This is a genomic window from Stenotrophomonas sp. TWI602 (assembly GCF_039674045.1).
In the GTDB taxonomy this organism is placed as follows: Bacteria; Pseudomonadota; Gammaproteobacteria; order Xanthomonadales; family Xanthomonadaceae; genus Stenotrophomonas.
Genome location: NZ_JBDJMT010000001.1, coordinates 458,159 through 514,670, shown reverse-complemented (window position 1 = coordinate 514,670; position 56,512 = coordinate 458,159). Strand labels below are relative to the sequence as shown.

Sequence of the window (56,512 nt, the reverse complement as noted above, 5' to 3'; positions counted from 1 at the left end):
GCGTGCAGCCAGCCTGCGCGCTTCGCCTGCGTAGCGTTGCCATGCCGCTCGCGCGGTGACGAATGTCATGGTTTGGTCGCACGCGATATCGCCATCGGCGAACACGACATAACGCCTGCGCATTTCTGCATTGGGGCAGGAGCGGGATTAATGAAATCGTTTCCCCCACTACCGATTGCCCCACGATGACAATAGCTCGTTCTTCCCTGCGCCCGCACCTGCTGGCAGTGGCGGTGTTGCTCGCCACCGCATCTCCCTTGGTACATGCACAGTCCACCACCGGCGCGATCGCCGGTCAGGCGCCTCCATCGGCGCAGCGCATGTTCGTTCGCAGCGACACCGGTCTTACCCGTGAAGTGACGGTGGACGCGCGCGGTCGTTACACCATCCCCCAGCTGCCGCTCGGTCGTTACTCGGTGGAGGCGCGTGATGCCGACGGCAACGTGCTGCAGACCCGGCAGAACGTCGCGCTCACCGTCGGCACCAGCACCGAGGTCTCCTTCGCCGAGGTCACCCGGCTGGATGGCGTCCAGGTCAGCGCCGACCGCGCCGCGGCGGCCATCGATGTCAGCAGCGTGGATTCGCGCACCGTGATCACGGCTGAGCAGCTGCAACGGCTGCCGCTGGGCCGCTCGGCCGAGGCCATTGCCCAGCTCGCGCCCGGCGTGATCGGCAACAGCGGCAACGGCACGTATGCCGGCCCGACCGGCGCCCAGCTGGTGAGCTTCGGCGGTTCGTCTGCCGCAGAGAACGCGTACTACATCAACGGCTTCAACAGCACCGACCCACTGCGCGGCCTGGGCGGCCTGACATTGCCCTACGGCAGCATCGACCAGCAGGAAATCTATACCGGCGGCTACAGCGCCAAGTACGGCCGGTCCGATGGCGGCGTGATCAATGCGGTCGGCAAGCGCGGCACCAATGCGTGGCACTTCGGTGGCCAGGCGACCTGGGAACCGGCGTCAGCGCGTTCGGACAAAGATGACGTGCGGTATCCGGGTGACGGTGCGCTGTATGCGCCGGAGAGCAAGGACCGCGAGTGGGTCAGCACGCAGAGCATCTACGCTGGGGGCCCGCTGATCGAAGACCGGCTGTTCTTCTTTGGCTCCTACGAGCTGGAGCGCCGCGAGGGCACCGACGTCAAGAATGTCGAGGCCACCAATGCGTATTCCAATTACGAGTACGAGCGCCCGCGCTGGTACGCCAAGGTGGATTGGAACATCACCGACAACCACCTGCTCGAACTGACCGGCGCCTCCAGTCGCAACGTCTTCCGGGGCGACATCTTCGCCTACGACTACGACACGCTCACCCGTGGCGCCCAGCGCGGCAAGGAAGACACCACCAAGACCGGTGGCGACCTGTGGACGGCCAAGTACACCGGGTACCTCACCGATCGGCTCACTGTCAGCGCGCAGTACGGCGAAATGCGCACGGATGACTACATCGGCAACCCGGCCTACGACGGCAGCCTGACGTACATCAACAGCCCCACGCTGCAGAACCCGGCCCTGACCGGTGGTGTGCCGATCACCAATGCGCAGACCACCTCGCTGCTGGTCAACCCGGACCGGGGCAACCGCAGCAACAACCTGCGGCTGGATGCCAACTACGTGTGGGGCGACCACAGCATCACCGTCGGCATCGACAACCAGAACGCCCGTGCCTTGAACCGTGGCTCGGTCGCCTCGGCCGATGGCTACTACTGGATCTACGGGCAGTCCAACCCGAACGTGCCGATCAACACCGGCCTGGGCGTGCCGGCCACCGGCGGCATCCGCAATGGCGAAGACGGCTACTACGTGCGGCAGTACATCTACAGTGCGCTGGCCTCGGTGCGTGCGTCGCAGCGGGCGCAGTACATCGAAGACAACTGGCAGGTGACCGATCGCCTGCTGCTCAACCTCGGCCTGCGCCTGGATCAGTTCACCAACTTCAACCGCGATGGCGATGCCTACATCAAGCAGACCAGCGGTCAGTGGGCGCCACGTCTTGGCTTCAGCTGGGACGTCGATGGCGATGGGCGGTTCAAGGTGTTCGGCAACGTGGGGCGCTACTACCTCGCACTGCCGCTGAACCCGGCCTTCAATGCGGCGGGTGCGACGCTTGCCACCTCGACGTACTACACCTACGGCGGCATCGACAGCAACGGCTACCCGACCGACCTCACCCAGTTCTCCGGCGCGGTGTCGGCCAACAACAACTACGGCCTGCTGCCGGATGCGAAGACGGTGACCACCTCCGGCATCGAGCCGTCCTACCAGGACGAGTTCATCCTCGGCTTCAGCAAGGCACTGGGCCAGAACTGGGTGTACGGGGCCAAGGCGACCTACCGCGTGCTGCGCAGCGGCGTGGACGACTACTGCGATATCGATGCGGTGCTCGGCAAGGCCAGCAGCCTGGGCTACAACGTGACCAAGGACAGCAACCCGGTCAGCTGCTGGCTGATCAACCCCGGGCGCGCCAACACCTTCAATCTGGTCGACACCGGCGGCAATTACGTGACCGTCCCGCTGAGCAACGCGGAAATGGGCTTCCCGCAGTTCAAGCGTAACTACTACGCGGTGAACCTCTCGCTGGAGCATCCGTTTGATGGCCGCTGGTATGCCCGCGGCGACTACACCTGGTCGCGCAGCTACGGCACCACCGAAGGGCAGCTGCTCTCCGGCATCGGCCAGACCGCCGTGTCCACTACCCAGGCATGGGATTACGCCCAGCTGATGGAGCACACCAACGGACCGCAGAGCAACGATCACACCCATCAGTTCAAGCTGCACGGCTATTACCAGCTGACGCCGGAGTGGCTGCTCTCGGCCAATCTCAAGGTGCTCTCCGGCTCGCCGTTCAGTGCGCTGGGCTCGTATGGGCCGGACTACGAAGACCCTTCCGGCTATGGCATCGCGTATCACTTCTACAACGGGCAGCCGGCGCCTCCGGGCAGCCAGGGGCGCCTGCCGTGGCTGAAGCAGCTGGACCTGGGGGTGTCCTACCGCCCCGCGGTGGCCGAGGGGCGGCTGGGCTTCAATCTGGACGTCTTCAACGTGTTCAACAGTCAGGTGGCGCTGTGGAAGTCGCCGTACTCCGAGCTGGATCCGGGCCAGCCCGATCCGCTGTATGGCGCAGCGACCATCCGGCAGGCGCCGCGATCGCTGCGGGTCAGCGTGAGCTATGACTATTGAGCGGTGCCTCGCGAGCGGCGGTATGGCATGACGTTCACGGATCGCGAGGCAGTCTGGGGCCATTGTCAGGGGAGCCCCTTATGCAAAAGCAGATCCGGAACAACCCAGGGTGGATGGCGGTCGGTTTGACGGCCCTGCTATGTGCCTGTTCGCCGCAGGGCGAAGGCGGTGCCACAGCCGTGGTGCAGCCCAGCGGTGCGGACCCGGGGGCGGCGAAGGCCGCTGATCCGGGTCCCGCCGCGGCCACGGCCGGGCGCCCGTCACCGGTGTATCAGGACGCGGCGCCCGGCATAGCGGTTGGCCCGGTCGTCGGTACCCGGGTCGCCCGCGATTTCCAGCGTGATTACCTGGCGTCCCCGACCTGGAAGCTGTTCGCGCCGCCGGACAGCGTGGGCATGCCCTTGGTGGCGCTGGTGCTGGAAGGCTCGGATCGGGTCACTGCCGGGGAGTTGCGGATCGGACGCAGCGACAACGCCGCATCGGTCCGCACCTGCCTGGATACGCCAGCAGAAGCGACCGGTCCTGCCGCCTCGGCACCGGTGGATATCGGCGGCGTCCCGTTCACGCACTTCACCGTGGGCGATGCGGCGATGAGCCACTACGTGTCGGCCGAGAGCTATCGTGCGGTTCACCACGGCAGCTGCTATGCGATCGACCTGGTCGTGGCTGGCACGCGCCCGGAGGTCTACGATCCGCCACGCACGCCGCCGTTTACGCAGCAGGAGGCCGCGACACGGCTGGCCGACGCACTCACGGCGGTGTACTGGGTGCCGTGAAGGCGGTCATCCGCGTTGCTCAGGGAAGGCGAGCATGACCTTGGCGCCGCCCAGTGGCGACGTGCCGATGGACAGCGTGGCGCCGTGCCTGCCGGCGATCTCGGCGACGATCGCCAGGCCCAGCCCGCAACCATCACCGCTGGCGTCTCCCCGCCAGAAGCGTTCGGTGACGCGGCCGCGCAGCGTGGGATCGATGCCGGGGCCGTTGTCATTGACGCTGATACGGATCTCGCCCTGGATCGTTTCCACGCTCACCGTGATCACGCCTTCAAGCGCGCCGTAACGCATCGCGTTGTCGACCAGGTTGCTGATCGCTTCGCGCAACAACTGCGGTTCTCCGATCAGCATCACACCGGCATCCGGCCCTTCGTACCCCAGGTCGACGCCTGCGATCACGGCGCCATCCATGAGGCGCTCCAATGCTTCGCGCGCCAGCTCGGCAATGTCCACCGGCCGCATCGCCAGCATCGCGCCGGCGCTGTCTTCGGAACGGCTCAAGATGAGCAGTTGATGGGTGAGGTGGCGCAGGCGCGTCAGCCCCCGCAGCAGGCCTGCCAGTGCGTCCCGCTGTGCGGCCGGATTTTGTTCGCGCAGCGCGCTCTCCAGCTCGATCTGCAGCCCGGCCAGCGGTGTGCGCAACTGGTGTGCCGCGTTGCTGATGAAGCGCTGCTGGGCATCCTGCATCGCCGAAAGCCGGCTCACCAGCTGGTTGAAGGCGTCCACGGCGGGCCACAGCTCACGCGGCGCGGCGTCCTGTGGGTCCAGCGGCATCAACGCATCAAGCGGAGCACTGGCCAGCCGCCGTGCGGCACCGTTGGTATGCCGCGCTGCGGCGCCGGTACCTGACCAGGCCAGCCACGCGGCAAGCAGCAGGATCGTGCCCTGCAGCGGAATGCTCGCCAGCAGCAGGCGATGCTCCAATCGAAGGCGTTTGGTACGGGTCTCGGCCACGCGGATCACAATCGGGGTGGCCGAACCCGGCGGAGTCATCGCGACCTGCACGACGCGCACGTCGCGGCCATCGATCAGCGCGTCATAGTAGCTGCGCGCCGGGCTGTCATCGGCGTCCTCGGCCAGCGCGGCGGTGGCCCTCGGCAGCGCGCCGGTACCGTAGAGTCGCGTGCCATCGGCGCGGGTCACGTCGCCATATATCCGATCCACCGTGTCCCAGGTGAACATGCGCGAGACGGCGGGGGAAATCTCCATGTGGACGGTCTCGCCGCGCACCTCGATCAACTGTGCCAGCGACATCGCCGAATCCAGCAGCCAGCGGTCGTACACCTGTTCGGCGTAGTGCCGCGCCAACACGAACGAGCCGACCGCACTGGCCAGCAGCAGCACCAGCAGTGGCAGCCACAGGCGCCGCAGCAGGACGCCGCGCAGGCTGTACGGCGCCTCAGCCATCACTGGCCTCCAGGCGGTAGCCAAGACCACGGAGCATACGGATGCCGACTTTGGCATCGGCCAGTTGCAGCTTGCGGCGCAGGCGGCTGATGTGGACTTCGATCACCGACAGGCTGGCCTCGTGATCCCAGCTGTAGACCGCATCGAACAGGCGCTGCTTGGCCACGATGCGCCCCGGCTGCTGCAGCAGGATTTCCATCAGGGCCAGCTCGCGTGCAGTAAGTTCCAGCGGTTGATCGCCAACACGCAGTTCGCGGGTGCCGGTATCCAGGCGCAGGGCGCCCAGCTGGCGCAGGGCAGGGGCCGTGGACTGGCGACGGGCGAGCGCACGCAGGCGCGCTTCGAGTTCGCCGAGGGCGAAGGGCTTGGCGAGGTAGTCATCGCCGCCACTATCCAACCCGCGGATACGGTCCTCCACGCCATCGCGTGCGGTGAGAATCAGTACGGGGACGGAAAAGCCCTCCTGCCGTAACCGAGCCAGCAGATCCAATCCATCGATGTCGGGCAAGGAAAGATCCAGCACCACCAGGTCGTAGCTGACGGCGGCCAGCGCCGACGGCGCGGCCAGGCCACGGGCGAGATGATCGCAGGCATGACCGGCACGGGTGAGTGCGCGCACCAGGCCATCGGCCAGCGCGGCATCGTCTTCAATCAGCAGAATGCGCATTGCAAGGTTGACGCAAGGTTCGGGAAAGTTTGACGAAAGCGCTGCACCTTACCGTGTCGGCAATGAATACCACCACCCGCTGTGCCGCCCTGATGGCCGCACTTCTGATTGCGCCGGCCACCGCTTCGGCACTGACGCTGGCCCAGGCGGAACAGGCCATGGCAGCGCATAACCCGGATCTGCTCGCGGCAGCGATCGCGCTGCGCGGCACGCAGGGCGATGCCGTGAGTGCATCGCGACGCCCCAGCCCGGAGCTGAGCGTGGGCACCTCCAAGATCAGCCGGCAGGAGGGCATCGGCCCGGGCCGATGGAAAGACAAGCGCGTGGATTCCACCCTCGGCCTGGGTTGGACCTGGGAGCGTGGTGGCAAGCGCGGTTGGCGCATGCGTCAGGCCGACGCCTTGGTCGAGGCGGCCAACCTCAGCCTGCTCGACGGGCGACGCCAACAGCAGGTGGCGCTCACCGAGGCGTACTTCGGGTTGAAGGCTGCGCAGGAACTGCAACGCATCGCGGCGGAGGACCGCCGTGCGTCGGCGGAGAGCCTGGCTGCAGCGGACAAGCAGGTGGCGACCGGCGCCCTGGCCCCGATCGAGCGCGCACGGTTGGCGGTGGATGACCTCAAGGTGGCCGATGCCGCCCGTGAGGCCGAGCGTGGCCTTCGCGAGGCACGCCATGTGCTTGCGCTGCTGTTGGGCAACGACATCGATGCTGCGCTCAGCGCCGACGATGCGTGGCCGCGCGCGGGCGCGACCGCGACACCCGCGACACCCGCACCGACCGCGTTGGAGGAGCGCGTTGATCTGCGTGCCGCCGAGGCGCGGGTGATCGCGGCGGACGCAGCACGTGCACTGGCCCGCAGTGAACGCCGGCGTGATGTGCAGTTCGGCCTCGAAGCCGAGCGCGAGCCAGCCGATATCGGCGGGGTGACCTGGGGCGTCTCGATGAGCGTGCCGCTGGGCGGTGCCAAGCGCTGGCGGGGCGAGCAGCAGCGAGCGGAGGCGGACTACGACGCCGCTGTCCTGGAACGGCAGCAGTTGCGGCGCGCAGCGACCGCCGAACTGGATCAGTTGCAGCACGCACTGGCCGCCGCCGCACAGCGCCGCACCGAGTACGAACAGCTGCAGGGACCGGCGGCAAGGCAGAGCCTGGACGGCCTGGAACTGGCCTATCGCCGAGGTGCCGCCACGTTGACGGATCTGCTGGACGCAAGGCGCAGCTGGCGCGAGTTCGAATCCGATCTGATCGATGCGCGGTTGGCGCATGCCTCCGCCCTGGCGCGCTGGAATGCCGCCGTTACTGCTTCCGAAGGACACCCCCGATGATGTATTCCCGCACCGCCGGCTCGGCCCGGCTGCTTTCGTTGCTCGTGGCCGCCTTGCTGGCCGGTGGCTGCGCGCGCGATGCCGGACCTGTGGCCGTGCCGGCCCCGACGGTCGACGGCGCCACCATCCGCTTCGCTGCCGACAGCCCGCAACTGAAGGTGTTGCGAAGCGAAGCCGTGACCGATGGCTCGGCCTCGGTCCTGCAGCTGCCGGCGCGCATCACCTGGGATGACACGCGTTCCAGCCAGCTGCGCTCACCGCTGCCGGGCCAGGTGGCGCGTATCGAGGCGGCGCCCGGCGAGAAGATCAAGGCGGGTCAGGTGCTGGCGTGGGTGACCTCGCCTGAGTTTGGGCAGGTGCAGGCCGAGGGCGCCCGTGGCGCCGCCGAGCTTCGCCAGGCACGCAACGAAATGGCCCGCGTCCGCGAACTGCATGAGGCCGGCGTCGCCTCGGGGCGCGAACTGGACGAAGCCGAATCCGCACTGGCGGCCAACGAGGCCGAGCATGCCCGCCTGCGGGCGCTGACCCGCGGTTTCGGCAGCAGCCGCAGCATCGACCAGCGCATGCCGCTGCGTTCGCCCATCGACGGCATCCTGGTCGAGCGCCGGATGAGCCCGGGCATGAACGTGTCGCCGGATGCCGAGCTGCCGTTGGCGGTGGTGAGCGATCCGGACCGCCTATGGTTGATCGTCGATGTTCCCGAGGCGCTTGCGGGTCGCCTCAAGCCCGGGATGGCCGTGAGCCTCACGCCCGGCCAAGGCGAGGCAGCGCACGCCGTACTCGGCCATGTGGATGACTACATCGACACCGAGCGCCACGTGGTGCAGGCGCGTGCCGAGCTGGACAACCGTGAGCGACGCTTCAAAGCGGGTCAGTACGTACGGGCTGCGATCACGGTGCCGATGGACGGGGGCGTATCGCTGCCGGAGGGGGCGGTGCTGCTGCTCGGGCGCGAGCAGGTGGTGTTCGTCGACGAGGGCAAGGGCCGGTTCGCGCGGCGATCCGTGCAGGCCGAGGAGTTGGGCCAGGGGCGCTTGTGGGTGGGCCAGGGGCTGGCCGCTGGCGCGCGCGTGGTCGTGGACGGTGGTCTGCTGCTGCAGCAGGTGCTCGACCAGAACGTTGGCAGCGCTGACGCACCCGCCGGTGGTGCGGCGGCCGCCAAGGCTGCCCCATGATCGATCGTCTGATTGCGTACTGCCTGCGTCAGCCGTTGATGGTGATGCTGGCGCTGCTGATCTTCATCGGCGCCTCGTTCGCCGCGTTCCGCGAGTTGCCGGTAGAAGCCTTCCCGGACGTCTCCGATACCCAGGTCACCGTGGTGACGCTGCACCCGGGGCGCGCGGCCGAAGAGGTTGAGCGCGAAGTCACGATGCCGCTGGAGGTGGCGCTGTCCGGCATCCCGCACTCGGTACGCGTGTTCTCGCACACCCAGTTCGGGCTGTCGATGATCATCCTGACCTTCGACGACGGTGCCGACGACTATTTCGCGCGCGCCCAGGTGATGGAGCGCCTGCAGGGCGTGGATCTGCCCGACGGCGTGCAGCCGGAGATGGAGGCGATGAGTTCGGCGGTGGGCGAAATCTACCGCTATGTCCTCCACGCACCACACATGAGCTCCACCGAGCTGCGCACCGTGCAGGAATGGGTCATGGAGCGGCGCCTGCGTACCGTGCCGGGCGTGGCCGACGTGGTCAGTTTTGGCGGCTATGCGCGGACCTTCCAGGTGGAGCCGGACCTGGGCAAGCTGCGTGACCGCGGGATCAGCCTGGAGGAATTTGCCGAGGCGCTGGAGCGGGGCAGTGCGAACGCCGGCGGCGGCTATGTGGAGCGTGGGCAGCAGCAGTATCTGATCCGCGGGGTTGGGCTGATGCGTTCGCCGGCCGACATCGGCACCGTTGTCGTGGGAGAGCGGCAAGGCACCCCCGTGCTGGTGCGCGACCTGGCCCGCATCGTCGATACCGGCCTGCCGCGACAGGGCCTGGTTGGCCAGGATGAGAACGACGACGCCGTGTTCGGCATGGTGCTGATGCGCAAGGGCGAGAACCCGTCCCTGGTGCTGGATGCCTTGCATGCGCGCGTGGCCGAGATCGAGGCCGATCACCTGCCGGATGGCGTCACGCTTGAACCGTTCTACGACCGCTCCTGGCTGGTCGCGACCACCCTGAAGACCGTCTTCCGCAACCTGGTGGAGGGTGCGGTGCTGGTGTTCCTGGTGCTGTGGCTGTTCCTCTACAACGCCCGTGCGGCGTTGATCGTGGCAGCGATGATGCCGCTGGCCTTGCTGTCGACCTTCCTCGGCCTGCACCTGTGGGGCGTGCCGGCCAATCTGCTCTCACTGGGCGCGATGGACTTCGGCATCATCATCGATGGTGCGGTGATCGTGACCGAGCATATCGTCTCGCGCATGTCGAAGATGCCGCCCGGCAGCACCCGGCGCGAGCGCATGGCGACGGTGTTGTCGGCTGCGTCGGAGGTGGGGCGGCCGACCTTCTTCTCGATGCTGATCATCATTGCCGCGCACATCCCGATCTTCACCCTGCAGCGCCAGGAAGGCCGGATGTTCGCCCCCATGGCCTATTCGGTGACGTCGGCGCTGATCGGCGCACTGATCCTTGCCCTGACCGTGGTGCCGCTGCTGTGCTTCTGGTGGCTGCGGCGCGAGCGGCTGAAGGGCGAGAACCCGGTGATGAACCGGCTGGTCGGCTGGTACCGCCCGTGGCTGGAGGGGGCGATGGCGCGGCCCCGTGCGGTGGTGCTTGCGGCAGTGGCCATGCTGGTGGTGACGCTGGCATTGGGCACGCGGTTGGGCTCGGAATTCCTGCCCGAACTGGACGAAGGCTCGATCTGGCTGACCGCCACACTCGACCCCAGCACCAGCCTGGCCGAGGCGCAGGCCCAGTCCCGGGGCATCCGTGACCTGGTGCGGACGTTGCCCGAGGTTTCGACGGTGGTGGCCAAGCTCGGTCGCCCCGAGGATGGCTCCGATGCCAAGGGCGCCAACCAGATCGAAGCGCTGGTGGCGCTCAAGCCCGAATCCGAATGGACCCGGAAGATCGACAAGCGCGAGCTGGTGGCGCAGATGCAGCGCATGCTGGAAGCGCGTATTCCCGGCCCCGAGTTCTCGATCTCCCAGCCGGTGCGCGACAACATCCTGGAAAGCATTTCCCAAATCAAGGGCCAGGTGGTGATCAAGGTCAGCGGCGAAGATCTGGACGTGCTGACCGGCCAGGCCCAGGCGATCCTGGCGCAGGTCAGAGGCGTGGAGGGCGTGGAGAGTGCTTTCATCGACCGCGACGGCAGCCTGCCGCAGCTGCGCATCGATATCGATCGTGATCGCGCAGCGCGCTACGGCCTCAACGTGCAGGATATCGATGCCGTGATCGAGACCGCCATCGGCGGCCGCGAGGTCGGCCAGCTGTGGGAGGGCGAGCGCCAGTTCCCGATCAGCCTGCGCCTGTCCGATGCCGACCGCGATCTGCAGCGCCTGCGCACCGTGCCGGTAGGTACGGCCTCAGGCCAGACGGTGACACTGGGAGATGTGGCGGACTTCAACATGGCCAGCGGTGCGATCAACATCTCGCGTGAGAACGCCCAGCGCGTCAAAGCCGTGAGCATCTTCATCGCCGGGCGCGACATGGGCAGCGTCGTTGCCGATATGCGCAAGCAGGTGGATGCCACCATCCAATTGCCAGAAGGCTACCGCATCGACTGGTCCGGCGAGTTCGAGAATCAGCAGCGCGCCATGGCCCGCCTGGGCTGGGTGGTACCGCTGTCGGTGCTGATCATCTTCGTGCTGCTGTTTGATGCCTTCAAGGACGTCACCAGCGCCGCGCTGATCCTGGCCAACGTTCCGCTGGCGATGATCGGCGGCATCCTGGCGTTGCTGCTGACCGGGATTCCGCTGTCGGTGTCGGCGGCGATCGGCTTCATTGCCTTGTTTGGGCAAGCGGTACTCAACGGCGTGATCATGTTGACGCGATTCGGCCAGCTGCGCGAGCAGGGCATGGCGCTCTACGACGCCGTGGTGCAGGGCGCACTGCAGCGCCTGCGGACGGTGCTGATGACGGCGCTGTTGGCGATGTTCGGCCTGCTGCCGATGGCGACGTCGCATGCGATTGGGGCTGAGACCCAGAAGCCGCTGGCGGTGGTGGTGATTGGCGGGCTGTTGTCGGCGATGTTGCTGACCTTGCTGGTGCTGCCGACGCTGTACTACTGGGTGCATCGTCGACGGGAGCAGCGGCGGGGTGGGGCGGCGATGGAGGCCGAAGCGGTGTAGGTGACGAATGGCCGGGCAGTGTGGGGAGGAGCCATTGCCCGGCCGGTGGCGCTATGATCGGCCATCGCAGGGGAAGCGGAGCAGATCAGGAATGGAGATGATGGCGGAGGCCACGGCAGCTGGGGTACCGGAAGCTGCGGCAGCAGCTGAAACGGCCGGTTCTGAGCCAGTGCTCAGCTTCTCGTGGCTGCACGACAACGTCGCTGCCTACGTGGCCCGCAGCCGTTACCCGAAGCCGTCCCGCGTGGAACGTGCATCGCTCTGGATTGGCTTGGGCGCAGCTGGCCTGGGCCTGCTGGCCGGTGCGCTCAGCCCCCGTGTCATCGCGCAAGCGCCGGCGGCCATGACGCTTTCCATCTGTCTGGGTGTGGAACTGGCCGGCTTTCTGCTGCACCTGCTTCTCATGGCGAAGCGTGAGCTCCCCCAGGCGCTCAAGTTGCGACGCACGCATGCCGTGGACATGGATTTCGATTTCGCCTACTGGCGATATCTGGTGGGTGAGCTTCGAACGTTCCCGCGCGCGCAGTGTGAGGAAATGCTTCGCTTCTCAACTGGCTTGCGTCAGCGCATGAACGAGCGCATGGGGCTGGTGTTCGGTGGCATGCAGCAACTTGGGATATTCCCGGTGCTGGTGGCGCTCTATCTACAGTTCCGCAACTGGACGTGGGGCGATTGGGCCGCCGCCTTCGACGTGAACCCTGTTGCGGGCCTGATCATCTGGATGATGGTGGTGCTGTACGTGGCGGGCTGGATGCTTATCGGGTTGCGAACTCGATTGGACACCTACGTCAGCCTGCTTGAAACCGCGCTTCAGAGGGAGTGATGCATTCATCCAGGCGCGTTTTCAATCTTGTAATCGTGTGTCGTGTCCCATCAGTTCAGAGATTTTCCGTGATGCGTCCAGCAACGCCTGGACGTGTGCTGGCTCTGGCGTTCCGGGCAGGTAGTGGATCGAGCCGATGATCGCCACCGTTCCGAACAGCTCCCCGTTGGCCTGCAGGAGCGGCGCAGCCAGCGCGTTGACACCGATATAGAGCTCTTCAGGTGCGTCGGCCCAGCCTCGGCGGCGCACCAGCTCGATCTCGGCACGCAATCGATCCGGGTCGGTGATGGTGCGAGGCGTGCAGGACTGCAGTGGTTGGTCGAGGAACTGCTGGCTAACGCCTTGCGGAGCGAACGCCAGTACCACCTTGCCCTGGGCGACGGTGTTCAGATGGAACCGCGTCCCAGGCCGGAGGCTGATCTCCACAGGCGCGGTTCCGCGCAGGAAGTCGATCACCACCACCTCATTGTCCGAGTAGGTGGCAATGACAACCGTCTGCCCAACCTGGTCGCGCAGGCGCTCAAGCACCGGCTTGGCCAGCGACATCACGTCGAAACGGCTGGTGCAGGCACGCCCCAGCAGGAACATCTGCCAGCCGACCCGATACTGGTTCGTGCGCGGGTCCTGGCCGACATAGCCGTGCTCGCGCAGCATGCTCAAATGGCGGTGGATGCGGGCCTTGGGCATGCCGAGCATTTCAGCAAGACGCGTGACGCCCAGTCCCGCAGGGGCCGCGGCCAGTGCCTCGATCACTTTCAGCGAGACAATGGCGGTGGGAAGCCCTTGTTCAGCGCTCAGCTCCGCCGCGCCCGATTCGATGACGTCCACGCCTTCGCTGGCATTGATTTCCTTGATGGCACTGGGCGTATGACGGGGCATGGGAACCTTCTGGCGAACGTGAGGGACGTGAGGCAGGCGCTAGATTACCTCACGGTAAGCAGGGTCATGGCAGGTTGATGTATCGCTCTGCGAAAACGCGGTACTGCTGAACCTTCTTGGCTGCGGCGTCGGCGGCATGAACATAGCGGATGGAACTGCGGCCTTTGACCTGACGAGGAAGCAGGAAGCAGCGGATGAATGTTGTCGATTCGCGCTCCGTGGTGGGAGCCAGTACCGGTGCGTGGCCCAGTTCGAACCACGCCTCCCCGGCGGGATAGGCATGCGTTTCGCCGAGCGTCTCGATACGGATTTCGCCATTCAGGCAGATGCGGATACCCGGTCCTTGATGCACGTGGGTAAGTGCCACTCCGGCCGGCGGGAACTCGACGCGATCGCAGCGCATGAGCCAGCTGAAACGCGGATCCAACGTTACTGGCGCCTCCAGTTTCAAGAGGGTTGTGGCCGCAGGCGCCGAGGGCAGGTCGCCGGTACCAGGCTGTCCAGCACCGGTGAGTTCCCAGCGCCACAGCACCGTTTCCTCGGTGCCATTGATCAGGGTGAGTTCGTCCTGCGCCACAGAAGCGTGGCCTTCGCCGAGCCACTGCCCCTGGTCGTGCGCGTCGACGGCCAGTCCACCTGACCGCACGTACACCGCACGCGGCAGGGCCGGCAGGTGGATCGGCGGACAGCCTGCCGGCAGGCGGTCTTCGTAGAGGCGCAGGATGAGATCGGACATGGCGTAATCCTTTGGAAGTGTGGGCGTATCGTACAGCGATACTCGTGTATCGTATATGTTCCGTTTCTCAAAAATGTGGTCTATAGTCGCCCTTCGGTATCGATTGCCGATACATCACAACCGCCAAAGATTCCGGAGGGGGAACAAATGGCCAGTAGTACGTCCACGTCGCCATCAGGCGACGCCGGCAACAAGCGCTGGTGGCAAGGCGCCACCCAGCAGCAGTGGGGCACCTTCCGGTCGGCCTATCTCGGCTGGGCGCTGGACATCATGGATCTGATGCTGTTTGCCATGGTCATCAAGCACGTCAGTGCCGACCTGGGGTTCGACAAGTCCGACGCGGGGATGGTGATGTCCGCCACCCTCCTGGCTACCGCCGCCGGCGGGCTGCTGTTCGGGTTCCTGGCCGACCGCATGGGGCGCGCCAAGTCGATGATCCTCAGCATCATCTGTTACTCGATCGGCACTGCGTTGTGCGGGCTCTCCGACACGCTTGGCCAGCTGATGCTGTTCCGGGTCATCGTCGGCCTGGGTGTCGGCGGGGAATGGTCGGCCGGTTCGGCGCTGGTCAGCGAAACCTGGCCAGCCCAGCACCGCGGCAAGGTGATGGCGTGGATCCAGAGCGCGTTCGCGGCAGGCTATGCGGCGGCGGCCATCGTCGCGGCTGTGGTGGTGCCGATGTACGGCTGGCGCTGGGTGTTCGCGGTCGGCCTGCTGCCGGCACTGCTGGCCTTCTACGTGCGCCGTCACGTCAAGGAGCCGGAGATCTGGGTCAACCAGACCAGACGGTTGAGCTTCACTGAGACATTGGGCGCGTTGTTCAGTGTCCATCGGCGCAACACGCTGATCGGCCTGGCGTTCACCACGGCAGCCATGTGCGGCTACTGGGGCCTCTTCACCTGGATCCCGACTTACCTGGCCACGCCGGTCGCCGAGGGCGGTCCGGGATTGGACCTGGTCAAGTCCACGGTGTGGATCGTGATCATGCAGGTGGGTGCGGCGCTGGGCTACGTCACCTTTGGTTACATCGCCGATCGGCTGGGGCGCAAGAAGGCGTTCCTGATCTTCTTCGCTGGCTCGGCGCTGTCGGTGCCGTTGTTCGTGATGATCCACACGCCGGGGCTGTTGATGGCATTCGGCATCGTGGTGGCCTATTTCGGCACTGGCTTCTACAGCGGGTTCGCTCCCACCTTCGCGGAAATGTTCCCGACGTCCATCCGCGCTACCGCGCAGGGCTTCGTCTACAACGGCGGCCGTGCCATCGCCGCGATCGCACCGGCGCTGATCGGCTACCTGGCCAACCGGCATGGCGTGGGCAGCGGCTTGCTCGCTACCGCCGGCTTCTTCGCGCTGGCCGGTCTGATCGTGCTGCTGTTCCTGCCTGAAACCAAGGGCGCGGAACTGACTTGATTCACCCTGGAGACTGACATGCCAATCATCCAAGTAACCCTGGTGCAGGGGCGCGACGAACAGAAGGTGCAGGCCTTCATCCGCGCGGTAGCCCGCGCTGCACATGAGCAGCTGGGCGCGCCGATGCAGACCATCCGTGTGATGGTCAATGAAGTGCCGCCGCAGCGCTTCGCGGTGGGCGATGTACTCAAGAGCGATTCCCCGACCGGGGCATCCGCATGAGCGCCGCCCTGACCCCGGCCGACATCGGCGAGCAGGCCGCGCAGCTGTACCGTGCGCTGCGTGAAGGCGCGCCCCTGGACCCGCTCAGCGAGCGCATTGCCGGGCTGCGTATCGAGGACGCCTACGCGATCTCCAGCAACCTGCTCGCCCGGCGCGTGGCCGACGGTGAGCGCGTGGTGGGCAAGAAGATCGGCGCAACGAGCGCGGCAGTGCAGCGCATGCTCAAGGTGGACCAGCCGGATTTTGGCTTCCTCACCGACCGCATGGAAGTGCGCAACGGCGGCACGCTGTCGCTTGATGGTCTGATCGCACCACGCGCGGAGGGCGAGATCGCCTTCCACCTCAAGCGCGACCTGTGCGGGCCTGGCATTACCCATCACGAAGTGATCGCGGCTACCGAGGCGGTTTCGGTGTGTTTCGAGATCGTCGATTCGCGCATTCGTGACTGGAAGATCGGCATCACCGACACCGTGGCCGACAACGCCTCCGCTGCCGCCTTCGTCCTGGGTGACCTGCGCGTGCCACCCAAGGGCCTGGACCTGGGCACGCTGGGCATGGTGGTGGAAAAAAACGGCGAGCTCGTCGCGACCGGCGCTGGCGCGGCTGCGCTGGGGTCGCCGATCAACTGCGTGGTGTGGCTGGCCAATACGCTCGGCCGCCTCGGCACTTCGCTGAAGGCGGGCGAGGTGATCCTTTCCGGTGCCCTGGTGCCACTCATCCCGGTGCAGCGCGGCGACCACATGCGCGTACGCATGGGCGCCCTGGGCAGCGCCGACGTGCACTTTGCCTGATCCCGCTTCATCCCCCCACGTATCCCCACAGGAGTGCGGTATGACCCTGAAAGTCGCCATCATCGGTCCCGGTAACATCGGCACCGATCTGATGATCAAAGTAATGCGCAACGGCAGGCACCTGGAAATGGGCGCGCTGGTGGGTATCGACCCCGCCTCCGACGGCCTGGCCCGTGCGGCCCGGCTCGGCGTCCCGACCATCGCTACCGGCGTGGAAGGGCTGATCGCATCGGAGGTATTTCCCGACATCGACATCGTTTTCGATGCCACGTCCGCGTCGGCGCATGTCCGCAATGATGCGTTGCTGCGCCAGGCGCGGCCGTCGATCCGGGTCATCGACCTGACCCCTGCGGCCATCGGGCCGTACTGCGTGCCCACGGTCAACCTGGAGGCCAACCTGGCCGCGCTGAACGTCAACATGGTCACCTGCGGTGGGCAGGCCACCATCCCGATGGTGGCCGCCGTCGCCTCGGTGGCCAAGGTGCACTACGCCGAGATCGTGGCGTCCATTGCCAGCCGGTCGGCAGGCCCGGGAACCCGCGCCAACATCGATGAGTTCACCGAAACCACCTCGCGCGCCATCGAGAGCGTCGGTGGCGCCCGCGCCGGCAAGGCGATCATCGTGCTGAATCCGGCCGATCCGCCGCTGCTGATGCGCGACACCGTGTATGTGTTGTCCGAGGCCGTCGATACGGCGAAGGTCGAAGCCGCGGTGAGCGAGATGGTGGCGAGGGTGGCTGCGTATGTGCCTGGGTATCGTCTCAAGCAGCAGGTCCAGTTCGACGTCATCGACGAACCGCTCAACGTCCCCGGCATCGGCCCCACCACGGGCTTGAAGACCTCCATCTTCCTGGAAGTGGAGGGCGCTGCTCACTACCTGCCAGCGTACGCCGGCAACCTCGACATCATGACCTCGGCGGCACTGGCCACTGCCGAGCGCATGGCCGCATCGCTGCTGGCCCAGCCGGCAGGCGCCTGAGGAGACGCTCATGACCCAACGCAAACTCTACATTTCCGATGTCACCCTGCGCGATGGTTCGCATGCGGTGCGTCACCAGTACAGCCTCCCGCAGGTGCGCGCCATTGCAGGCGCACTGGACAAGGCGCGCGTGGACTCGATCGAAGTGGCCCACGGTGACGGCCTGCAAGGCGCCTCGTTCAACTACGGCTTCGGCGCGCACAGCGACCTGGAATGGATCGAAGCAGCGGCCGACTCGGTCAGCCATGCGCGCATCGCCACGCTGCTGCTGCCCGGCATCGGCACCGTACACGACCTGAAGAACGCCTACTCTGCGGGCGCGCGGATCGTGCGTGTGGCCACCCACTGCACCGAGGCGGACATCTCGCGCCAGCACCTTGAGGCGGCCAACGCCCTGGGGATGGATGCGGTCGGCTTCCTCATGATGAGCCATATGATCGCCCCTGCCGCCCTTGCTGAGCAGGCACTGCTGATGGAGAGCTACGGCGCGTCCTGTGTGTACGTGGTCGATTCCGGTGGCGCGCTGGGCATGAATGATGTGCGTGATCGGGTGCAGGCGCTACGCCAGGCCTTGAGGCCCGATACCGAGATCGGCATCCATGCTCATCACAACCTGTCGCTGGGCGTGGCCAACTCCATCGTCGCGGCAGAATCCGGTGCGATCCGCATCGATGCGAGCCTGGCAGGCATGGGTGCCGGTGCCGGCAATGCACCGCTTGAGGTGTTCATTGCAGCGGCCGAGCGCCTGGGCTGGGCGCATGGCTGCGACCTTTACGCCCTGATGGACGCGGCCGATGACATCGTGCGACCGCTGCAGGACCGCCCGGTGCGCGTGGACCGTGAAACGTTGGCGCTTGGCTATGCCGGCGTCTATTCCAGCTTCCTGCGCCACGCCGAGGCTGCCTCGCAGCGCTTTGGCATCAATACCGTCGACATCCTGGTTGAACTGGGCAAGCGCCGCATGGTCGGCGGCCAGGAAGACATGATTGTCGACGTCGCCCTGGACATGCTGCGCCGCCGTGATGCGGCCGCAGTAAAGGAACCCGCATGAGCCTTGATAACGAAACCCTTGATCGTTGCGCCCGCCTGCTGCGCGACGCCGAACTCGACGTGCGTGACGTCGGCAAACTGACCGACAGCCATCCCGGGCTCGATGTGGCTGACGCCTATCGGATCCAGCAACGCCTGTGTGCGCTGAAGCAGGCCGAAGGGGTGCGCATCGTGGGCATGAAGATGGGCCTGACCTCCCATGCGAAGATGCAGCAGATGGGCGTGGACACGCCCATTTACGGTTTCCTTGGGAGCGATAACGCCGTCGATGATGGCGCGGCAGTGGACACCAGCGTGCTGATCCATCCCAAGGTAGAGGCCGAGATCGCTTTCGTGATGCGCGATGCACTGCGAGGCCCAGGGTGCACCGTCAGTGATGTGCTCACTGCGACGGACTATGTGGTGCCAGCCATCGAGCTGATCGACTCGCGCTACGAAAACTTCCGGTTCGACCTGCCCAGCGTCATCGCAGACAACACTTCGGCGTCGCGCTATGTCCTGGGTTCGCGCCCGACGGACCCGGCCACGCTCGATCTACAGACGTTGGGGGTGGTGATGGAGAAGAACGGCCAGGTCGCAGAGGTGGGGGCCGGTGCGGCCGTGCTCGGCGACCCTGCCGCTGCAGTGGCCATGCTGGTCAACATGTTGTCCGAGCATGGCCAGCCACTGGAAGCGGGCGCGGTCGTGCTGTCGGGCGCCATCACCGCGGCGATTGCCGTGCAGGCGGGCGACAACGTCCTGGTCCGCGGCGACGGCATCGGTACCGTCGCCATGCGCTTCATCTAGAACGCTCCACCCCGTTCGTCAACGCCGCACGGCCTGTTCACCCAGGCCGTGCCGGCATCGCTATGCCCTGGGAGGGGAATCATGGTTGGAATGAAGAGGAGAACAGCGGCCTCGGTGCCGTTGTGGCTGGCGTTGTCCGCACTACCGCACACGGCGCTGGCGCAGGCCGTGGAAACCGCCACGCTGGAGGCGCGTATGGCCGAGCTGGAAGCAGAGATGCAGCAGATGCGAGGGTTGTTGCAGCAGTACCAACAGCGCGATGCCAAAGCGGCCGAGAACACCCCGACGGTGGCGGTTGCAACGCCGCCCGCGCAAGCCGCAACGCCGATCCTGCCCGGGGCGATGCCCGGCACCCGCTTCACGGCAGGCGGCTTCATCAAACTCGATGCCATGACCACGCGGACCAGCGACGGCGCCATTGCCGATGGCTCGGCCGGCCGTCTGTTCTACTTCCCGGCCGGTACCCCGGTCGCCGCGGATGGAAACGGCAATAGCGCCAGCTACACCGACGTGCATGCCCAGTTCTCCAGGTTCTGGTTGGGCGCCGACACCGTTACCGAACGTGGCGACACGCTCAAGGCCTACATCGAGGCAGACATGTATGGCGGCGGCAACAACGCCTTCGCCGGCAACGAAGTGATCACGAATACCTACTCGCTGACCCTGCGCCATGCCTATGTCAGTTGGAACCACTGGCTGGCTGGCCAGACCTGGTCCAACTTCCAGGACGTAGCGGCACTGCCGGACACGGTGGACTTCACCGGTCCGTCCGAGGGCACCATCTTCAACCGTCAGGCGCAGCTTCGCTACACGCGCGGCCCGTGGTCGTTCTCGTTGGAAAATCCGCAGACGACGGTGGCGACCTACCGGGGCAACGGCACCCGCCTCAACAGTGGCGATGACACCGTGCCAGACATCACCGCCCGCTGGGCGCAGCGCGGTGCCTGGGGCCACTTCACGGTGGCGGCCATGGTGCGCAACCTGCGTTACGACGGCCGTACCGACACCGGGATTGCGGCAAGCCTGTCCGGGCGCGTCAATGTAGGCAGCAATGACGACCTGCGCTACATGGTCAGCGGCGGGCAGGGCATTGGTCGCTACCTGGGCTTCGCACTCGGTGCCGACAGTGTGCTGGACACCGACGGGGAGCTGCATTCCCAGGATGGCTACGGCGGCTTCGTGGCGTGGCGTCACGCGTTCTCACCCAAGCTGCGCGGCAACCTCGTCTACTCCGGTGCCTGGCTCGACAACGATGCGCAATGGACCGGAGCGCTGGTCACCGAGCGCGCGCAGTCCTGGCGCGTCAACCTGATCTACTCGCCCTTCCCGAAGCTGGACCTCGGCGCTGAGCTGAGCCACGCCCAGCGCCGCCTGGAGAATGGAGAGGCCGGCGATCTGAATCGGCTGCACACGCACGTGAAGTACAGCTTCTGATCCTGAGCACGCACGGGGGATCCGTTGTCACGCACCCGGCTTCCCCGGCGGCAGGGTGTCGCCTCGTTCGTGCCAGGATGGGAGTTCCAGCGCATGGTGTTCGAGCATGGCCTGTATAGACGCACGCGCATGGTCCCTCTCCGCGTTCGCGCATTGGTCGAGAATCTCACCAGTCAGCTGTTCAAACTGCGGCCAGAATTGCGCTGGGTGGCGCACTCGCGCCACCCAGTGGTCCAGCTTGTCGGCCAGCGCATCAAGCTGCACCTGTATGTCGGGACGAACGCTCATCCCGGAGGTGCACCCAGATCAAGCGCGACACGGTAGTAATGGCCGTCGTCGCGGAGCAGGACGGTCAGGTCCGGCTGCAGGACGTCATCCACATGCAGCGTCGGCTGACCCTGCGCAGTGCGGGTCACCACGAACTCGTACAGGCTGCGCCCGAAGCGGTAGCTCAGTTCGAAGGATGGCCAATGATCGGGCAGGCAAGGTTCAAGCGAAAGACGATCGCCGTCGCGACGGATGCCAAGCAGGGATTCCACCAGCAGGCGATACATCCAACCGGCCGACCCGGTGTACCACGTCCAGCCGCCTCGCCCGACGTGCGGCGACACGGCATAGACATCGGCGGCCAACACATAGGGTTCGACGCGGTAGGTCTGGACCGCCTCGGCGTCCAGTGTGTGGTTGAGGGGGTTGATCATGCCGGCCAGCTCCCAGGCACGCACTGCATCGCCCTGCTGTGCGAATGCCATCGCCGCCCACACCGCCGCGTGGGTGTACTGGCCGCCATTCTCGCGCACGCCCGGTACGTAACCCCGAATGTAGCCGGGGTCCTCCGTGGTCTGGTCGAAGGGCGGGTCGAGGAGCTGGATCAGTTTGGCGTCCTTTCGCACCAGATGCGTGTACAGCGAATCCAGTGCTTGGCTGGCACGCTCAGGCGCAGCAACGCCTGACAGCACCGACCAGCTCTGGGAGATCGAATCGATGCGGCACTCCTGATTCTGTGACGAGCCCAACATGGCGCCGTTGTCGAACCAGGCACGGCGATACCACGCGCCGTCCCAGGCATGCTGTTCCAGGTTCTGGCGCAGGCGTTCGGCCTGTTCTTCGCACCATTGCGCACGGGCGGCATCGCCGCGCGCGTTGGCCAGCCCGACGAACCGGCGAAGCGTGTCATGCAGGAAGAACCCGAGCCACACACTTTCACCGCGCTGCTGGTCACCGACGCGGTTCATGCCATCGTTCCAATCGCCGCTCCCCATCAACGGAAGCCCGCGTTCGCCGAGCAACCGGCACCCGCGTTCCAGCGCGACGACGCAGTGTGCATAGAGTGTGCCGCGCTGTGCCGAAAGGGTGGGCATGTCGTAGTAGCCTTCCTCCTCCGGCGTCACCGCGCGACCCTCGATGTAGCCAACCACTTCGTCCAGCACGCTGGCGTCGCCGGTGACCTCCAGGTAGCGGCATGCGCCCTGGGGCAGCCACAGATAGTCGTCCGAGCAGCGGGTGCGCACGCCGCGACCTTGCGGCGGGTGCCACCAGTGCATCACATCGCCTTCGGTGAACTGGTGTGCCGCGCAGAGCAGCAGGTGTTCGCGGGTCAGGTCCGGGCGCGCGTGTACGAGGGCGAGCGCATCCTGCAGCTGGTCACGGAAGCCGAACGCGCCGCCGGATTGATAGTAGCCACTGCGTGCCAGGTAGCGGCAGCCCAGGGTCTGGTAGACCAGCCAGCCATTGGCCAGTGCGTCGAACGCCGGGTCCGGCGTGCGGACCTGCACCGTGGCCAGGACGTTGCGCCAGTGGATGCGCACGGCGTCCAGCGCATCGATGGCTTCCTGGTTGCCCTGGCGGCTTCGTGCCAACGCCAGCGTTTCCTCGCGGTCGCGCCCCGCGCCAAGGCGGAACGTGGTTTCACTGCGGTCGCCCGGCGCCAGCTCAAGCGGCACCTGGATCGCCGCGCAGGGATCCATGCCCGCACCGGCCCGTGCATCCAGACGCTCGCGACGCAGCGCCGCAGGTGCGTGCAGGCCGCCGTTGCGGCCGATGAACTCCAGGCGGTCACAGGTCCAGCCGCAGCCCTCGGCATCGGTGTCGAAGAAGGCCATCCGGCCGCCGAACTCGGTGCTGTAGCTGTTACGCGCCAGCAGCGCCCCGGTCTGCGGGTCGCGTTCGGTGACCACGTGCATGCGCGACTTCGGGCGCAGGTCACCCATGACCCATTCCACGTAGCCGATGGCCGACAGGCGCCGTGGCCGGCCCGAGAGGTTGTGCAAGCGCAGGACCGAGAACTTCAGCGGTGCGGTGACATCGACGAAGACCCACAACTCGCTGGCGATGCCGTCTTCGATATGCTCGTAGACCGTGTAGCCAAAGCCGTGGCGGGTACGGTACGCCCCGGTGCCCCGGCATGGCAGCGGCATCGGCGACCAGACACGGCCGGTGTCCTCATCGCGCACGTAGAAGGCTTCGCCGCCGGTATCGGACACCGGATCGTTGAGCCAGGGCGTCAAGCGGAATTCGTGTGCGTTTTCAAACCAGGTATAGCCCGGTGCACTTTCGCTGACGACCGTGCCCAGGCGGGCGTTCGCGATGACGTTCGCCCACGGGGCCGGGGTCGGGGCACCTTCGCGCACCACCACCACGTACTCGCGGCCATCCTCGCTGAAACTGCCGGTGCCGTTGTCGAATCGGCCGGCGCCGCGGTACGGAAGGAACGGCCACGGGTCGTCCACCTCTTCGTCATGCTCAACGCCCGGGGGCAGGCCGGGTTCGGGGCCCGGGTCGGCGACGACGGGCAGCCCCGGCGTCGCTTCCATCGCCAGTGCCAGTTCCTGCTGCTCCGCCTGCGGCACCAGGGCCGGAATCCGTCGCACGGGCAGGGGCTGGCGCCCCACCTGCGCCGCCAGCGTGCCGTCCTCGTCGCTGAGCACCACCCGTGCCACGGCCTGCAGCAGAACGCGGTCCTCGTGGCTCATGTTCTGCACCGGCCGCACGAAAATGCCGCCGGGGCGATCGAGCAGGCCCGTCTCCGAACTGGCGGCCACCATCCCCAGGATCTGGTCCTGCAGTTCCTGCCGATAGCCGGCCTTGCTGTCGTTCCAGATCACCAGGTCGGTGTTGAGTCCCTTCTGGCGCCAATACGCGTGCGCCTGCACCAGCTGCCTGACCAGTTCCACGTTCTCCGCGTCGGTGACCTTGAGCAGGACGATGGGCAGGTCGCCCGAGATGGCATGGCCCCACAGCCCGGATTGTCCGCGCTGGTTCTGCTGCAGGACGGCGTCGCCCGCGCGCAGCAGCGGATTGGCATACAGCACGTGGCTGGCCAGGCGCTCGTACAGCGAGGCCTCGGCCTGGCTGGCGTTGATCTGCCGGCGCACCACCTGACTGTGTGTCCAGGACAGGTCGAAGACGCGGTCTGCCAGGCGGCGATCCCGGTACTTGTCGACCATCGCCTCGCAACCGGTGCGGTCGGCGCCGATGCCAAACACCATGTCCAGCTGCACGGTCTGCTCGGGCTCCAGCACCACCCGCACGCGGATGGCCACGATCGGGTCGAGCACCGAGCCGTCCGTGCCGGAGAGGTCGATATCGGTGGTCAACGCCTGCGGGGTCCGCGGCGTGTTGCCACGGCCCAGGAAGCGCGCACGGTCGGTTTCGTAGGAGATCGACACGACCTCGGCGTCATGCACCGCGACCAGATGGAACATCCACGGTGGTACCTCATCGTGCGAACGGGGCCGGCGCGTGCAGAGCACGGCCTGCTTGGCGGCCAGGATCTCGCTCTGCACGAAGAGGTTGCTGAAGGCCGGATGCGCATCGTCGGACGCTGCGGGCGCCAGCACCACTTCGGCATAGGTGGTGATTTCCACCGTGCGCTGGCGACGGCCGCGGTTGGTCAGGCGCAGGCGCCTGAGCTCGATGTCGTCCTCGGCGGAGATGGCGACCTGCAGATGACTCTCGCAGCCGCGGCGGGCACCCCGGAACTCTGCCTTGGCGTCGGAGAAGATCGCCTCGTAATGGTCCAGCGCCACGCAGGTGGGCTGGTAGGCGGCAGACCAGAACTCGCCGCTGTCCACGTCGCGCAGGTAGCAGAACGACCCCCAGGCATCGGTGGTGCCGTCTTCGCGCCAGCGGGTGAGCGACAGGTCACCGTGGCGGCTGTAGCCGCCGCCGGCATGGGTCAGCATGCCGTGGTAGCGCCCGTTGGAGAGCAGCTGCACTTCCGGGCGCGGGCCGGCCGGGTCGCGCAGGACACGCAGGGACGTCTCGTGCTCGGCCATGGCGGAGTGCTCGCCCAGGGCTTCGACCTCATGCGGATGGAACACGCCGATACGCGGAATGCGTTCCTGCAGCAGCAGCAAGGTCGCCTGGAACTCGGTATCGGCAACGAAACGGCGCTGCATCGGCTGGTCGCGCAACAGGTAATCCAACGACAGCAGGCCCATGCCCTGGTGGTGGGCCATGAACGAACGCAACAGAACGTGTTCCTGCCCCGGCGGCACCCGGGCGGGGGTGTAGTCGATCGCTTCGTACATGCCAAAGCGACCGGAGAACCCCAGCCCTTCGAGTGCCTGGAGGTTCTGGCACGCCGCCTCCGGCGCCACCATCAGCGCCATCATGCTGGCATAGGGCGCAATCACCCGATCCTGGCCCAGGCCGCGCTTGAGCCCCAACCCGGGCACGCCGAACGCGCGGTACTGGTAGTTCAGGCGCGCATCCACAGCGTTATAGCCCGACTCGGACACGCCCCACGGCAGGTTCAAGGTGCGGCCGTAGACGATCTGCGCCTCCACCGCATGCCGCGCGGTCTGGTCGAGCAGCGTGTCCGGATAGCTGGGCATCACCAGTTGCGGCATGAGGTACTCGAACATCGATCCGCTCCACGACAACAGCGTCGGTGTGCCGTTGACCTCGGTGAGCATCCGCCCGAGCGCGAACCAGCTCTCCTGCGCCAACTGGCCCTGGGCGATGGCGACGAAGGCACACAGCCGCGCTTCGGACGCCAGCAGGTCGTAGAAACTGTTGTCCAGGCGATGGTCGTCGACGTTGTAGCCGATCGAGAGCAGATTGCGGGTGCGGTAGAACAGGAACCCGTATTCCATCAGCGAGAACTGCCCGGCGCGGTGCGCCAGCGCCTGCAGCTGCTCGATGCGCGCGCGCGCGTCCGCACCGGCGGAACCGGGCAGGGCGGCCAGCTGGCGCAGGCTCGGTACTGGCGCCTCGTCGTCCGCGCCGGCATCGGCCGGGAGGTTGGCAAGTGTCGCGTGCGCGGCATGGCATTCGGCAGCGAACAGGGCCGGCCAGTGCAGCGCACCTTCTTCCGGCGACTCCGGTGCCGGCCATTGCGCCAGCACGGCGTCGGCCAGACCGGCCAGCTCCTGCAACCGGGCGAGCAGCTGCGCGGTCCCACGGGGGTGGTCGGTACGCGTTGATGCCAAGCGCTGGCGAAGGTGGTTGAGCGCCTCGCCCAGTGTCGCGTCAGCGGGGCGATGGCGTTGCCGCTCCTCTTCCAGCACCCCGAGCGTATCGGCCAGGCCGTCGAACGTGTGCGGCGCCAGCACCGGCGCGTCTACCAGCGCGAGCAGGCCTTGGCGCAGCGTCAGCAGGTGGCCGGCCAGGTTGCCGCTGTCCACGGTGGAGACGTAGCGCGGCTGCAGCGGCGCCAGGGTTTCGGTGTCGTACCAGTTCAGGAAGTGGCCGCGGTGGCGCGGCAGCTGGTCCAGCGTATCGAACGTGAGCGCGGTACGTTCCGCGACCGCGCCCAGCTGGAGCCAGCCGAAATCCCACGCGGACAGATTGGCCAGCAGGGACAGGCCGATGTTGGTCGGCGAGGTGCGCCGCGCCACCACCAGCGTCGGGTGCTCCTGGATATTGTCCGGCGGCAGCCAATGATCCTGCTCGCGCACCCACGCCTGGAAGAACGACCAGGTGCGCCGCGCCAGCCGACCCAGGAATGCCCGCTGGGTCACGGACAGTTCGGCCACGCTTGCGGCCGGCGGCCGGCCCAGCCACGCCATCAACGCGGGCGCGAAGGTCCACGCCAACAGCAGGGGCAGGGCGACAGGCAGCGCCTGCGGAGCCACGCTGGCCACAACGGCCGCCAGCGCAATTGCCAGCAACGATGCCGGTGCCATCACCCGCCATTCCGCGCCGCGGTCGCTACCGAGGCGGCGCTCGACTTCGCTGGAGGGGTTCCATTGCAGCAGATGGCGGCGGGTGACGGTCATGCGCCAGAGCGTGCGCAGCACCGCGCCACCGGCCAGCAACGCTTCGTAGGGCAGACACGCGACCTGGGTGGCCGCGCGCAGCAACGACTGCAGCGTGCCGCGCCCGACCATGATGTAGTGCGCTTCCAGCGGCGTGTCGTCCGGAACGCTCAGCGCATCGCGCAGCATGCCGATCAGCGGCGGCGCGAACCACAGCGCCAGCACCCATGCCGTCCACGCAGCCGGGTTTTCGGCATACAGCCAACCCGCCACCAGCAAGGCCAAGGCGGCGATCGGCACCAGGCTCCGGCGCAGGTTGTCCAGCAACTTGCCGCGCGACAGCAGGCTGAGCCGGTTGCGTTCCCATCCCGATCCCGGGCGCGGTGTCCACGGCATCAACCAGGGCAACAGCTGCCAGTCGCCGCGGATCCAGCGCGCACGGCGCTTGGCATCGGCGGCGTAGCGTTCGGGGTAGTCCTCGTACAGGCGCACATCGCTGACCAGGCCGGCACGTGCATAGCAGCCTTCCAGCAGATCGTGGCTGAGGATGCGGTTCTCGGGCAGGCGGCCCTCGAGCGCATGCTCGAACGCTTCGACGTCATAAATGCCCTTGCCCACGAACGAACCTTCGTCGAACAGGTCCTGGTAGACATCCGAGACCATGCGCGAGTACGGATCGATGCCGGGCTCGCTGCCGAACATCCGGGCAAACCGCGAGGTACGGCGCGTGCCCAGACTGGTGCCGACGCTGGGCTGCAGAATGCCGTAGCCCTCCACCACGCGTTGCAGCGCCGGATCGAAGCGCGGGCGGTTGAGCGGGTGCGCCAGGGTGGCGACGAAGGCGCGTGCGGCATCCCGCGGAAGCTGCGTGTCCGAATCCAGGGTGATGACGTAGCGGACGCCGATCAGGGCCGCCGTGTCACCGACGGTGCGCATGAACGCGGCAGCATCGCCTTGGCGGAGCAGGGCATTGAGCGCTGCCAGCTTGCCGCGCTTGCGCTCGTGCCCCATCCACACCCCTTCGCCCGGGTTCCATTGCCTGGGGCGGTGCAGCAGGTAGAAGCGATCGCCGCGCTCGGCCGCGTAGCGACGGTTCAATTCCTCGATCCGCTCCACGGCGTGCGCGAGCAGGGTGTCGTCCGTCGGCGTCTCGGCGGCCGCGGCATCGAGAAAGTCCGTCAGCAGCACGAAGCGCAGCTGAGGGTCGCGGTTGGCCAGGAAGCGGACCTCCAGCGCTTCGGTCAGGACATCGATGCCGTCGGTGCTGGACAGCATCGAGGGGACCGCGACCACGGTGGAGCAGGCGGCCGGGATTCCTTCGCTGAAATCGAGTTTGGGCAGCGGCCTGGGCGTGACCAGTACCGTCGCCGTCCAGTTCACCAGGACGATGCCCAGCTCGCTGAATACCAGCAGCCCGAACAGCGCGGCCAGCCACACGGGCACCGAGCCACTGCCCGAGGCCAGCAGGCCAGCGGTGGCCACCACCGCCAGCAGGGCGATCGGCAGCAGGTACAGGGCAAGTGGCACGCGGTGCGCCAGTCGCCGTGCCTTGCGATGGCGCGGTGCCGCCTCGGCCACCGCGTCCACGGTGGCGCTCACGCCTTCGCCCACGAGCCAATAGCCGACGTGCGTACGTGGCCCATCGATCGGCGCAGCCGCCCGCGCCAGGTCCAGCGCGATGGTCGCAACGCGCTCTTCGGCGACGCGGCTACCGCGCGCGATCTTCTCTACGACGTGGCGATAGGCGTCGCGGGTGCCGAAATCCATCTGCGGATAGACGGCCATCGGGTCTTCCCGCAGCCGCTGCTCGACCACACTCATGTCTTCGACAAAGGTGCGCCAATCCATGGTGGAGAGGAAGCGCAGGCTGCCGATGCTGTTGCCGATGGAGACCTGGTCAGCCGCCTGTTGCTGCCCCTCGGCGGCGACCAGTTCGTCGATGCGCTGCCCAGCCGCGGCGGCCCACTGTTCCAGCCAGGCGATGGGCATGGCCCACGCGCCGCCGCGCCCCTGCAGCGAGCGGGTCAGCTCGGCGATGAACGCGCCGGTCAAGGGTGGCTCGGAGCGTGCCATGTCGGCCACCACGAGGACGACATCGGTCGGGGTGTCGGATGCCGCGCGATTGAGGCTGTCCGCCCATTGGGCAGCCAGGCCACGGTCCGTGCCGTCACGCATCACCCGCGCCGCCATGCGCCGCAGATTCTCCAGCAGGGCCAGGCGCAGCATGATCGGAACGGCCCACAGTTCGCCCAGGCTCAGCGGCGCGAGCGACTGGTACGAGGCGATGAAGCGGCCCAGCGTATCGCCGTCAATGCGGCCATCGCCGTGCGCGATCGCCTGCATCGACAGTTCATACACGCGCGGCAACCCGGCCGAGGGGCCGGCGACCAGCGACGGCAACTGCCGGCTGTAGCCGCGCGGCAGGTGGCGTCGCGCGGTCTGGATCTGTTCTTCGATCAGGTAGTAGTTGTCGAGCAGCCATTCCCCGGCCGGGGTCACCGGCCGCTGTTCGCGCACTACGTTGCTGAGCAACGTATTGGCGTCTTCCAGGACACGCTCGTTGGCCTGCAGGCGATCAAGCAGGCGCTCTGCGCCAGGTCGCATCCGTACCCGATGCTGGCGCGCAAGGGCGCGGCCGTACACCTCCATCTGTTCAACGCTGTACAGCGCGGCACGCAGGGGGACCTCGGTGGCTTCGATGGCCGGGACCGAAGCCTGGCGCTCACGCCAGCGCCAACGGACAAGACGACGCAGGCGGAGCCAACGACCAAAAAGACGGCGAAAGTGGGGCATGGTTTACCGAGGGGGGAGGTCGCGTCCTTGCATAGTTGCATTCGGGGTGGCGTGGTTGCTGTGAAGGCGGGGCTCGGAGCCCACTGGTTGCGGTCCGCTGCACGCAACGCTCCAGGATCGCCTCCCTCAGCGTGAAGAGGGCAGGCATCCTCTGCCGACCTTCCATGAAGCCTACGGAGCGGTCGTTGGCAGCAGTACCCCGGATGGTCCAGGTTATGCCGGGCACGTCAGGGATGGGCCACTGGATTGAGCCAGATGCAGCAACGCTACATGGATTGGCACGGCCGGCGTGGGTACGCTCACTTTCCACGCAAATGCAATTCGGGAAGGGCGCACAGCTTCGGTGGGAGAAGTAGGTACCGGGGCCGCGCTCCCGGACGGCCGCCAACGTTCTGGGTTCAGCGGTAAACTCAAGCCCGGATCTCAAGCCACGGGTTGAGAAAGAGAAAACACGATGAACAGGGTCCACAAGGAGATCGCAAAAACGGCGGGTATCTACTACCTGCAGGCCATTGCTTTCGCGCTTGCGAGTTATCTGATCATGTATTTTGCTTACGGCGGTGTGCGTCTTTCCCTGCTGATGTGGTCGGCGATCGTGGTTGCGGTGTTCACTTTGTTCTACCTGCCGGCTTTGGTGCGGAACATCCGATTGGCCAAAGCGATCGACAGGAACCGGGAGCGTGGTGGGATGCCCTAGCGGGCGTCGACGCGGTCCTGACACGCGTCGGCTATGCTCGCTCGCCATCGCGTGCAGGAACCCAGCGCATGCCCTCCACCCGAAAGCGTACCCAATGCGCGCTGTGTCGCGACGCCGAGCCGCTGTCGTTCGCGTTCAGCTATGCGTTCCAGCCCATCGTCGATATGCGCACAAGACAGGTCTTCGCCCATGAGGCCTTGGTGCGCGGACCGGCAGGCGAGCCTGCTAACTCGGTGCTGTCCCGGGTCACCGCCGATAACTGTTACGTGTTCGACCAGGCATGCCGTGCCAAGGCTATCGAGATCGCCGCGCGGTTGAGGATGCCGTCGCATCTGTCGATCAACTTCCTGCCCAACGCCATCTACCGGCCCGAACTGTGCATCCGCTCCACCCTCGAGGCCGCGCAACGACACGACTTCCCGGTCGAGCGGATCATCTTCGAAACCGTTGAAGGCGAGCAGATCAATGACGGCAAGTGGCTGGCCGAGATCCTCACCGAGTACAAACGGATCGGCTTCAAGACGGCCATCGATGATTTCGGTGCCGGCTTTGCCGGCCTGAACCTGCTGGCCGATTTCCAGCCCGACATGGTCAAGCTGGACATGGGCTTGATCCGCGGCGTTGACCGGAGCGCCTCACGGCGCGCCATCGTTGCCGGTGTGGTGTCCATGTGTGCAGCGCTGACAATTGATGTGATCGCCGAAGGGATAGAAACCGCTGACGAGGCACGCTGCCTTTCCGATCTCGGCATCGAGCTGATGCAGGGATACTGGCTTGCTCGTCCGCGTTTTGAAGGCGTAGTGACCGAGGACGAGCTTACCGGGGCGATGTAAGGTCGCCTCACGGCCTCAGGCTGTCGGTACGGTGCCGCCATCGATCGTGTACTCCACACCGGAGATGGACGACGCGCGGGGCGAGACCAGGAATGCAATCAGATCGGCTACCTCGGCCGGCCGGGCAGGGCGCCCCAGCGGAATGCCTCCCAGCGACTGCATGACCTGCTGTTTGGCACCCTCATAATCTGTGCCTGCATTGGACGCGATCCGCTCGACGAATGCGATCGCAGCGTCTGTCTCGATCCAGCCCGGCGACACGCGGACCACGCGCACCCCCTTGGGAGTGACTTCCTTGGATAGGGCCTTGCTGTAAGTGGACAACGCTGCCTTCGCAGCGGCATAGGCAATCGTCGCATCATGCAGCGGCAGTACTCGCTGGATCCAAATCACGGACACTATGGTCCATACTTGCCGGGTGGGCTATGAACACTGAATATTTCACTATTTCTATACGAACATGGCATCCGTTTATGCCCGCTGAAACTCTTATTGCAGCCATAGGTCTGGAGCCAGATATAGCTTACAGCGTAGGATCAAGGAGGACGAATCCGTTGGGAGAACTTCTTGATGGATTCTATCGAACAAGCTATTGCACATTCGGCCTTCTAAGGAAAGCCCCTGGTGATTTTACCGAGGCGCTCGCACCACTGCTCGATCAGCTGGAAAATAACCAAAGCACTTTCCACCATATCGCCTTTACTGGCGGGCGAACCGAGCTGTACGTCGGCGTTTTTGTCGAAGGATCCAGCGGCTTCACGCTTGGAACTGCTGATATGAGGCGCTTGGCCGAGCTTTCACTAGAGCTGTCGATCGAGGTCTATCCGTAGACGGCTACATCGAACTGAATTGCCCAGCGTTTCGTGTAGGAGGTCAGCATGCGGTTCGATAACCGCACCTGGGCGATAACTAGCATTTATCGCAGCTCTTCTTGAAAGAGCGGCTGTGACCCTAGAGCGCGCAAGGGAGCGATGACTCAGCCCGCCATCTTCAATTCGTAGCGCCGCCTTGCCGAGAGGGGTGAACGGATCTTGGCGGGCTTCTCCGTGCAGCCAAGAGCGAAATCTAATCACGGTGATTAGGGCTCGTTATCAGGGGTAGGGCAGAGGTCTTCTACTGGCCGAAAGCGGACTCGGCAGATTAGCGGTGAGATTTCGGCAGCTGGGTGACCAGAGATAAGCTTTTCGGCGAAATCTGGTTAATCAGGTACAGGAGACACCGTACTTTTACTGGCTTCCCCTGCGTAGAACACCAGAGGCGGGCGCTCTGCGCATACCCCAGCATCGTGGCATCGGCCCACCGCACGGGAACTGCCATGGCAGACCAAACGCACCGTTCGCCCACGTCTGCATCAGATGAAACCGCGGGCCCCATGCCGGGCACGCGACTGACCGAAGCCTATGCCCGATCGGCGGCGCGAGACGTGTACTTCTGGGCATGGCCGATGGTGAACATTTACAACCGTCGGGTGAACTTCCAGTCACTCCCTGGCCCGGGCCGGCTGGGAGGGGTCCTGCCGGCGGCGCCCCCCAACCAGCTGAGCATGCTGACCGACTATGTCGCACCGAGCGAACGTGAGGTGGCGTGCCCCAACCAGGACGTGGTGTATGGCGGCGGTCCACTGGCGTTGGACATTGAACCGGTCGTCCTGCAGGTGCCGGATTTCGGCACCCGCTTCTGGGTGTACCAGGTGGTCGACACGCGGACCGACAGCTTCGCCGAGCTGGGCAGCATGTACGCAACGCCGCCGGGGTTTTACCTGCTGGTGGGGCCAGACTGGAAGGGGGAGCCGCCGGAGAAGATCAACCGTGTCTTCCGCAGCACCACCTTCAGTGGCTACGCCATACCACGCGTCTTCCTTGACGACACTGAAGAAGATCGACAAGCGGTGCAGGCACTGTTGAGCCAGATCGACATGTACCCACTGTCACAGTTCGATGGCCGCATGAAGACACGCGACTGGAGCAGCACGCCGGACTTTCCCGCGCCCCCGCCGCAACCGGATGGCAGCGAAGCGCCCAAGGTGGACCCGGCCACGTTCTGGGATGAATTGGCCACGGTGCTGGCCGACACCACGCCGCTTCCGGGCGAGCAGGCCCAATACGCAAAGGCCTTGGCGCTGGTCGATGCCGCTGCACGTGACCCCGCCCTCAAGGCGACGATCACCGACGAAGCTGTACGGACCGAGCGCGAACTGATCGCACCGCTGCTCGAGTTCCGCAACTTCGGAATTCCGTTGCCGGGCAACTGGACCACCATCCGCAACGGCGCCCGATTCGGCACCGACTACTTCAGCCGCACTGCAGTAGCCAAGTCGAACATCTATGTAAACAAGCCGAACGAAGCGACCTACTTCTACCAGGACCTCGATGCCAACGGCGCGCGACTGGACGGAACCCAGCGTTACACCGTTACTTTCGCCAAGGGCGAGCCCCCGGTGAAAGGATTCTGGTCGCTGACGCTGTACGACGCCCAGCACTTCTTCTTTCCCAACCTGGTTGACCGTTTCTCACTGGGCACGAAGAACCAGGACCTGGTCCGCGGGGCCGATGGCAGTCTGACCTTGTATGTGCAGCCGGACCCGCCAAGCGACCCGGCATTGCAAGGCAACTGGTTGCCATCGCCGAGGGGGGCTCCGTTCTCGCTGTATGTGCGCACCTACTGGCCGGATGCGGCCATCCTGGATGGCGCGTGGTCGCCTCCCGCCGTGGTCCCCGCTGGAGAGAAAACCGCATGAACGGAACCGCCTGCGCCTCCTTGATCGTGATGCTGTCCGTAGCCTTGACCGGCTGCAACCGCAGTCCACAACAGAGCAGCACGCCCAAGCCGGCGCCCGTCGCCACCACCGCACCGGAGAAACCGGCGGGAGCCCGCGCCTACTCGGACCAGGACATCAGCGATGCCTGGATTTACCTGCTCGGCCGGCTGCTGGTGCTGCGGCAGCAGAAGGCGGACCTGGCCGAGGGCATGAAGTGGAACGAGATTGCCCACCGCAAGCCGGGTGCCGTGGACTGGCCCAACCCCAACCTGGACGTTGCGTACTCGGAAGCCTGGGTTGCCGTTGACGAAAACAGCTGCACGGTTGTGACCGTGCCGAAGATCAGTGGTCGCTACTACACCGTGCAGTTCCTCAACGGCTGGGGTGAGACGGTGGCAAACATCAATGAACGCACCCAGCCGGCACAGCCCTCCGGGGAGTTCGCCATATGCCTCACCGGTGCAGCCGCGGCGCTGCCGAAGGGCGTGACCCGCATCGATGTGCCGGTGAAGTACATGCGCATGCTGGCGCGGGTGGAGCTGGGTGATGACTGGAACCAGGCAGTCTCGCTGCAGCACAAGTTCGCACTGCGCGCGACCGGCGCCCCGGGCACCCCCTCTCTGCCACCCGTGGTTGCCTTCGACCAACAGCACCTGCCGGGTGCGGATGCGTTCGACAACGTGGTGCAGGTGCTCGATAGCGAACGTGACATCAACCCCGGCATGGAGCCGGTGGCCGCCAAGGCACGCGCCATCGGCGCCGGCATCCAGGATCCAGCAGAGCGGGCACGGGTTGAGAGGGTAGTGCGCGAGAAGGCACAGCGAGATCTGCTGAAGGCGTCGCCGACCGTCGGCCACGGCACCCTGCGCAATGGCTGGGCCAGGCCCGCAGTGGCCGGAACTTACGGAGATGACTGGCTTGGCCGGACGCTGGTGAACATGGGCGGCATCTGGGCCAACCGTATGGACGAAGTGGTGTACTACAAGGGGAACCTGGATAGCACCGGCACCCAGCTCAACGGGGACAATGCCTACACCATGACCTTCCCGAAGGATGCGTTGCCACCGAGTTATGCCGACTACTTCTGGTCCGTGATCGCAGTGGATCCGGTGTTCGCCCGCGTGCTGCCGAACCCCAAGAACCGGTTCCTGCTCAACCGCGAATCCGGACTCAAGCACAATGCCGACGGCTCGCTGACGCTGTATTTTGCACCCGAGAAGCCCAGTGATGCGCCGGACCAGAACTGGCTGCCCACACCCAAAGGCAAGGACTACCGTCTCACCTTCCGATTCTATGGACCAAAGCTGGGAGTGAAGGACGGAACCTACTACCCGCCAGAGTTGCTCAAACAGCCGACGCAACGCTGATCGGTCAGCTGACGCTGTTCAGAGGACCGCCCGATTGTGGAAGTGCCGTGACAAGGAGTGGCGCCATGTTGCAGCCTATCTTGACCCGAAAACCCTCTCTGTCGCGTGGTCCGGCGTCCCTTGCGGTATCGATTGCAATCGCGTTGGCACATCTTCTCAGTCAACAGGCCCAAGCAGCCCCACCGCCTGACGCGCCTCCGCCAGACGTCCCCGAGGTAACCGGGAGCGGCACTCTGCTCGGCACCACGCCAGGTGCACCGCAGGGCTGCTTTGGCGTGACCACCAATCCGCGCGGGCTCTCCCTGTGCGATGGCGGCACCTACAACCTGCCCGATGGGGCCATCACCCAGACCGTCTGGGATGTGGTGCGCGTGGCCTATGGCACCACCGCCACATTCACCGGCTACCAGGCGGTTGCCGAACGTCCCGCAGGCAGTTACTTCAGCCCCATCACCGTGTTCAGCGGGCCAGGCGCCGCCTATGCCCCTGCAAACGCGACCTTCGTCGATTCCACCGTGTACATGGCGCCGGAACGGCTCGCCAACGCCGTGGCCAGAGATGTTGGGTAGCCTCGAAAAGGCACACTCAGCCACTGCGGCGGCAATACAGATGGCAGACAATCACCGTGGCCGACAAGGACACGAATTAGGAACAGCCGCCGTAGTAGCCCATCAGCCAGACTGCGTCTTTACATAATATACATTCCGGCCTTAGCTGAACCCGTCAAAACCGTTGCTGCAGTAGGCGCTGCGGCTATTCCGGCAGCGATCGTTACGACCATCGCCGTTGCCGCCAGCTTTCGCCATAGAGCCTTGACTCGCGGGGTGGGGGCCGTCTCAATCTCATGGTCTGCGACGGCCTTTCGCACGTCCCATCCCAGCGCTTGGGCGCAGCCAATCACCGCGTCCACGTCCATCGTCCTGATGCCGGTGCAGTAATTGTTGAACCTCTGAACGCTCAGTCCTGCACGCCGGGCTAGGGCTGCCTGTGACTCAGCCGGGAAGGCCTGCCGCAGTCCTTCGATCAATTTTTCTTGGGTCGTCATATCCACGCCTGTTGACATTGGCATCCACGTCCGTTTATACAGTGCTCAGTATCCACGAGTGTGGATACACCCCGTCCCGGCTCCCCTAGGCCGTGGCGGGGTACTAGGGGCTGGGGGAGGGGCATGTCATGGCAACGATGCGCGTGATTAAAGTGTCACCCGGCTCACTTAATGACCGATTCAATCCTTGTCGCGATGACACCAGCAAGCGCATCAACGCCATCGCAAAGGCGCGCCGCGTTGTCCAACATCCAGTCGTAGTGAATGCAGTTCCCCCGGGCCAGGCGCTTGGGGGGGTTCTCCAAGGCAAGAAACTCAGTTGCGACGGCGGAGAGCGCAAACGCCCAAAACTCTACTTTCCCAGCAGCGGCCTCCAATTCGCTATCCGCATCGACATTCGTCAGGTCGAGCTTAATTCCCCCGCATCTCGACTCGATTGCGATAGCCACAATTCTTGCTGCGTTCCTCCCTGCGTTCCCCTCTTTGTCCAGTTCCAAAAAGCGTCCAGCGAACCGCTTGAGCGATCCGGCTTGGAGGCTCATAACCCGCAACTGCCTTGTTTGGGCAGCGTACTTCGCATCCCTTTGCGCTTTTCCCTCGCGGTAAGTGAGAGTGCAAGCCGCAATGCCGATAACCCACGTGCCGAATGCAGCTACCCAGTCCGCCCTGCTGCCAGCTTCTGCACCAAGCAAAGTCCAAGTGACTATCGATCCAGCAAGAAAGCTCACCGCGATGAAAGCGGGAAGGTTCCTTCTGTATCCCTCCGACGTAACCTCACTCATGCGCGCCCTCGTGGCTTCTCCGTAGATATCGGAATTCTCGCATGAGCGCCGTCGTCTGCGTCGGCACCCTGATTGGGGCTTCCATCTGCGTCGCCCTCGGCGTGGTACGTATTGGCTCTTGGGCTATCGACCGCAGGGAAGAGCAGGGCACCAAGGCAATCCGTGACGCCGCATTCGTCGCCCAGGCGTCAGCCGAGGTGCGCCGGTGATCTTCATCCTCGTCCTGTGTGTCCCGGCACTTATCTGGCTTTACAGGTACATACGCAGCGGCCGGGGTCCGTTCGAATGACCGGCCATTGCAACTTCTGCGGCGAGCCTACCGTCTACTTCTTCGCAGGCGGTCTTTGTGCTGCCTGCACCGGCAAGAACGCCCGTATCAAGCTGGAAGGGATGACGCCTGCGCCGCGCCCGGAGCTTGCCGCGTTCGATGACGCCATCGGCGTGATGCACGCCTCCGCACGCCGCACCGAAATGGCCTCAGAGGCCATGCAGCGCAACAAGCGCGCGTCTGGTGCTTCGCTCAAATCGTACCTCGCAGCGGCTCCGGTCGCGTTGACCGCTGAGGGCCGGCGCGAAGCGCTGGCCCTTGGGCTTGTCCATTACAAAACAAGTGACAACGGGCCGAAGCACGGCCGTCTGTCCATCGAAATCGACCCGCTGCTGGCGCGGGCGCAACGGCTGCGCAAGTCCGTAATCACGAGTGCACGACTCCATGACCAAGAAGCCAAGAAGGGATCGCGCCGTGGGGCGTGGTACATGCTCACGCTCACCTACCGAGACGGAAGCCGTAGCGGCCCTCGTGACGTTAGCGAGCTACTTAAACGCATGCGGGGGCACTTCAATGGAATTGTCGCTCGGGCCAGACGGTTCGCGGGTGAGGTGTTCCGTTACCTATGGGTCGGTGAGCTTACCCAGCGTGGCCGACCCCACTACCACCTCCTAATTTGGGTGCCCAAGGGCATCTATTTCGGCAAGGTCGATCACCGCGGTTGGTGGCCGCACGGCAGCAGCCAGATTGAGAAAGCGCGCAACGCGGTGGGGTATCTCGCCAAGTACGCATCGAAGTTCACCAGCGTCATTGCTGCTGCGTTCCCCAAGGGATTTCGCACGCATGGTTGCGGTGGCCTCGACACAGAATCCCGCCGCGAACTGCGGTGGTGGAAAGCCCCCGTATCGGCACGTGAAGCGCTCGGCACTGAAGCCGACATCCGTAAGTGCCAGGGCGGCTATTTCGACAAGCTCACAGGGGAGTTCTGGCCGTCCCCATGGCGAGTGACCTTTGCATTCGGCCGGACCATCGCTTGGAAGGTAATCCCACTATGAAAGTCGAAGTCATCAGCGAAAACATCGCCGTCCGTTCGTTCCCCGCCCGCGAGGGCAAAGCAGCCACGGTGTTCCGTGAGCAGAAGGCCGCAGTGCTGCGCCCGGGCGACCACCCGCTTCCGTTCAAGATGACGCTGGATGAAGACCAGCAGCCCTACAAGGCGGGCGTCTACGATCTGTGCCCCACGTCGCTGGAAAACAGCAAGTTCGGCGGTCTGGAGTTCGGTCGCCGCATTCGACTGCTGACGCCGTCGCCCACGCCCGGCCCGATCAAGCCGCAACCGTAATTTTCAGGAGTTCCCATGGAAGAGACCGTTCTCACGCTGTACTGCAAACAGGCTGATTTCGATGCCTCGACCGGGCAGTGTGCGTATCCCTTCTATGGACCAGCGCCGATGCTTCTTCCGCCCATCGACGTTGCCGAAGGCCTCGCACTGTCAGCCGCAATTGCTGGTATGTGGGGCGTCGGATACATGATCCGGCAAGCCCGCCGGGTCTCAGGCGGTTAACCACCATCGAGAGAGAGTCATGAACAAGAGCATCAACCTGCGTTCCAAGGTCCGCAACGTCAGCATCAAGGCCGCAGCGGTCGTCACCACTGCACTGGTTTCCGTTCCGGCGTTCGCTGGTCCGCTGGCCGGGGCCGCTACCGATGGCATGGATGTGGCGGAACTGGGCCTTATCGGCGTCGCCGTTCTCACCATGGCCGGCGTGATCGCGCTCATTCGTGCGGGCCGAAAAGCGGCTGGCGGCTGAGGCCAGGTCAACAGTAGGGGCGGGGAAACCCGCCCCTTTTTCTATTCAGGGGATGGGTCATGGCATACGCCGGGTATTTCGTGATGATTGGGTTTCTGGGGGGTCTATGGCTTGCACTCGACGGTTGAGCATCATCCTTGGATATGTTGTCGCCATAGGTGGTCTGCTTTTCGGCGTTGAGCAGGCCAGTGCCGCCAACTGCGCTTCTTACGATGACCAGTGCACCGAGGGGGCAGCAAAGCAGGGGGCACTTGCATGGAACGGTGCTGCTGCTCGCTGTAGGGCCATCATTGGTCCCACGGGTACTGCTGGTCCTAATCAAACTGTGCGAACCTCTGAGTCGTCAACTCGCGGCTTCTATGTCGTTAATGCTCGCTGCTTCGATAAGGGTGTGCCAGCTAGCGAGGTGTCACCTGTGTCGCCGGCCCAGATGCAGTGGTTCTACACTAAAACGTGTAGCGCAGAACCTTCCTACACCGGTACCGGCCCGTGGTCGAGCGGTGGAAGCGCCAAGAACGGTAGCCTCGGCTGTCGCAACGGTTGCGACGGGATGTGGTCGCGCAACGCAGATTCTTCCATGACGTGGTCGGGCACGGGCCAGTCTTGTCCGGATAATGAAAAGACCAACTGCGAAAACTACCCGGACGGCTACTACTGGAACGCCACTCTCAACGTGTGCGAACCGCCGGAAGGAAAGTGCGTCGGTCGTCCTCAGAATTCGCTCGGTCAGTGTGCGCCGGAGCCGTGTCCCGCTGGCATGGCGCAGCAGCCTGACGGCACATGCAAGAACAAGGACAACGAATGCCCAGCAGGACAGATCAAGTCTCCTGACGGCAAGTGCTTGCCCGGCGACGGCCAGTGCGCTGAAGGTGAAGTGCGCGGCAAGGATGGCACCTGCAAAAAGGACAGTGACGGCGACGGTCAGCCTGACGATGGGGAAGAAGGCGGCGAGGGTTCGGACGGTAAGAAGAAAGACGAATTCTCCGGCGGTGACGATTGCAAGACGCCGCCCACGTGTAGCGGTTCTCCAATCATGTGCGGGCAGGCACGTATTCAGTGGCGCATTGACTGCAACACCCGCAGGAATCGCAACATCGCTGGCGGTGCGTGTACGACGCCTCCGGTGTGCACTGGGGAAAAATGCGACGCGCTTGAGTACAGCGGTCTGCTCATGCAGTGGCGCACTGCCTGCGCTACCGAGAAACTTGCCCAGGGCAACAATGGAAACGGAGGCGCCCAGCCGGAATGGACCAAGGTCGGGGGCATGTCCACCGATCCCGGTGCAGGATCGTCACCTGATGATTTGAAGGTTCTGACCACAAAGACCCTTAGCGTCTCTGACCTCGATCAGTCCGGCATCGGCGGTGGAGGTTCATGTATGGGTTTTGCCTCCGGCGGGAGCAATGGCATCACCTCCGGGTTCATGTCGGCCATCTCCACGCCCCCTCCGTTCTTCTGCCAGTACATCGCGCAGATCAAGGCCCTGATCATCACCATTGCTGCGGTCGCCGCGGCTGTCATCCTCGCGCGAGGTGGTAACTAATGCCTCAGATCATTGCGGCCCTCGTAGCCCTTCTTGTCTCGGCCGCACGGCAGTATCTGCCCGGCATCGCTGGCCGAATCCTTCTCGCCCTCGGAATCGGTTTCGTTACCCATGAGATTGCCATGCCGTCGCTCAAATCATTGGTTGAGTCGAAGTTCGGCGCGCTTCCACCTGTCCTGCAGGCCTATTGGGGTGCAACTGGCATTGGCGTGGCCGTGACCATGATCCTTTCTGCATGGATTGCCGGGCGCGCGCAGAAGGCCGTGTTAAGCAAGCTGGGGAGCAAGTAATGGCGCTCTATCTCGTTACCGGCCAGCCAGGACACGGCAAGACTGCATATGCGCTGGACAAGGCGTTCAAGTTCCAAAAGGAGGGGAGGGCGATCTTCGCTCACGGCGTAAAAGACCTCGACTATGCCAAGGCAGGGTGGACGTACGTCGATGACCCGAAGAAGTGGGAGCAGCTACCCGATGGCGCTGTCGTCTTGCTCGATGAGTGCTACACGGTTTTCCCGAATCGGAATCCGGGCGCTGCTGTACCTGCGCACGTGCAGGCTATGGCCACGCACAGGCATCGCGGCTTTGACTTCATCATGATCGCGCAACAGGGGTTGCAGCTTGATCCATTTCTGCGCGGCCTATACGAAGAGCATGTGCATGTCCGACAGACCTCGATCATGCGCAGCAAGACAAAGCTCAAGCGCTGGAACCAGTATCAAACTAACGTGCAGGTCAAGTGCAGCGACGTCGTTGACTGGGTGAGGCCAAAGTACGTCTTTGACTATTACACGAGCACCACACTGGTAACCACCAAGCGAAGTATGCCGATGTGGATGCGTTGGCTAGTGGTTGCGACACTGGTGCTTGCTGTGATTCTGCTCGGCATCAAATGGAAATTGCAGAAAAAGATCGAGGACTATTCGGCTGTTCCTGCCGCTCAGCAACCGATGGGCGCTGGACTGCCCGTGACTGCCGCCAGCGAAGCGGGGGCGGGCGCGGGTGGGCCAGTGACCTACGCAAGCACCGCCGAGTACGCAAAGGCGCACTTGCCCCGCATCGGAACCATGCCCTGGACAGCGCCGATCTACGATCAGCGTGCGATCACAACCGATCCGCAGTTGATTTGCATGTCGAGCATGGAAGGCCTTGACGGCAATGGAAAGCGCTCTGAGGCGTCGTGTACGTGCATGACAGAGCAGGGCACCCGGTACGACCTTTCGCAGCCTGAGTGCCGCACCCTTGCGCGCTACGGGCCTGTTTACAACCCGTACAAGCAGCAGCGCGACATGCAAACCTCGGCAGGCTTGCCCGCCTCTGCACAGGCCCAGCCTGCGACTGTTCCCGTTCCGGTGATGCCGACAGGCGGCGACGCGATAATTACCGTTGGAGAGCGTCCCATCGGCACGTTCCCCGAATCGGTGCAGAACCGCTACAGCGGCAGCTAGCATGGGTCGTTGGGTACGTCCCGCCAACCACCCTGGATTCGCTGAAGCCTTTTGCCGCTAATGCATCGTTCGCCTTGCCGTAGCGGATTTGGTGCCACGTACACGGGCGTCCTGTCGAACGCTTGTTCCATCGAGCGACGGAACGCCCTAGCTTCCGCCTCCGCTTCCCGGGTGAGCTTCGCTACGTCTGCGTCGAATTTCGCCTGTTCGGCCTTTGTCATGGGCCGGGTCAGCTCCGCCGTAATCGCTGCTGCCTGCCTGCGGGCATTCCATTCGATCAAGCCCATGATGATGAGAATGGCGGCCACGACGCCCCCGGCGATGTATCCCCAAGGCGGGCCGCTTGTCTGCTGCGCTACATGACGAACCCGGTCGCTGCGAAATTGAAGGTCCGTCACGTCCGGCGCGCTGAATGTCGGCTCTTGCCGTTCTCTGTCCATGAATCCCCCTAGATTGCATCCTGCTGGCATTCTAGCCGGGGTGTAGGGGCGGCGCCCCTACGGAGACGCTCTCAGCCAGCAGACCGCCCGAAGTGCCGGTCACGGAAGTCGCCCAGGTCTACAACGACGACCTTCACCATCTGGCGCTGACCGGCTTTTCGCTGTCCGGCCTCGGCCTTGCGCCGGGAGGCGAACCCGGCGACCCTGAGTTCCATCTGATCGCGCCATGCCAGCCCGGCGATCCGTTCGGGGGTCATGCGGTCGCCGTCAGGGCTGACTAGGTAGTTGCCTCTGACGCTCCAGCCCGCGAAGGGGCCGGTCAGGTACTGGCACATGCATCAATGCTCGCTTTGTCCTTGGAACCACGGAGAGGCAAGAGCGATGCCAGCAGCAGGCGGATCAGGCCCGCGTAGTACCGGCCAACGTTTAACATAATATACATTATGCGAAATGCCGTTTGGCAGTCTGAGACTGGTCTGGCTGTGGATCCGAGCCTTGCCTCCCTTGACGAAGCAGGTAAATCTGCAACCCGGCGCCACGTAAATCTGCAATTACTTCAAGCAAAGTGCGTTCAAAGACGGCGCAGCAGTTCGTTTGTGTTCCCACAATGGCAGCTCGATCCAGCCAGTGCTTCTGGACATGGGAAGCGCCAGAATGGCCAACAGGTAATAGCTGCTGGCCCACGCAATGATCTGGCCCACTCCCAGCGCAACGATCAGCCGGGGCAGCTTTTGCGGCTGCTTGGACGCGCTTTGCATGCTCGCGAACTCTCCCTGCCACTTAGCAACTCAGCGGACGCGCTTGCCGTCCTGATCGATCACCACTTCGCCATCTTCCTTGGTAAAGGGCTCGTGCACTGCTGGCAGGATGTCCAGAACCACCTCGGAGGGCCGGCACAGGCGCGTGCCCATGGTGGTCTGGACGAAGGGGCGATTGATGAGAATAGGATTGGCCAGCATGGCATCCAGCAGTGCGTCCTCGCTCAACGCGGGATCGTCCAGCCCCAGTTCCAGATAGGGTGTGCCTTTCTGGCGGATTGCACCGCGAACATCCAATCCGGCGGCGGCAATCAGCTCGACAGGCCGCGTTCGGCTGGGTGGGTTGACCAGGTACTCAATGACTTCAGGCTCAATGCCGGCGTGGCGAATCAACGCCAAGGTGTTTCGCGAGGTGCCGCACCTGGGGTTGTGATAGATGACAGCGTTCATGCGCTCTCCTTGTCATTCAATGCGGTCTCGACGACGCCGGCCGCGGCGGTGAGCGCGGCCGCTTCGACAGCCCCATTTCGTTCGCTGTAGCGATCAACCAGGTAGTCACTGCGGCCACGCACCAGGAGGGTGAACTTGACCAGTTCTTCCATCACATCCACGACGCGATCGTAGTAGGCCGAAGGCTTCATGCGCCCCTCGTCATCGAACTCCTGCCAGGCCTTGGCCACCGAGGACTGGTTCGGAATCGTGACCATCCGCATCCAGCGGCCGAGAACGCGCAACGCGTTGACCACGTTGAAGGACTGGGAGCCACCGCAGACCTGCATCACTGCCAGGGTGCGACCTTGGGTCGGGCGTACGCTGCCCTCTTCCAGCGGTAGCCAGTCAATCTGGTTCTTGAACACGGCAGTCAGCGTCCCGTGCCGTTCCGGGCTGACCCACACGTGCCCTTCGGACCACAACGAGGCCTGACGCAGCTCCTGCACCTTGGGGTGGGAGGCGGGCACCGAATCGAGCATCGGCAGCGCATGCGGATCAAACACTCGGGTCTCTGCGCCCAGATGTTCCAGCAACCGCTGTGCCTCCAACGCCAGCTTTCGGCTGAACGACTGCGGGCGCAGGGAACCGTACAAGATCAGGATGCGAGGCCGGGTGCGGCGCGGCATTCGGCTCGCTCAGCTTTTCGGCCACCGGAGGGTTCAAGGCGCCCGGGACGACATTGGGAAGGTGTTGCATGGGGGGTTGTCCTGCTTATTCGATTCGACTATTCTAGAATCATGGAACATAAAAACGCAACTCACGCCCTGGCCGCCCTGGGTCACGCCACCCGGCTTTCCATCTTCCGCCTGCTGGTCCAGGCCGGAAGTGGCGGCAAGCTGGCCGGCGACATCGCCCAGTCCCTCTCCCTTCCCGGCGCCACCCTCTCCTTCCATCTGAAGGAGTTGCTGGCCGCTGGCCTGATCACCGCCGAGCAGCGCGGTCGCACCATCTGCTACCGGGCCGAGTTCGAGGCAATGAGCGCGCTGGTGGCCTACCTGACCGAAAACTGCTGCGCCGACGAACAAGCCTGCGAACGTCCTGCTGGCTGCTGACCTTCCCCCGTCATAGAGATCGCTCAAATGACCCGTCGTGTTCTGTTCTTGTGTACTGGCAACTCCGCCCGCAGCGTGCTTGCCGAATCGACCCTTAAAAAATGGGGCGAAGGCCGCTATCTCTCCTTCAGTGCGGGCAGCCAGCCGGCCGGTCGCGTCAATCCCTTTGCCATTGCCCAGCTGGAGCGCGAAGGATTCCCGGTCGAGGGCATGCGTAGCAAGTCCTGGGACGAATTTGCCGAAGCCGATGCCGCTGCCATGGACCTGATCGTCACCGTGTGTGACAGCGCGGCCGCCGAGGCGTGCCCGGTGGTGTTTGGTGACTTCGCCCGCGTGCATTGGGGCCTGTTCGACCCGGCCGGCGTGGAAGGTTCGGATGCCCAGAAGGCAGAAGCCTTTGATCGTGCCCATCAGATCATCAAGCGACGCCTGCAGGCCTTCCTGGAGATTCCTGACAGCGCCTGGGACGACCGCGTGGCGCTGAAGGCCCGCCTCGACCCGATCGCGCAGATTGACTAAGCGCTTTTCCGAGACCTGCCATGACTACCGATTCCCCCCGCCTGTCCTTCCTGGACCGGTACCTTACGCTCTGGATTTTCCTGGCGATGGCCCTGGGCGTCGGCTTGGGCACGATGTTCGAAGGCGTGCCCAGCGCGCTCCACAGCCTGTCGATCGGATCGACCAACATCCCGATCGCCATTGGCCTGATCCTGATGATGTATCCGCCGTTGGCCAAGGTGAAGTACGAAGAGCTGCCCAAGGTGTTCGCCGACAAGCGCGTACTGATGCTCTCGCTGGTGCAGAACTGGATCATCGGTCCGTTCCTGATGTTCGGCTTGGCGGTGCTGTTCCTGCGCGACTACCCCGAATACATGACCGGCCTGATCCTGATTGGCCTGGCACGCTGCATTGCCATGGTGCTGGTCTGGAACCAGCTGGCACGCGGCGACAGCCAGTACGTGGCCGGCCTGGTGGCCTTCAACTCGATCTTCCAGATCGCGTTGTTCAGTGTGTATGCGTGGTTCTTCCTGTCGTGGCTGCCGCCGGTGTTCGGGCTGCAGGGCAGCGTGATCGACGTCAGCTTCTGGACCATTGCCGAGGCGGTGCTGATTTATCTGGGCATCCCCTTCCTCGCCGGGTTCCTCACCAGCCGCTGGCTCAAGACGCGCAAGGGCGTGCGTTGGTATGAAGATAAGTTCCTGCCGGCGATCAGTCCGATCACGCTGGCGGCGCTGCTCTTCACGATCGTTGCCATGTTCAGCCTGAAGGGGGGCGATGTGCTGCGCATTCCGATGGACGCAGTGCGCATCGCGATCCCGCTGACACTCTATTTCATCATTCAGTTCGTGCTGAGCTTCTTCATGGGCAAGTTCATTGCCAAGGACTATCCGCGCACGACCGCGATCGCCTTCACTGCTGCTGGCAACAATTTCGAGCTGGCCATCGCCGTCGCCATCGCCGCCTTTGGTCTGGCCTCGCCGGTCGCCTTCGCTGCAGTCATAGGTCCGTTGGTGGAGGTGCCGGTGCTGATCCTGTTGGTCCATGTCGCCCTGCGGCTGGGCAAGCGCTACTTTCCTGCCGACGCACGGAGTCATTGAGTCATGAGCACGACCCGACACATCCCGCTGTTGATCCTCGGTTCCGGCCCGGCCGGCTGGACCGCCGCCGTCTACGCCGCGCGCGCCAACCTCAAGCCCGTCGTGATCACCGGCCTGCAGCAGGGCGGCCAGCTGATGACCACCACCGAGGTGGACAACTGGCCTGGAGATGCACACGGCCTGATGGGCCCGGACCTGATGAGCCGCATGCAGGCGCATGCCGAGCGCTACCTGGATGCAGTCAAAATCTCCGATCAACAGCAGCGTAAGAACGCCGCCTGAGCGCGGCGGCGCGAGGGAGCACAGATGGACAGCGTTGATGTGGTGGTAATTGGAGGTGGCCAGTCGGGTCTTTCAGCCGGCTATTTCCTGCGTCGCAGCGGGCTGTCCTATGTGATTCTCGATGCACAAGCGTCGCCCGGCGGCGCATGGCAGCATGCCTGGCAATCGCTGCATCTGTTTTCCCCGGCGGGCTGGAGCTCCATTCCCGGATGGCCCATGCCCGCCAGCCAAGGCCCCTACCCTGCGCGTGCGGAGGTGCTGGCCTACTTGGCGCGGTACGAACAGAAATATGCGCTGCCGATCATTCGCCCCATCGGCGTTCAACGAATCACCCGCGTCGGCGAACGGCTGCGGGTGGAGGCCAGCGACGGTCGGCAATGGTTGGCGCGGGCGGTGATCAGCGCCACCGGAACATGGGGAGAACCCTACACGCCCGAGTACGAGGGGCTGGACTCCTTTGCCGGGATCCAGCTGCACTCTGCCCACTACAGTACCGCTACGCCTTTTGCCGGAATGCGGGTGGCCATCATGGGCGGTGGCAATTCCGGTGCGCAGATTCTGGCTGAAGTATCGATGCTGGCTGAAACCACCTGGATCACCCAGCACGCACCGGCTTTCTTGGCCGATGACGTCGATGGCCGCGTGCTGTTCGAACGCGCCACCGAGCGATGGAAGGCGCAGCAAGAAGGCAGGGAGCCCGAGCTGCCGACAGGTGGTTTCGGCGACATCGTGATGGTGCCGCCGGTGCTAGACGCGCGGGCGCGAGGGGTACTCGCCGCGGTCCCACCGCCTGCCCGCTTCTCCCCCGCCGGCATGCAATGGGCCGATGGCACCGAACGGCCGTTTGATGCGGTGATCTGGTGCACCGGCTTCCGCCCGGCGTTGTCGCACCTGAAGGGTTTGGACCTTGTAACCCCGAAGGGCCGGGTGGAGGTCGACGGCAGCGGCCTGCGCGCGGTGGCGATGCCCTCAGTTTGGTTGTTGGGATACGGGGATTGGAATGGTATGGCCTCTGCCACGCTGATTGGGGTCACGCGTTACGCACGCGAGGCCGTCAGGCAGGTCACTGACTATTGCGTACCCAATGACATCTAGCGAAGACCCGTGTCGACAGTAGCCCCGGCGCTGCTTGCCCGTTTCAGCGAACAGGGGGAGCAGTTGATCCCTGCCGTGTCCCACTGATGTCTGACCGCCATCGACGCCCTGGCCATCCTTGGCCATGCGCCTGTGCTGAAATCAAGCCGATGCTTTCGCGGCAATCTTGATCGACTTGACGTTCACAAACTCCTTCAGACCTTCCGGACCGTGCTCGCGACCATAGCCCGACGCCTTCACACCACCAAACGGAAGCGCTGGCGATGCCACGTCGAAGGTGTTGATGAAGATCATGCCGGTGTCGAAGTACTTGGTGGCCAGCTCCCGGGCACGCTGCACGTCGCGGCTGAAGATGCCGCCGCCCAGGCCGTAGCGGCTGTCGTTGGCGATGCGCATCGCATCCTCATCGTTCTCGGCGCGGATGATGGCCGCAGCAGGGCCGAACAGCTCATCTTCGTAGGCCACCTGCCCCGGCGCCACATCCGCCAGCACCGTGGCCGGGTAGAACCAGCCGGTGCGGTCTGGTACTTCGCCGCCAACCACCAGACGTGACCCCTGGGAGACACTCTTGGTCACCTGTTCGTGCAGCTTGTCGCGCTGCGCCTTGGAGACCATTGGGCCGAGCTGGGTGTCGTCGGCATTCGGGTCGCCCATGCGGATCGCTTCGAACGCCTTTGCATAGCCGCTGACGAAGGCGTCATAGTTCTTCTTTGTCACGATGAAGCGCTTGGCGTTGACGCAGGTCTGCCCGTTGTTGAACAGGCGGCCCTTGACGCAGGTCGCCACGGCCAAGTCCAGGTCGGCGTCGTCCAGCACCAGATAGGCGTCGTTGGAGCCCAGCTCAAGCACGGTCTTCTTGAGGGCCGCGCCGGCCTTGGCTGCCACGGTACGCCCTGCCGCCTCACTGCCGGTCAGTGTCACCGCGCGCACCAGATCATTTTCCACGATGTCATTGGATTGGTCGTGGCTGATCAACAGCACCCCGAACAGCCCCTTGGGCAGCCCGGCACTCTCGTAGATGTCACGCAGCAGCAGCCCACTACCGGTGCAGCTCTCGGCATGCTTGAGCAGTACGCCATTGCCTGCCATCAGGCTGGCGATGGAATAGCGGATCGCCTGGTAGGCCGGGAAGTTCCACGGCTGAATGCCGTAAACCACGCCGATGGGCGCGTGGGTCACGATGCCTGTGGCACCTTCCACATCGCGCTCCTCATCGGCCAGCACGACCGGCCCCTGCTTGGCGGTGTAGTCACAGATACCGGCACACAGCTCGATCTCGGTGCGGCTGTCTTCAATGAGCTTGCCGACCTCGTCGGTCATCAGCTGTGCAAATTCTTCCTTGCGCTCGCGAAGTGCTTTCGCGATGCCAGCGATCACGGTTGCGCGCTCATCCAGGCTGCGCAGACGCCATTGCAGAAACGCTTCATGGCTTGCCTTCACAACGGCGGCGGCTTCGGCGTCAGACATGTAGGAATAGGTGGCGACCACTTCCTCGGTCAGCGGATTGATCGTGGTGAGTTGCTTGTTGGGCATGGAAAGAGACTCTTCACTTCAAAAGGCGGTCCGTAAAGGGTCGCTTTCGTGCAGTTCCTCTGCCGTGAATTCTTCAGCGACGCGCATCACTGGAAGTTCACTGGCTCGCATTGCTTCAGTGTGCGTTCGGGACGGGAGCATCAGGTGTGTTTCGCATCGTTGCCTGGCATCTCAGTAAAAATACTGACCGCAGGACAGTGGATACGCGCTTGTCGCGGTGCGGCATGCAGACGACAGTGGTCATGGAACCTTATGAGCCCATTGCCATGCGCCTGATGCCTTGCGTGTCCTCGCTTTCGCTGATGTCGATCCTGCTGCTTCCCGCCTGCCAGCGCCAGGAGAACCCGCCTGCCCGGTCGGAAGCCGCGCCAGCGCCGTCACCGGAGTCCCGCCCCGCCACAGCTGACGACCAGGATCAGGCAGAGGCGCGCGCGATTGCGAAGGAGGCCTACATCTATGCGTTTGCGATGCTCGAGAATTACAACACGCTCTACAAGCAGGTGGCCTCGCCCGAGGCCCCGGAGTACGTCGGCGGCTTCGGCAGGTTCCGGCACTATTCCGAGCTGTACACGCCGGACAACCACGACGTGGTGACGCCCAACAACGATACGCCCTACTCCTGGGCCTGGCTGGATCTGCGCGCGGAACCCTGGGTCGTGACCGTGCCCAAGGTGCCCGAGGGGCGTTACTACGTGCAGCAGTGGGTGGACCTGTTCACCTACAACTTCGCCTATATCGGTTCGCGCGCGACCGGCAACGGGGCGGGCAGCTATCTGATTGCCGGGCCGGGCTGGAAAGGCGACAAGCCGGCGGGCATCAAGGAGGTGTTTCCATCCGAAACATCGCTGGTCCTCACGCTCACGCGCACCGCGTTGAACAGCCCTGGGGACATCGCCAACGTCAAGAAGATCCAGGAAGGGATGAAGCTGCAGCCTTTGAGCAGTTACCTGAAGACCCCGGCGCCTCCGGCGGCGCCGCAGATCGAGTTCCCCCCGTATGACGCTGAAAAGGCGCATTCGCACGACTTCATCCGCTATCTGAATTTCCTGCTGCAGTTCACCCAGCCGACGAATCCGGACGAAGCTGGGCTGATGGCGCGTTTCGCCAAGATCGGTATCGGTCCCGGGCAGCCCTTCGATGCCGCTGCGCTGAGCCCGGCCCGTCTGGCCGCCATCGATGCCGGCGTCGCCGACGCGAAGGCGGCGATGGCCGAGAAGGCCAAGGCGACGCTCTCGTCCAATGGCCTGTTCGGCTCGCGCGCGTTCCTGAAGAACGACTACCTCACCCGTGCCATCGGGGCCGAGAAGGGGTTGTATGGAAACTCGATCGAGGAGGCGTGGTATGGCGGGTATGTCGGCGACGGCAACGCGCTGTCGATGATCCACTTCAGCAAGGATGCCCTGCCCCCGGCGAAGTTCTTCTGGTCGGTCACGCTGTACGCGCTTCCGGACCGTTTCCTGTATGCCAACGACCTGAAACGCTACTCCATCGGCGACCGTACCCCCGGGCTCAAGTACGACGCCGACGGCGGGCTGACGCTGTATATCGGCCACGCCTCCCCCGGGAAGGAGAAGGAGAGCAACTGGTTGCCGGCGCCGGCCGGCCCCTACAGCGCTGTCGGGCGTGTTTACGGCCCGAGCCGCACCGCCATCGAAGGCAAGTGGAACCTGCCTCCCCTGCAGCCGGTGCCGAACCCGACCCCCTGATTCAAGGAGAGATGCATGTACCATCATCGAATTCGATCGGCTACGGGAATCGGGATGCTGCTTGCCCTGGCCAGCGGCATGATGCTCAGCGCCTGCGGCGAGCGATCGTCCGACAATGAGAAGGACCGCGACGCCGCGGCAGGTCACGCCCCCGCCGCATCCCCTGCTGCTTCCGCCGTAGCGGCAGACACTGCCGCGCTGGAAGAAGCCAGGACGATCGCGCGCGACGCCTACGTCTACGGTGTCCCGATGGTGGACACGTACAAGACCGTCTATGCGTTCAACGTCGACACCTCCAACCCGCAGTACAAGGGGCCGTTCAACGCCATCCTGAATATCGCCCGGGTGTTCACCCCGGACGACACTGCATTCGTGACGCCGAATTCGGACACGCCCTACTCCTTTGCCATGCTGGATCTGCGGGCAGAGCCGGTGGTGATCACCGTGCCCAGGATGGCGAAGGAGCGTTACTTCGTCTTCCAGTTGATGGATCTGTACACCTTTAATTTCGACTACATCGGCAGCCGCACGACCGGCAATGACGGCGGCAGCTTCCTGATCGCCGGGCCGGGCTGGAAGGGTGAAGCGCCCAAGGGCATCACCAAGGTGATCCGCTCGGAGACCGACCTGGTCAGCGTGGTTGGCCGCACCCAGCTCTTCAATGCGGCAGACCTGGAGAACGTGAAAAAGATCCAGGCCGGCTACAAGGTACAGCCGTTGTCAGCGTTCGCCGGGACGCCCGCACCGCCGCCGGCGCCCGCCATCGCATGGATCACGCCCACGCCGCCTGCGCAGGATCGGACATCGCTGGAGTTCTTCAACCAGCTGGCGTTCCTGCTGCAGTTCGCGCAGCCGCCGCACCTGAGTGAGGCTGCCCTGCGCGAACGCTTCGCCACGCTGGGTATCGAGCCGGGCAAGCCCTTTGATGCGAACCGCCTGCCGCCGCCGATGCAGGCCGCGCTCAAGGAGGGCATGGCGGAAGGGCAGAAGCAGATCGATGACAAGCGCGCATCGCTTGGCGGCAAGACCGATGCCCTGTTCGGCAGTCGGGACTTCCTGAAGAACGACTACGTCGCCCGTGCCACCGGGACCCAGGTGGGCATCGGTGCGAACTCCCGCGAAGAGGCGATGTACCCCATCCTGGACAAGGATTCCGAAGGCCAGCCCCTGGACGGCAGCAAAGGCGCCTATACCCTGCGCTTTGCCAAGGACCAGCTGCCGCCCGTGGACGCCTTCTGGTCGGTCACCATGTACGGGCTGCCGCAGCAGCTGCTGGTCAAGAATCCGATCAACCGCTACCTGATCAATTCGCCGATGCTGGCTGGATTGAAGAAGGATCCCGACGGTGGTCTGACGATCTACATCCAGGCCGATTCGCCCGGCAAGGAGCGGCAGGCCAATTGGTTGCCCGCTCCCAAGGGACCGTTCGTGATGTTCATGCGCTACTACCGCCCGCAGCCGGCGCTGCTGGAGGGCCGCTGGACCACACCCGCCGTGATCAGAACGACCGACGGCGGAGCAGCAGCGAAACAAGCCGATCAGTGACCCGGCTACCGATCCCCGGGCGCCCGATCATCGCCGGTGTCGATCTGCCATGTCAGCTCGAACGTCAGCGCCAGCCGCTGACCTGGCTGGAGGTGGTTCGGTGCCAGCGTGAACCCATCGGGCGGGCCGGTCTGTGGCTCCACGCAGGTGGCGTGCGCGGCGCCGTCGTAGACCACCCAGTGTTCGGTGTCCGCTCGCATGCGCAGCCGCTGGCCGGCTGAGACGAGTACCACGTCGACGGGGCTTACAAAGCAGTCATCCCATGGCCCGGGCGCCGGACGCACGCAGGGCAAGGTAGCGATGCCCTCCCCGTCCCGGGGGTACATCGCCTTGGGAGCGAACAGCAGTCGGTCCGGTTTGCGGAACCAGGGATGCCAGCCGAGTACGGATGGCATGGGCTGGTCGCCAGCCTGCACGGCCAGATGCAGATCGAGGCCGTCGGAACGCATCTGGATGGCCTGTGTCGCTGTGCCCCCGAACGGCCAGTAGCGATCCTCAGGAAGCTCCAGCGACAACATGGCGCTATCCGCCCCGAGACTGTCGACCTGCCACGGCCGTGAAAAACCCACCCCGTGGATCGCATGCCCGCCGAAGTTCGTCGGCAGCGCATATCGGTTTCCATCAAACACAAAGCGCCCGCGCCGCAGGCGCCCCGCCCACGGCACCATCGGATAGCACCCCCATCCGATCGCAGCTGCCCCACCCTCCTGCTCGCCCACCAGCCAGTCCACACCGTCGTACCGCATCTGGGCAACGCGTCCACCGGCGTCCGGTGCAAGCGCGACCTCCAGCCTTCCTGCCCGCAACCAGTACAGGCGCCCAGCAGGCAACGGCGCCTGCGCATCGTCTTTCGGTGATGCGGTTTCAAGCGCCATACGGATCGATCGTCCGGATGCTGCCGTCCGCCTCCATCTGCAGCGGCGTGCACTTGACCGAGCGCAGGTGGGTCACGCCGCCGGACAACAAGGCGTCGTGATAGAAGAGGTACCACTGCGCCCCAAACGCGCAGATGGAGTGATGCGTGGTCCAGCCCACCACGGGTTTGAGGATCACGCCGGTATAGGTGAACGGTCCATATGGGCTGTCACTGATGGCGTAGCACAGCAGATGCGTATCGCCGGTCGAATACGAAAGGTAGTACCGCCCCTGGTATTTGTGCAGCCACGGCCCTTCGAAGAACCGACGCGCATGGTCGTCAGCCCGCAGCGGCTGTCCGTGCTCGTCCAGGATGACGATCTCGCGCGTGGGCTCCGCCAGCCGTGTCATGCCCGCGTCCAACCGGCCGACTCGCGGGCCGAGTGCCGGCGCGTCGCCGGTGGGCTCCTCATGCGCCACATCAAAGCGGTTGTCCCGGTACTTCTGCAGTTGGCCGCCCCATATGCCGCCGAAGTAGAGGTAATGGGTGCCGTCATCATCCTCGTACACGGCCGGGTCGATCGAGTACGTGCCCTCCATCGGCTCGGGCTCCGCAGTGAACGGGCCCTCTGGGTGATCTGCCACCGCGACGCCGATGCGGAACATGCCCTGCGCGTCCTTGGCCGGGAAGTACAGGTAGTAACGGCCGTCGCGATGCGCCGCATCCGGTGCCCACATCTGCTGCGCGGCCCAGGGCACGTCGCGCACATGCAGCGCCACGCCGCAATCGGTGGCCTCGCCCTCGGGGGAGTCCATCCGCAGCACGTGGTAATCCTCCATGCGGAAGTGGCCACCCTCGTCGTCGAAGGGCGCGCCGCCGTCGATATCGTGCGACGGATAGATGTACAGGCGCCCTTCGAATACATGGGCCGAGGGGTCGGCCGTGTAGATGTGGGTCACCAGCGGCGGGGAGATGGCATGCGCCTTGAGCTGATCAAGAGTGGGTCCCTGCCGACGCAGGTGCAGGTCCTGCTCGATGCGCGTCTCCATGCGCTTGTCGATCTTGTAGAAGAAGAGCAGCGCGACCGCGACCAGGAACGGCAGGGAGCAGTAGATGCTTACGGTCAGGCGGATGCCGTCCACCACGGCCTGGGGCTGTTGTTCCGCGCCGGCCTGATAGCCGTGGTGCGCAAGAATGCCGGCAACCAGCGCACCGCCGATGCTGAGCCCGATCTTCAGCCCGCACAGCATCGCGGAGAAGATGATTGCCGTGGCGCGGCGATGGTTCTTCCATTCGGAGTAATCGGCCACATCGGCGATCATCGCCCAGAGCAGCGGGATGGTGATGCCGTAGCAGAACCCGTGCAGCATGAAGGCGCCAAAGGCCACCCCCACCGCTGTAGGCGGAAACAGGTAGAACACCAGCAGGAACAAGGTCGAGACCAGCAGCGCGCCACCGAACACATCACGCTTGCCGAAGCGGTCGGCCAGGCGCCGGGAGACCCCAATGCCCAGGATCATGCAAAGGATGCCGCAGGCGTTGAACAGGCTGAAGGCCGAGGTCGCCGGATCCTCCGGCCAGGTGAAGCCGGACAGGCCCCATCCGTTGAGGGCCGCGTTCAATCCGCCGATGAAACGGTTGAAACCGGAAGCATCGAGAAAGCCCGCCAGCGCGGCCTCGCTCATGTAGTACTGGAAGTAGTAGATGTAGGTGCCGCCCTTCAGGGCCAGGTTGATGAAGACCAGCACCGTCAGGGCCAGCATCACCTTCCACGGCCGGTTGTGCAGCAGGTCGGACAGGTCCTGTAGCACCCCGCCGGTCTGTTCCTTCGCCGGCACGATGCGCTCACGGGTGGTGGCGAAGGTGATCAGGAAGAACAGCGTGCCCACCACCGCGAACACGGTCATCACCCGTTCGAACCCCTGCACGCGATCCCCGTCGCCCAGGATCAGCACCAGCGGCAACAGCAGGACCTGGATGATGAACTGCGCGATCATCACCGCCACGAAGCGGTAGGCCGAGAGGCTGTTGCGCTGGGCCATGCTGCCGGTCAGCACGCCGCTGAGCGCGGAGTACGGCAGGTTGTTGGCCGCGTACACGAACATCAGCAGGCCATAGGTCACCACTGCATAGAGGACCTTGCCCTGTGCGCCCAGGTCCGGCGTGCTGAAGGCGAGCAGTGACAGCACGCCGAACGGGATCGCCGTCCACAGGATCCAGGGCCGGAACTTTCCCCAGCGGCTGGCGGTGCGGTCGGCGGCAATGCCGATCAGCGGGGTGAACACGAAGGCACCCAGCAGGCCGATCACGAAGATGATGGTGGCCGCCGTGGCGGGCGGCAACCGGTACACATCGGTATAGAAGAACGCCAGGTAGGTAATCAGCGTCTGGAAGATCAGGTTGGCCGCGAGGTCGCCCAAGCTGTAGCCCAGCTTCTCCCGGACGGACAGCGTGTGCTCGGGGGTCTCCCCGTGGCGGGTATCAGTCACGATTCGCCTCCACGGTGAAGCGGCTCCGCACGCGGGCATCGGCGCTTGAGCCGCCTATCCGTACCTCATACGCCCCGGGCGGCACGGCATAGGTGCCGCGCGCGTCGTCGTACTCGCGCAGCGCCTGCTGCGCCTCGAGATCGAACGCCACGGTGCGCCGCTCGCCCGGCGCCAGATGAACGCGCTGGAAGCCGCGCAGCGTCTGTTGCGCATCGCCTGCGCCGGCCGCCAACCGCCGGACGTACAGCTGCACCACTTCATCGCCCGCACGCTCGCCGGTGTTGGCCACCTCCACCTGCACCTTGAGCGCGCCCTTGTCGGCGATGCGCGGCGCATCGAGGCTCAGCTTGCCGTAGTCGAAACGGGTATAGGACAGCCCGTAGCCGAA

Annotated in this window: 51 protein-coding genes and 2 pseudogenes (1 of these 53 only partly in view); 34 read left to right on the top strand and 19 right to left on the bottom strand. The window is 64.8% G+C overall.

The genetic code is table 11. The features are described 5' to 3' along the window. The first annotated feature begins 185 nt into the window (after positions 1-185). Both ABE483_RS02235 and ABE483_RS02230 read left to right on the top strand, forming a co-directional pair. On the top strand, positions 186-3,179 hold the full coding sequence (locus tag ABE483_RS02235) for a TonB-dependent receptor (protein WP_346481024.1): 2,994 nt from the start codon (positions 186-188) through the stop codon (positions 3,177-3,179). Between the two features lie 113 nt (positions 3,180-3,292). Further along, complete coding sequence (locus ABE483_RS02230; protein WP_346481023.1) at positions 3,293-3,955, top strand: hypothetical protein; 663 nt, start codon at positions 3,293-3,295, stop codon at positions 3,953-3,955. Positions 3,956-3,961: 6 nt separating this feature from the next. Here ABE483_RS02230 and ABE483_RS02225 read toward each other — a convergent pair whose 3' ends face one another. Then, positions 3,962-5,359, bottom strand: a complete 1,398-nt coding sequence (locus ABE483_RS02225) for a sensor histidine kinase (protein WP_346481022.1) — start codon at positions 5,357-5,359, stop codon at positions 3,962-3,964. Continuing rightward, positions 5,352-6,026: a response regulator gene (locus ABE483_RS02220; RefSeq protein WP_346481021.1), complete on the bottom strand. Its 675-nt coding sequence runs from the start codon at positions 6,024-6,026 to the stop codon at positions 5,352-5,354. Before ABE483_RS02220 ends, ABE483_RS02225 begins: the two co-directional genes overlap by 8 nt. 62 nt (positions 6,027-6,088) lie before the next feature. Here ABE483_RS02220 and ABE483_RS02215 point away from each other — a divergent pair, with 62 nt between their 5' ends. The 4 genes from ABE483_RS02215 to ABE483_RS02200 all read left to right on the top strand — a co-directional run bounded on the left by ABE483_RS02215 (position 6,089) and on the right by ABE483_RS02200 (position 12,447). After that, positions 6,089-7,348, top strand: coding sequence for a TolC family protein (locus tag ABE483_RS02215; protein ID WP_313211015.1), 1,260 nt, complete (start codon positions 6,089-6,091; stop codon positions 7,346-7,348). Then, on the top strand, positions 7,345-8,523 hold the full coding sequence (locus ABE483_RS02210) for an efflux RND transporter periplasmic adaptor subunit (RefSeq protein ID WP_346481020.1): 1,179 nt from the start codon (positions 7,345-7,347) through the stop codon (positions 8,521-8,523). Before ABE483_RS02215 ends, ABE483_RS02210 begins: the two co-directional genes overlap by 4 nt. Beyond that, the gene (locus tag ABE483_RS02205) at positions 8,520-11,624 is read left to right on the top strand and encodes a CusA/CzcA family heavy metal efflux RND transporter (protein ID WP_346481019.1); all 3,105 of its coding nucleotides are present in this window, start codon (positions 8,520-8,522) and stop codon (positions 11,622-11,624) included. The genes ABE483_RS02210 and ABE483_RS02205 overlap by 4 nt, the downstream gene beginning before the upstream one ends. Before the next feature lie 91 nt (positions 11,625-11,715). Then, on the top strand, positions 11,716-12,447 hold the full coding sequence (locus ABE483_RS02200) for a hypothetical protein (protein WP_346481018.1): 732 nt from the start codon (positions 11,716-11,718) through the stop codon (positions 12,445-12,447). A gap of 21 nt (positions 12,448-12,468) precedes the next feature. Here ABE483_RS02200 and ABE483_RS02195 read toward each other — a convergent pair whose 3' ends face one another. Beyond that, on the bottom strand, positions 12,469-13,326 hold the full coding sequence (locus ABE483_RS02195; protein WP_313211011.1) for an IclR family transcriptional regulator: 858 nt from the start codon (positions 13,324-13,326) through the stop codon (positions 12,469-12,471). Between the two features lie 64 nt (positions 13,327-13,390). Next, positions 13,391-14,062 (bottom strand): hypothetical protein, encoded by a 672-nt coding sequence (locus ABE483_RS02190; protein ID WP_313211010.1) that lies wholly within the window; start codon positions 14,060-14,062, stop codon positions 13,391-13,393. A gap of 147 nt (positions 14,063-14,209) precedes the next feature. Between ABE483_RS02190 and ABE483_RS02185 the strand changes: the two genes are divergently transcribed. The 7 genes from ABE483_RS02185 to ABE483_RS02155 all read left to right on the top strand — a co-directional run bounded on the left by ABE483_RS02185 (position 14,210) and on the right by ABE483_RS02155 (position 20,734). Next, the gene (locus ABE483_RS02185) at positions 14,210-15,472 is read left to right on the top strand and encodes an MFS transporter (RefSeq protein WP_346481017.1); all 1,263 of its coding nucleotides are present in this window, start codon (positions 14,210-14,212) and stop codon (positions 15,470-15,472) included. Between the two features lie 18 nt (positions 15,473-15,490). After that, entirely contained in the window at positions 15,491-15,694 is a 204-nt protein-coding gene (locus ABE483_RS02180) for a tautomerase family protein (RefSeq protein WP_313211008.1), read from the top strand. Then, complete coding sequence (locus ABE483_RS02175; RefSeq protein WP_346481016.1) at positions 15,691-16,485, top strand: fumarylacetoacetate hydrolase family protein; 795 nt, start codon at positions 15,691-15,693, stop codon at positions 16,483-16,485. Before ABE483_RS02180 ends, ABE483_RS02175 begins: the two co-directional genes overlap by 4 nt. A gap of 40 nt (positions 16,486-16,525) precedes the next feature. Next, positions 16,526-17,464 (top strand): acetaldehyde dehydrogenase (acetylating), encoded by a 939-nt coding sequence (locus tag ABE483_RS02170; RefSeq protein ID WP_346481015.1) that lies wholly within the window; start codon positions 16,526-16,528, stop codon positions 17,462-17,464. A gap of 10 nt (positions 17,465-17,474) precedes the next feature. Further along, positions 17,475-18,515 (top strand): 4-hydroxy-2-oxovalerate aldolase, encoded by a 1,041-nt coding sequence (dmpG, locus tag ABE483_RS02165; RefSeq protein WP_346481014.1) that lies wholly within the window; start codon positions 17,475-17,477, stop codon positions 18,513-18,515. Further along, on the top strand, positions 18,512-19,300 hold the full coding sequence (gene dmpH, locus ABE483_RS02160) for a 2-oxo-3-hexenedioate decarboxylase (protein WP_346481013.1): 789 nt from the start codon (positions 18,512-18,514) through the stop codon (positions 19,298-19,300). Before dmpG ends, dmpH begins: the two co-directional genes overlap by 4 nt. Positions 19,301-19,390: 90 nt before the next feature. Then, on the top strand, positions 19,391-20,734 hold the full coding sequence (locus tag ABE483_RS02155) for a DcaP family trimeric outer membrane transporter (protein WP_346481012.1): 1,344 nt from the start codon (positions 19,391-19,393) through the stop codon (positions 20,732-20,734). 27 nt (positions 20,735-20,761) lie between these two features. On the opposite strand, the gene ABE483_RS02150 is transcribed toward ABE483_RS02155, so the two are convergent. Both ABE483_RS02150 and ABE483_RS02145 read right to left on the bottom strand, forming a co-directional pair. After that, positions 20,762-21,022 (bottom strand): hypothetical protein, encoded by a 261-nt coding sequence (locus ABE483_RS02150; protein WP_346481011.1) that lies wholly within the window; start codon positions 21,020-21,022, stop codon positions 20,762-20,764. Then, entirely contained in the window at positions 21,019-29,730 is an 8,712-nt protein-coding gene (locus ABE483_RS02145; RefSeq protein ID WP_346481010.1) for a glucoamylase family protein, read from the bottom strand. Before ABE483_RS02145 ends, ABE483_RS02150 begins: the two co-directional genes overlap by 4 nt. Before the next feature lie 454 nt (positions 29,731-30,184). On the opposite strand from ABE483_RS02145, the gene ABE483_RS02140 reads away from it, so the two are divergent. Together ABE483_RS02140 and ABE483_RS02135 are read left to right on the top strand one after the other, a co-directional pair. Continuing rightward, on the top strand, positions 30,185-30,427 hold the full coding sequence (locus ABE483_RS02140; protein WP_313211000.1) for a hypothetical protein: 243 nt from the start codon (positions 30,185-30,187) through the stop codon (positions 30,425-30,427). 68 nt (positions 30,428-30,495) lie between these two features. Further along, on the top strand, positions 30,496-31,260 hold the full coding sequence (locus tag ABE483_RS02135; protein ID WP_346481009.1) for an EAL domain-containing protein: 765 nt from the start codon (positions 30,496-30,498) through the stop codon (positions 31,258-31,260). A 15-nt stretch (positions 31,261-31,275) separates the two neighbouring features. On the opposite strand, the gene ABE483_RS02130 is transcribed toward ABE483_RS02135, so the two are convergent. Further along, on the bottom strand, positions 31,276-31,653 hold the full coding sequence (locus tag ABE483_RS02130; RefSeq protein ID WP_346481008.1) for an SDR family oxidoreductase: 378 nt from the start codon (positions 31,651-31,653) through the stop codon (positions 31,276-31,278). A gap of 32 nt (positions 31,654-31,685) precedes the next feature. On the opposite strand from ABE483_RS02130, the gene ABE483_RS02125 reads away from it, so the two are divergent. The 4 genes from ABE483_RS02125 (at position 31,686) to ABE483_RS02110 (ending at position 35,954) form a co-directional block, all read left to right on the top strand. Next, entirely contained in the window at positions 31,686-32,090 is a 405-nt protein-coding gene (locus ABE483_RS02125) for a DUF4279 domain-containing protein (RefSeq protein WP_346481007.1), read from the top strand. Positions 32,091-32,575: 485 nt separating this feature from the next. Next, a complete protein-coding gene (locus tag ABE483_RS02120) occupies positions 32,576-33,997 on the top strand; it encodes a DUF1254 domain-containing protein (RefSeq protein WP_346481058.1) in 1,422 nt (473 codons plus the stop codon). Next, positions 33,994-35,385: a DUF1214 domain-containing protein gene (locus ABE483_RS02115; RefSeq protein WP_346481006.1), complete on the top strand. Its 1,392-nt coding sequence runs from the start codon at positions 33,994-33,996 to the stop codon at positions 35,383-35,385. The genes ABE483_RS02120 and ABE483_RS02115 overlap by 4 nt, the downstream gene beginning before the upstream one ends. A 65-nt stretch (positions 35,386-35,450) precedes the next feature. Then, positions 35,451-35,954: a hypothetical protein gene (locus ABE483_RS02110; protein ID WP_346481005.1), complete on the top strand. Its 504-nt coding sequence runs from the start codon at positions 35,451-35,453 to the stop codon at positions 35,952-35,954. Positions 35,955-36,073: 119 nt separating this feature from the next. Here ABE483_RS02110 and ABE483_RS02105 read toward each other — a convergent pair whose 3' ends face one another. Beyond that, positions 36,074-36,430 (bottom strand): DUF3693 domain-containing protein, encoded by a 357-nt coding sequence (locus tag ABE483_RS02105; protein WP_346481004.1) that lies wholly within the window; start codon positions 36,428-36,430, stop codon positions 36,074-36,076. 164 nt (positions 36,431-36,594) lie between these two features. Then, positions 36,595-37,212 (bottom strand): hypothetical protein, encoded by a 618-nt coding sequence (locus ABE483_RS02100; RefSeq protein WP_346481003.1) that lies wholly within the window; start codon positions 37,210-37,212, stop codon positions 36,595-36,597. A 41-nt stretch (positions 37,213-37,253) separates the two neighbouring features. Between ABE483_RS02100 and ABE483_RS02095 the strand changes: the two genes are divergently transcribed. The 8 genes from ABE483_RS02095 (at position 37,254) to ABE483_RS02060 (ending at position 42,278) form a co-directional block, all read left to right on the top strand. Continuing rightward, positions 37,254-37,421 carry a hypothetical protein gene (locus ABE483_RS02095; RefSeq protein ID WP_346481002.1) on the top strand — a complete coding sequence of 56 codons (168 nt, stop codon included), beginning with the start codon at positions 37,254-37,256 and terminating at the stop codon, positions 37,419-37,421. A gap of 181 nt (positions 37,422-37,602) precedes the next feature. Further along, positions 37,603-38,535 carry a replication initiation protein gene (locus ABE483_RS02090; RefSeq protein WP_346481057.1) on the top strand — a complete coding sequence of 311 codons (933 nt, stop codon included), beginning with the start codon at positions 37,603-37,605 and terminating at the stop codon, positions 38,533-38,535. Continuing rightward, positions 38,532-38,822, top strand: coding sequence for a single-stranded DNA-binding protein (locus ABE483_RS02085; RefSeq protein ID WP_346481001.1), 291 nt, complete (start codon positions 38,532-38,534; stop codon positions 38,820-38,822). The genes ABE483_RS02090 and ABE483_RS02085 overlap by 4 nt, the downstream gene beginning before the upstream one ends. Before the next feature lie 15 nt (positions 38,823-38,837). Next, entirely contained in the window at positions 38,838-39,044 is a 207-nt protein-coding gene (locus tag ABE483_RS02080) for a hypothetical protein (protein ID WP_346481000.1), read from the top strand. A gap of 19 nt (positions 39,045-39,063) precedes the next feature. Continuing rightward, a complete protein-coding gene (locus tag ABE483_RS02075) occupies positions 39,064-39,291 on the top strand; it encodes a hypothetical protein (protein WP_346480999.1) in 228 nt (75 codons plus the stop codon). 550 nt (positions 39,292-39,841) lie between these two features. After that, the gene (locus ABE483_RS02070; RefSeq protein WP_346480998.1) at positions 39,842-40,834 is read left to right on the top strand and encodes a hypothetical protein; all 993 of its coding nucleotides are present in this window, start codon (positions 39,842-39,844) and stop codon (positions 40,832-40,834) included. Continuing rightward, positions 40,834-41,124 (top strand): DUF2523 family protein, encoded by a 291-nt coding sequence (locus ABE483_RS02065; protein WP_282261737.1) that lies wholly within the window; start codon positions 40,834-40,836, stop codon positions 41,122-41,124. Before ABE483_RS02070 ends, ABE483_RS02065 begins: the two co-directional genes overlap by 1 nt. Beyond that, positions 41,124-42,278: a zonular occludens toxin domain-containing protein gene (locus ABE483_RS02060; protein WP_346480997.1), complete on the top strand. Its 1,155-nt coding sequence runs from the start codon at positions 41,124-41,126 to the stop codon at positions 42,276-42,278. Before ABE483_RS02065 ends, ABE483_RS02060 begins: the two co-directional genes overlap by 1 nt. On the opposite strand, the gene ABE483_RS02055 is transcribed toward ABE483_RS02060, so the two are convergent. From ABE483_RS02055 to arsH, 5 genes and pseudogenes are all read right to left on the bottom strand, one after another. After that, entirely contained in the window at positions 42,275-42,718 is a 444-nt protein-coding gene (locus tag ABE483_RS02055) for a hypothetical protein (protein ID WP_346480996.1), read from the bottom strand. The two genes, ABE483_RS02060 and ABE483_RS02055, sit on opposite strands and share 4 nt — an antisense overlap. A 71-nt stretch (positions 42,719-42,789) precedes the next feature. Beyond that, entirely contained in the window at positions 42,790-43,053 is a 264-nt protein-coding gene (locus tag ABE483_RS02050; protein ID WP_123729278.1) for a DUF3653 domain-containing protein, read from the bottom strand. A 216-nt stretch (positions 43,054-43,269) separates the two neighbouring features. Continuing rightward, entirely contained in the window at positions 43,270-43,476 is a 207-nt protein-coding gene (locus ABE483_RS02045; protein ID WP_346462336.1) for a hypothetical protein, read from the bottom strand. A 30-nt stretch (positions 43,477-43,506) separates the two neighbouring features. Further along, complete coding sequence (gene arsC, locus ABE483_RS02040) at positions 43,507-43,926, bottom strand: arsenate reductase (glutaredoxin) (RefSeq protein WP_346480995.1); 420 nt, start codon at positions 43,924-43,926, stop codon at positions 43,507-43,509. Continuing rightward, positions 43,923-44,664 (bottom strand): annotated as a pseudogene (arsH, locus tag ABE483_RS02035) (arsenical resistance protein ArsH). The gene arsC and the pseudogene arsH overlap by 4 nt, the downstream one beginning before the upstream one ends. Before the next feature lie 41 nt (positions 44,665-44,705). Here arsH and ABE483_RS02030 point away from each other — a divergent pair. The 5 genes from ABE483_RS02030 to ABE483_RS02010 are packed head-to-tail and all read left to right on the top strand — an operon-like array spanning position 44,706 to position 47,995. Further along, complete coding sequence (locus ABE483_RS02030; RefSeq protein ID WP_046272489.1) at positions 44,706-45,020, top strand: metalloregulator ArsR/SmtB family transcription factor; 315 nt, start codon at positions 44,706-44,708, stop codon at positions 45,018-45,020. A gap of 27 nt (positions 45,021-45,047) precedes the next feature. After that, entirely contained in the window at positions 45,048-45,539 is a 492-nt protein-coding gene (locus ABE483_RS02025) for an arsenate reductase ArsC (RefSeq protein WP_346480994.1), read from the top strand. A 20-nt stretch (positions 45,540-45,559) separates the two neighbouring features. Then, positions 45,560-46,618, top strand: coding sequence for an ACR3 family arsenite efflux transporter (arsB, locus tag ABE483_RS02020; RefSeq protein ID WP_346480993.1), 1,059 nt, complete (start codon positions 45,560-45,562; stop codon positions 46,616-46,618). A gap of 3 nt (positions 46,619-46,621) precedes the next feature. After that, positions 46,622-46,900 (top strand): FAD-dependent oxidoreductase, encoded by a 279-nt coding sequence (locus ABE483_RS02015; protein WP_346480992.1) that lies wholly within the window; start codon positions 46,622-46,624, stop codon positions 46,898-46,900. A gap of 24 nt (positions 46,901-46,924) precedes the next feature. Then, positions 46,925-47,995 carry an ArsO family NAD(P)H-dependent flavin-containing monooxygenase gene (locus ABE483_RS02010; protein ID WP_346480991.1) on the top strand — a complete coding sequence of 357 codons (1,071 nt, stop codon included), beginning with the start codon at positions 46,925-46,927 and terminating at the stop codon, positions 47,993-47,995. Between the two features lie 141 nt (positions 47,996-48,136). On the opposite strand, the gene ABE483_RS02005 is transcribed toward ABE483_RS02010, so the two are convergent. Next, on the bottom strand, positions 48,137-49,528 hold the full coding sequence (locus ABE483_RS02005) for an aldehyde dehydrogenase family protein (protein ID WP_346480990.1): 1,392 nt from the start codon (positions 49,526-49,528) through the stop codon (positions 48,137-48,139). A 146-nt stretch (positions 49,529-49,674) separates the two neighbouring features. Between ABE483_RS02005 and ABE483_RS02000 the strand changes: the two genes are divergently transcribed. Together ABE483_RS02000 and ABE483_RS01995 are read left to right on the top strand one after the other, a co-directional pair. Then, positions 49,675-51,234 carry a DUF1254 domain-containing protein gene (locus tag ABE483_RS02000; protein WP_346480989.1) on the top strand — a complete coding sequence of 520 codons (1,560 nt, stop codon included), beginning with the start codon at positions 49,675-49,677 and terminating at the stop codon, positions 51,232-51,234. Between the two features lie 54 nt (positions 51,235-51,288). Next, positions 51,289-52,779, top strand: a complete 1,491-nt coding sequence (locus tag ABE483_RS01995; protein WP_346480988.1) for a DUF1254 domain-containing protein — start codon at positions 51,289-51,291, stop codon at positions 52,777-52,779. A gap of 5 nt (positions 52,780-52,784) precedes the next feature. Here ABE483_RS01995 and ABE483_RS01990 read toward each other — a convergent pair whose 3' ends face one another. The 4 genes and pseudogenes from ABE483_RS01990 to ABE483_RS01975 all read right to left on the bottom strand — a co-directional run. Further along, the gene (locus tag ABE483_RS01990; protein ID WP_346480987.1) at positions 52,785-53,654 is read right to left on the bottom strand and encodes an aldose epimerase; all 870 of its coding nucleotides are present in this window, start codon (positions 53,652-53,654) and stop codon (positions 52,785-52,787) included. Next, a complete protein-coding gene (locus tag ABE483_RS01985) occupies positions 53,644-54,594 on the bottom strand; it encodes a glycoside hydrolase family 43 protein (RefSeq protein WP_346462696.1) in 951 nt (316 codons plus the stop codon). The genes ABE483_RS01990 and ABE483_RS01985 overlap by 11 nt, the downstream gene beginning before the upstream one ends. Positions 54,595-54,642: 48 nt before the next feature. Continuing rightward, a pseudogene (locus ABE483_RS01980) lies at positions 54,643-56,124 on the bottom strand (MFS transporter); the annotation flags it as partial. Continuing rightward, on the bottom strand, positions 56,117-56,512 hold the final stretch of the coding sequence (locus ABE483_RS01975) for a glycoside hydrolase family 3 C-terminal domain-containing protein (RefSeq protein ID WP_346481056.1). It continues 2,229 nt past the right edge of the window; the window shows 396 of its 2,625 coding nt (coding positions 2,230-2,625); its start codon lies off the right edge, out of view; the stop codon is at positions 56,117-56,119. The gene ABE483_RS01975 and the pseudogene ABE483_RS01980, both read right to left, overlap by 8 nt.

Coding starts and splice junctions, on each gene's coding strand:
- ABE483_RS02235 (WP_346481024.1), top strand. CDS start 186: ATGACAATAGCTCGTTCTTCCCTGCGCCCGCACCTGCTGGCAGTGGCG.
- ABE483_RS02230 (WP_346481023.1), top strand. CDS start 3,293: ATGGCGGTCGGTTTGACGGCCCTGCTATGTGCCTGTTCGCCGCAGGGC.
- ABE483_RS02225 (WP_346481022.1), bottom strand. CDS start 5,359: ATGGCTGAGGCGCCGTACAGCCTGCGCGGCGTCCTGCTGCGGCGCCTG.
- ABE483_RS02220 (WP_346481021.1), bottom strand. CDS start 6,026: ATGCGCATTCTGCTGATTGAAGACGATGCCGCGCTGGCCGATGGCCTG.
- ABE483_RS02215 (WP_313211015.1), top strand. CDS start 6,089: ATGAATACCACCACCCGCTGTGCCGCCCTGATGGCCGCACTTCTGATT.
- ABE483_RS02210 (WP_346481020.1), top strand. CDS start 7,345: ATGATGTATTCCCGCACCGCCGGCTCGGCCCGGCTGCTTTCGTTGCTC.
- ABE483_RS02205 (WP_346481019.1), top strand. CDS start 8,520: ATGATCGATCGTCTGATTGCGTACTGCCTGCGTCAGCCGTTGATGGTG.
- ABE483_RS02200 (WP_346481018.1), top strand. CDS start 11,716: ATGGAGATGATGGCGGAGGCCACGGCAGCTGGGGTACCGGAAGCTGCG.
- ABE483_RS02195 (WP_313211011.1), bottom strand. CDS start 13,326: ATGCCCCGTCATACGCCCAGTGCCATCAAGGAAATCAATGCCAGCGAA.
- ABE483_RS02190 (WP_313211010.1), bottom strand. CDS start 14,062: ATGTCCGATCTCATCCTGCGCCTCTACGAAGACCGCCTGCCGGCAGGC.
- ABE483_RS02185 (WP_346481017.1), top strand. CDS start 14,210: ATGGCCAGTAGTACGTCCACGTCGCCATCAGGCGACGCCGGCAACAAG.
- ABE483_RS02180 (WP_313211008.1), top strand. CDS start 15,491: ATGCCAATCATCCAAGTAACCCTGGTGCAGGGGCGCGACGAACAGAAG.
- ABE483_RS02175 (WP_346481016.1), top strand. CDS start 15,691: ATGAGCGCCGCCCTGACCCCGGCCGACATCGGCGAGCAGGCCGCGCAG.
- ABE483_RS02170 (WP_346481015.1), top strand. CDS start 16,526: ATGACCCTGAAAGTCGCCATCATCGGTCCCGGTAACATCGGCACCGAT.
- dmpG (WP_346481014.1), top strand. CDS start 17,475: ATGACCCAACGCAAACTCTACATTTCCGATGTCACCCTGCGCGATGGT.
- dmpH (WP_346481013.1), top strand. CDS start 18,512: ATGAGCCTTGATAACGAAACCCTTGATCGTTGCGCCCGCCTGCTGCGC.
- ABE483_RS02155 (WP_346481012.1), top strand. CDS start 19,391: ATGAAGAGGAGAACAGCGGCCTCGGTGCCGTTGTGGCTGGCGTTGTCC.
- ABE483_RS02150 (WP_346481011.1), bottom strand. CDS start 21,022: ATGAGCGTTCGTCCCGACATACAGGTGCAGCTTGATGCGCTGGCCGAC.
- ABE483_RS02145 (WP_346481010.1), bottom strand. CDS start 29,730: ATGCCCCACTTTCGCCGTCTTTTTGGTCGTTGGCTCCGCCTGCGTCGT.
- ABE483_RS02140 (WP_313211000.1), top strand. CDS start 30,185: ATGAACAGGGTCCACAAGGAGATCGCAAAAACGGCGGGTATCTACTAC.
- ABE483_RS02135 (WP_346481009.1), top strand. CDS start 30,496: ATGCCCTCCACCCGAAAGCGTACCCAATGCGCGCTGTGTCGCGACGCC.
- ABE483_RS02125 (WP_346481007.1), top strand. CDS start 31,686: ATGAACACTGAATATTTCACTATTTCTATACGAACATGGCATCCGTTT.
- ABE483_RS02120 (WP_346481058.1), top strand. CDS start 32,576: ATGGCAGACCAAACGCACCGTTCGCCCACGTCTGCATCAGATGAAACC.
- ABE483_RS02115 (WP_346481006.1), top strand. CDS start 33,994: ATGAACGGAACCGCCTGCGCCTCCTTGATCGTGATGCTGTCCGTAGCC.
- ABE483_RS02110 (WP_346481005.1), top strand. CDS start 35,451: ATGTTGCAGCCTATCTTGACCCGAAAACCCTCTCTGTCGCGTGGTCCG.
- ABE483_RS02105 (WP_346481004.1), bottom strand. CDS start 36,430: ATGACGACCCAAGAAAAATTGATCGAAGGACTGCGGCAGGCCTTCCCG.
- ABE483_RS02100 (WP_346481003.1), bottom strand. CDS start 37,212: ATGAGTGAGGTTACGTCGGAGGGATACAGAAGGAACCTTCCCGCTTTC.
- ABE483_RS02095 (WP_346481002.1), top strand. CDS start 37,254: ATGAGCGCCGTCGTCTGCGTCGGCACCCTGATTGGGGCTTCCATCTGC.
- ABE483_RS02090 (WP_346481057.1), top strand. CDS start 37,603: ATGACGCCTGCGCCGCGCCCGGAGCTTGCCGCGTTCGATGACGCCATC.
- ABE483_RS02085 (WP_346481001.1), top strand. CDS start 38,532: ATGAAAGTCGAAGTCATCAGCGAAAACATCGCCGTCCGTTCGTTCCCC.
- ABE483_RS02080 (WP_346481000.1), top strand. CDS start 38,838: ATGGAAGAGACCGTTCTCACGCTGTACTGCAAACAGGCTGATTTCGAT.
- ABE483_RS02075 (WP_346480999.1), top strand. CDS start 39,064: ATGAACAAGAGCATCAACCTGCGTTCCAAGGTCCGCAACGTCAGCATC.
- ABE483_RS02070 (WP_346480998.1), top strand. CDS start 39,842: ATGTGGTCGCGCAACGCAGATTCTTCCATGACGTGGTCGGGCACGGGC.
- ABE483_RS02065 (WP_282261737.1), top strand. CDS start 40,834: ATGCCTCAGATCATTGCGGCCCTCGTAGCCCTTCTTGTCTCGGCCGCA.
- ABE483_RS02060 (WP_346480997.1), top strand. CDS start 41,124: ATGGCGCTCTATCTCGTTACCGGCCAGCCAGGACACGGCAAGACTGCA.
- ABE483_RS02055 (WP_346480996.1), bottom strand. CDS start 42,718: ATGGACAGAGAACGGCAAGAGCCGACATTCAGCGCGCCGGACGTGACG.
- ABE483_RS02050 (WP_123729278.1), bottom strand. CDS start 43,053: ATGTGCCAGTACCTGACCGGCCCCTTCGCGGGCTGGAGCGTCAGAGGC.
- ABE483_RS02045 (WP_346462336.1), bottom strand. CDS start 43,476: ATGCAAAGCGCGTCCAAGCAGCCGCAAAAGCTGCCCCGGCTGATCGTT.
- arsC (WP_346480995.1), bottom strand. CDS start 43,926: ATGAACGCTGTCATCTATCACAACCCCAGGTGCGGCACCTCGCGAAAC.
- ABE483_RS02030 (WP_046272489.1), top strand. CDS start 44,706: ATGGAACATAAAAACGCAACTCACGCCCTGGCCGCCCTGGGTCACGCC.
- ABE483_RS02025 (WP_346480994.1), top strand. CDS start 45,048: ATGACCCGTCGTGTTCTGTTCTTGTGTACTGGCAACTCCGCCCGCAGC.
- arsB (WP_346480993.1), top strand. CDS start 45,560: ATGACTACCGATTCCCCCCGCCTGTCCTTCCTGGACCGGTACCTTACG.
- ABE483_RS02015 (WP_346480992.1), top strand. CDS start 46,622: ATGAGCACGACCCGACACATCCCGCTGTTGATCCTCGGTTCCGGCCCG.
- ABE483_RS02010 (WP_346480991.1), top strand. CDS start 46,925: ATGGACAGCGTTGATGTGGTGGTAATTGGAGGTGGCCAGTCGGGTCTT.
- ABE483_RS02005 (WP_346480990.1), bottom strand. CDS start 49,528: ATGCCCAACAAGCAACTCACCACGATCAATCCGCTGACCGAGGAAGTG.
- ABE483_RS01995 (WP_346480988.1), top strand. CDS start 51,289: ATGCTGCTTGCCCTGGCCAGCGGCATGATGCTCAGCGCCTGCGGCGAG.
- ABE483_RS01990 (WP_346480987.1), bottom strand. CDS start 53,654: ATGGCGCTTGAAACCGCATCACCGAAAGACGATGCGCAGGCGCCGTTG.